This is a genomic window from Clostridium paridis (assembly GCF_016765615.1).
In the GTDB taxonomy this organism is placed as follows: Bacteria; Bacillota; Clostridia; order Clostridiales; family Clostridiaceae; genus Clostridium_T; species Clostridium_T paridis.
Map to the genome: position 1 here is coordinate 1 of NZ_JAESWA010000028.1, position 57,671 is coordinate 57,671.

Annotated in this window: 54 protein-coding genes (1 of these 54 running past the window's edge); 8 read left to right on the forward strand and 46 right to left on the reverse strand. The window is 30.7% G+C overall.

The genetic code is table 11. The annotated features are described in order from the left end of the window. Nucleotides 1-163: 163 nt before the first annotated feature. Nucleotides 164-577: an EamA family transporter gene (locus JK634_RS18690; protein WP_202769271.1), complete on the reverse strand. Its 414-nt coding sequence runs from the start codon at nt 575-577 to the stop codon at nt 164-166. A 79-nt stretch (nt 578-656) separates the two neighbouring features. Beyond that, nucleotides 657-2,057 (reverse strand): MFS transporter, encoded by a 1,401-nt coding sequence (locus tag JK634_RS18695; protein ID WP_202769272.1) that lies wholly within the window; start codon nt 2,055-2,057, stop codon nt 657-659. A 189-nt stretch (nt 2,058-2,246) separates the two neighbouring features. On the opposite strand from JK634_RS18695, the gene JK634_RS18700 reads away from it, so the two are divergent. After that, the gene (locus JK634_RS18700) at nt 2,247-3,380 is read left to right on the forward strand and encodes an MGDG synthase family glycosyltransferase (protein WP_202769273.1); all 1,134 of its coding nucleotides are present in this window, start codon (nt 2,247-2,249) and stop codon (nt 3,378-3,380) included. A gap of 59 nt (nt 3,381-3,439) precedes the next feature. Here the strand turns inward: JK634_RS18700 and JK634_RS18705 are convergent, their stop codons facing one another. The 7 genes from JK634_RS18705 to JK634_RS18735 form a co-directional block, all read right to left on the reverse strand. Beyond that, a complete protein-coding gene (locus JK634_RS18705) occupies nt 3,440-4,819 on the reverse strand; it encodes a sensor histidine kinase (RefSeq protein WP_202769274.1) in 1,380 nt (459 codons plus the stop codon). Between the two features lie 2 nt (nt 4,820-4,821). Continuing rightward, complete coding sequence (locus JK634_RS18710) at nt 4,822-5,502, reverse strand: response regulator transcription factor (protein ID WP_202769275.1); 681 nt, start codon at nt 5,500-5,502, stop codon at nt 4,822-4,824. A 67-nt stretch (nt 5,503-5,569) separates the two neighbouring features. Next, nucleotides 5,570-5,971 (reverse strand): PepSY domain-containing protein, encoded by a 402-nt coding sequence (locus tag JK634_RS18715; RefSeq protein WP_202769276.1) that lies wholly within the window; start codon nt 5,969-5,971, stop codon nt 5,570-5,572. A 129-nt stretch (nt 5,972-6,100) separates the two neighbouring features. Then, on the reverse strand, nt 6,101-6,694 hold the full coding sequence (locus tag JK634_RS18720) for a class I SAM-dependent methyltransferase (protein WP_202769277.1): 594 nt from the start codon (nt 6,692-6,694) through the stop codon (nt 6,101-6,103). A gap of 106 nt (nt 6,695-6,800) precedes the next feature. Beyond that, nucleotides 6,801-7,214, reverse strand: a complete 414-nt coding sequence (locus JK634_RS18725) for an Rrf2 family transcriptional regulator (protein WP_202769278.1) — start codon at nt 7,212-7,214, stop codon at nt 6,801-6,803. Between the two features lie 156 nt (nt 7,215-7,370). After that, complete coding sequence (locus JK634_RS18730) at nt 7,371-8,309, reverse strand: carbohydrate kinase family protein (RefSeq protein WP_202769279.1); 939 nt, start codon at nt 8,307-8,309, stop codon at nt 7,371-7,373. Next, the gene (locus JK634_RS18735) at nt 8,302-9,741 is read right to left on the reverse strand and encodes a glycoside hydrolase family 32 protein (protein ID WP_202769280.1); all 1,440 of its coding nucleotides are present in this window, start codon (nt 9,739-9,741) and stop codon (nt 8,302-8,304) included. Before JK634_RS18735 ends, JK634_RS18730 begins: the two co-directional genes overlap by 8 nt. 37 nt (nt 9,742-9,778) lie before the next feature. Here JK634_RS18735 and JK634_RS20725 point away from each other — a divergent pair, with 37 nt between their 5' ends. Then, complete coding sequence (locus JK634_RS20725; RefSeq protein WP_202769378.1) at nt 9,779-10,006, forward strand: DUF3888 domain-containing protein; 228 nt, start codon at nt 9,779-9,781, stop codon at nt 10,004-10,006. A 27-nt stretch (nt 10,007-10,033) separates the two neighbouring features. Here the strand turns inward: JK634_RS20725 and JK634_RS18745 are convergent, their stop codons facing one another. Beyond that, nucleotides 10,034-10,537, reverse strand: a complete 504-nt coding sequence (locus JK634_RS18745; protein WP_202769281.1) for a hypothetical protein — start codon at nt 10,535-10,537, stop codon at nt 10,034-10,036. A gap of 189 nt (nt 10,538-10,726) precedes the next feature. Here JK634_RS18745 and JK634_RS18750 point away from each other — a divergent pair, with 189 nt between their 5' ends. Further along, a complete protein-coding gene (locus JK634_RS18750) occupies nt 10,727-12,424 on the forward strand; it encodes a methyl-accepting chemotaxis protein (RefSeq protein ID WP_202769282.1) in 1,698 nt (565 codons plus the stop codon). 127 nt (nt 12,425-12,551) lie between these two features. Here JK634_RS18750 and JK634_RS18755 read toward each other — a convergent pair whose 3' ends face one another. The 3 genes from JK634_RS18755 to lgt all read right to left on the reverse strand — a co-directional run bounded on the left by JK634_RS18755 (nt 12,552) and on the right by lgt (nt 15,444). After that, the gene (locus JK634_RS18755; protein WP_202769283.1) at nt 12,552-12,851 is read right to left on the reverse strand and encodes a hypothetical protein; all 300 of its coding nucleotides are present in this window, start codon (nt 12,849-12,851) and stop codon (nt 12,552-12,554) included. 529 nt (nt 12,852-13,380) lie between these two features. Next, complete coding sequence (locus tag JK634_RS18760; RefSeq protein ID WP_202769284.1) at nt 13,381-14,436, reverse strand: YncE family protein; 1,056 nt, start codon at nt 14,434-14,436, stop codon at nt 13,381-13,383. Between the two features lie 177 nt (nt 14,437-14,613). Beyond that, on the reverse strand, nt 14,614-15,444 hold the full coding sequence (gene lgt / locus JK634_RS18765; protein ID WP_202769285.1) for a prolipoprotein diacylglyceryl transferase: 831 nt from the start codon (nt 15,442-15,444) through the stop codon (nt 14,614-14,616). Between the two features lie 203 nt (nt 15,445-15,647). Here lgt and JK634_RS18770 point away from each other — a divergent pair, with 203 nt between their 5' ends. Further along, nucleotides 15,648-17,441, forward strand: coding sequence for an urease accessory protein UreH domain-containing protein (locus tag JK634_RS18770; RefSeq protein WP_202769286.1), 1,794 nt, complete (start codon nt 15,648-15,650; stop codon nt 17,439-17,441). Between the two features lie 217 nt (nt 17,442-17,658). On the opposite strand, the gene JK634_RS18775 is transcribed toward JK634_RS18770, so the two are convergent. The 21 genes from JK634_RS18775 to msrB all read right to left on the reverse strand — a co-directional run bounded on the left by JK634_RS18775 (nt 17,659) and on the right by msrB (nt 40,542). Continuing rightward, a complete protein-coding gene (locus JK634_RS18775; protein ID WP_202769287.1) occupies nt 17,659-18,345 on the reverse strand; it encodes a response regulator transcription factor in 687 nt (228 codons plus the stop codon). An 80-nt stretch (nt 18,346-18,425) separates the two neighbouring features. Then, entirely contained in the window at nt 18,426-18,581 is a 156-nt protein-coding gene (locus tag JK634_RS18780; RefSeq protein ID WP_202769288.1) for a hypothetical protein, read from the reverse strand. Between the two features lie 214 nt (nt 18,582-18,795). Continuing rightward, nucleotides 18,796-18,921 (reverse strand): FeoB-associated Cys-rich membrane protein, encoded by a 126-nt coding sequence (locus tag JK634_RS18785; RefSeq protein ID WP_202769289.1) that lies wholly within the window; start codon nt 18,919-18,921, stop codon nt 18,796-18,798. A gap of 153 nt (nt 18,922-19,074) precedes the next feature. Next, nucleotides 19,075-19,230: a hypothetical protein gene (locus tag JK634_RS18790; protein ID WP_202769290.1), complete on the reverse strand. Its 156-nt coding sequence runs from the start codon at nt 19,228-19,230 to the stop codon at nt 19,075-19,077. Between the two features lie 88 nt (nt 19,231-19,318). Further along, nucleotides 19,319-21,145, reverse strand: coding sequence for a glutamine--fructose-6-phosphate transaminase (isomerizing) (gene glmS, locus JK634_RS18795; RefSeq protein WP_202769291.1), 1,827 nt, complete (start codon nt 21,143-21,145; stop codon nt 19,319-19,321). Nucleotides 21,146-21,746: 601 nt separating this feature from the next. Then, nucleotides 21,747-22,907, reverse strand: coding sequence for a mannitol-1-phosphate 5-dehydrogenase (locus JK634_RS18800; protein WP_202769292.1), 1,161 nt, complete (start codon nt 22,905-22,907; stop codon nt 21,747-21,749). Nucleotide 22,908: 1 nt separating this feature from the next. Further along, complete coding sequence (locus JK634_RS18805) at nt 22,909-23,352, reverse strand: PTS mannitol transporter subunit IIA (RefSeq protein WP_202769293.1); 444 nt, start codon at nt 23,350-23,352, stop codon at nt 22,909-22,911. Next, entirely contained in the window at nt 23,353-25,407 is a 2,055-nt protein-coding gene (locus JK634_RS18810; RefSeq protein ID WP_202769294.1) for a BglG family transcription antiterminator, read from the reverse strand. Nucleotides 25,408-25,445: 38 nt separating this feature from the next. Next, nucleotides 25,446-26,849, reverse strand: a complete 1,404-nt coding sequence (locus JK634_RS18815; protein WP_202769295.1) for a PTS mannitol transporter subunit IIBC — start codon at nt 26,847-26,849, stop codon at nt 25,446-25,448. Nucleotides 26,850-27,322: 473 nt separating this feature from the next. Beyond that, nucleotides 27,323-28,171: an FtsW/RodA/SpoVE family cell cycle protein gene (locus JK634_RS18820; RefSeq protein ID WP_207753677.1), complete on the reverse strand. Its 849-nt coding sequence runs from the start codon at nt 28,169-28,171 to the stop codon at nt 27,323-27,325. Between the two features lie 61 nt (nt 28,172-28,232). Continuing rightward, nucleotides 28,233-29,513, reverse strand: coding sequence for an FtsW/RodA/SpoVE family cell cycle protein (locus JK634_RS18825; RefSeq protein ID WP_202769296.1), 1,281 nt, complete (start codon nt 29,511-29,513; stop codon nt 28,233-28,235). Beyond that, nucleotides 29,510-29,851, reverse strand: coding sequence for a PadR family transcriptional regulator (locus JK634_RS18830; RefSeq protein WP_202769297.1), 342 nt, complete (start codon nt 29,849-29,851; stop codon nt 29,510-29,512). The genes JK634_RS18825 and JK634_RS18830 overlap by 4 nt, the downstream gene beginning before the upstream one ends. 251 nt (nt 29,852-30,102) lie before the next feature. Next, nucleotides 30,103-31,110, reverse strand: a complete 1,008-nt coding sequence (gene ilvC, locus JK634_RS18835) for a ketol-acid reductoisomerase (RefSeq protein ID WP_202769298.1) — start codon at nt 31,108-31,110, stop codon at nt 30,103-30,105. A 19-nt stretch (nt 31,111-31,129) separates the two neighbouring features. Next, nucleotides 31,130-32,800, reverse strand: coding sequence for a biosynthetic-type acetolactate synthase large subunit (gene ilvB, locus JK634_RS18840; RefSeq protein WP_202769299.1), 1,671 nt, complete (start codon nt 32,798-32,800; stop codon nt 31,130-31,132). Nucleotides 32,801-32,840: 40 nt separating this feature from the next. After that, nucleotides 32,841-34,499 carry a dihydroxy-acid dehydratase gene (ilvD, locus tag JK634_RS18845; RefSeq protein ID WP_202769300.1) on the reverse strand — a complete coding sequence of 553 codons (1,659 nt, stop codon included), beginning with the start codon at nt 34,497-34,499 and terminating at the stop codon, nt 32,841-32,843. 8 nt (nt 34,500-34,507) lie between these two features. After that, nucleotides 34,508-35,590 carry a 3-isopropylmalate dehydrogenase gene (gene leuB / locus JK634_RS18850; protein WP_202769301.1) on the reverse strand — a complete coding sequence of 361 codons (1,083 nt, stop codon included), beginning with the start codon at nt 35,588-35,590 and terminating at the stop codon, nt 34,508-34,510. A 27-nt stretch (nt 35,591-35,617) separates the two neighbouring features. Further along, nucleotides 35,618-36,106: a 3-isopropylmalate dehydratase small subunit gene (leuD, locus tag JK634_RS18855; RefSeq protein WP_202769302.1), complete on the reverse strand. Its 489-nt coding sequence runs from the start codon at nt 36,104-36,106 to the stop codon at nt 35,618-35,620. A gap of 13 nt (nt 36,107-36,119) precedes the next feature. After that, nucleotides 36,120-37,382 carry a 3-isopropylmalate dehydratase large subunit gene (gene leuC, locus JK634_RS18860; RefSeq protein WP_202769303.1) on the reverse strand — a complete coding sequence of 421 codons (1,263 nt, stop codon included), beginning with the start codon at nt 37,380-37,382 and terminating at the stop codon, nt 36,120-36,122. 15 nt (nt 37,383-37,397) lie between these two features. After that, the gene (gene cimA / locus JK634_RS18865; RefSeq protein ID WP_202769304.1) at nt 37,398-38,990 is read right to left on the reverse strand and encodes a citramalate synthase; all 1,593 of its coding nucleotides are present in this window, start codon (nt 38,988-38,990) and stop codon (nt 37,398-37,400) included. A 36-nt stretch (nt 38,991-39,026) separates the two neighbouring features. Continuing rightward, nucleotides 39,027-39,542: an acetolactate synthase small subunit gene (ilvN, locus tag JK634_RS18870; RefSeq protein WP_202769305.1), complete on the reverse strand. Its 516-nt coding sequence runs from the start codon at nt 39,540-39,542 to the stop codon at nt 39,027-39,029. A 544-nt stretch (nt 39,543-40,086) separates the two neighbouring features. Further along, on the reverse strand, nt 40,087-40,542 hold the full coding sequence (gene msrB / locus JK634_RS18875) for a peptide-methionine (R)-S-oxide reductase MsrB (RefSeq protein ID WP_202769306.1): 456 nt from the start codon (nt 40,540-40,542) through the stop codon (nt 40,087-40,089). 97 nt (nt 40,543-40,639) lie between these two features. Between msrB and JK634_RS18880 the strand changes: the two genes are divergently transcribed. Genes JK634_RS18880 through JK634_RS20590 form a run of 4 tightly spaced genes read left to right on the forward strand, consistent with a single transcriptional unit; the run spans nt 40,640 to nt 44,679 of the window. Then, nucleotides 40,640-42,163 (forward strand): spore germination protein, encoded by a 1,524-nt coding sequence (locus JK634_RS18880; protein ID WP_202769307.1) that lies wholly within the window; start codon nt 40,640-40,642, stop codon nt 42,161-42,163. A gap of 41 nt (nt 42,164-42,204) precedes the next feature. Continuing rightward, the gene (locus tag JK634_RS18885; protein WP_202769308.1) at nt 42,205-43,398 is read left to right on the forward strand and encodes a Ger(x)C family spore germination protein; all 1,194 of its coding nucleotides are present in this window, start codon (nt 42,205-42,207) and stop codon (nt 43,396-43,398) included. A gap of 27 nt (nt 43,399-43,425) precedes the next feature. Further along, on the forward strand, nt 43,426-44,529 hold the full coding sequence (locus JK634_RS18890) for a GerAB/ArcD/ProY family transporter (protein WP_202769309.1): 1,104 nt from the start codon (nt 43,426-43,428) through the stop codon (nt 44,527-44,529). A 15-nt stretch (nt 44,530-44,544) separates the two neighbouring features. Next, the gene (locus tag JK634_RS20590; RefSeq protein ID WP_274601377.1) at nt 44,545-44,679 is read left to right on the forward strand and encodes a hypothetical protein; all 135 of its coding nucleotides are present in this window, start codon (nt 44,545-44,547) and stop codon (nt 44,677-44,679) included. Nucleotides 44,680-44,725: 46 nt separating this feature from the next. On the opposite strand, the gene JK634_RS20595 is transcribed toward JK634_RS20590, so the two are convergent. The 12 genes from JK634_RS20595 to JK634_RS18940 all read right to left on the reverse strand — a co-directional run. Beyond that, nucleotides 44,726-44,860 carry a clostri-philic family protein gene (locus JK634_RS20595; RefSeq protein WP_274601378.1) on the reverse strand — a complete coding sequence of 45 codons (135 nt, stop codon included), beginning with the start codon at nt 44,858-44,860 and terminating at the stop codon, nt 44,726-44,728. A gap of 57 nt (nt 44,861-44,917) precedes the next feature. Beyond that, complete coding sequence (locus JK634_RS18895) at nt 44,918-46,177, reverse strand: metallophosphoesterase (RefSeq protein ID WP_202769310.1); 1,260 nt, start codon at nt 46,175-46,177, stop codon at nt 44,918-44,920. 226 nt (nt 46,178-46,403) lie between these two features. Continuing rightward, nucleotides 46,404-47,753 carry a phosphoglucosamine mutase gene (gene glmM / locus JK634_RS18900; protein ID WP_202769311.1) on the reverse strand — a complete coding sequence of 450 codons (1,350 nt, stop codon included), beginning with the start codon at nt 47,751-47,753 and terminating at the stop codon, nt 46,404-46,406. 210 nt (nt 47,754-47,963) lie between these two features. Further along, nucleotides 47,964-48,089 carry a hypothetical protein gene (locus JK634_RS20600; protein WP_274601380.1) on the reverse strand — a complete coding sequence of 42 codons (126 nt, stop codon included), beginning with the start codon at nt 48,087-48,089 and terminating at the stop codon, nt 47,964-47,966. Nucleotides 48,090-48,119: 30 nt separating this feature from the next. Next, nucleotides 48,120-48,953 (reverse strand): AIM24 family protein, encoded by an 834-nt coding sequence (locus JK634_RS18905; RefSeq protein ID WP_202769312.1) that lies wholly within the window; start codon nt 48,951-48,953, stop codon nt 48,120-48,122. 162 nt (nt 48,954-49,115) lie between these two features. Continuing rightward, nucleotides 49,116-50,897, reverse strand: coding sequence for a M3 family oligoendopeptidase (locus JK634_RS18910; RefSeq protein WP_202769313.1), 1,782 nt, complete (start codon nt 50,895-50,897; stop codon nt 49,116-49,118). A 201-nt stretch (nt 50,898-51,098) separates the two neighbouring features. Further along, entirely contained in the window at nt 51,099-52,325 is a 1,227-nt protein-coding gene (locus JK634_RS18915; RefSeq protein ID WP_202769314.1) for an ABC transporter permease subunit, read from the reverse strand. Continuing rightward, nucleotides 52,325-53,236 carry an ABC transporter ATP-binding protein gene (locus tag JK634_RS18920; RefSeq protein WP_202769315.1) on the reverse strand — a complete coding sequence of 304 codons (912 nt, stop codon included), beginning with the start codon at nt 53,234-53,236 and terminating at the stop codon, nt 52,325-52,327. The genes JK634_RS18915 and JK634_RS18920 overlap by 1 nt, the downstream gene beginning before the upstream one ends. 185 nt (nt 53,237-53,421) lie before the next feature. Continuing rightward, entirely contained in the window at nt 53,422-54,489 is a 1,068-nt protein-coding gene (gene buk, locus JK634_RS18925; protein ID WP_202769316.1) for a butyrate kinase, read from the reverse strand. 21 nt (nt 54,490-54,510) lie between these two features. Beyond that, nucleotides 54,511-55,416, reverse strand: coding sequence for a phosphate butyryltransferase (gene ptb / locus JK634_RS18930; protein WP_202769317.1), 906 nt, complete (start codon nt 55,414-55,416; stop codon nt 54,511-54,513). Nucleotides 55,417-55,648: 232 nt separating this feature from the next. Next, on the reverse strand, nt 55,649-57,247 hold the full coding sequence (locus JK634_RS18935; protein ID WP_202769318.1) for an NAD(P)/FAD-dependent oxidoreductase: 1,599 nt from the start codon (nt 57,245-57,247) through the stop codon (nt 55,649-55,651). Nucleotides 57,248-57,375: 128 nt separating this feature from the next. Next, a protein-coding gene (locus JK634_RS18940; protein ID WP_202769319.1) for a CdaR family protein crosses the window boundary here: on the reverse strand, nt 57,376-57,671 show its 3' portion. Its footprint extends 913 nt past the window's final position; 296 of the gene's 1,209 nt are visible here — the last part of the coding sequence; its start codon lies beyond the right edge, outside the window — the gene reads right to left on this strand; its stop codon occupies nt 57,376-57,378.

Here is a 57,671-nt window from a genome sequence, read left to right on the forward strand (position 1 = left end):
TTGAATTTGGCTGCGAACCTTAATTCTATTTTAACAAAAGGAGGTTTTTTTGCCTTCTCACCGCTAAAGCTTTTCCGAACACACTTGCATAGCAAGTGGTTTTAATTAGGACAATAAAAGCACCTAGACAATAAAGTCTAAGTGCTCAAATTTTAATAGTAACTTAAAATAGCATTACAAATATTCCTGCAGTTATTAGTAAACTTGCAATTACTGTTTTTACCGTAAATTGCTCTCCTAAGATTATAAAAGATAAAATCAATGTAAGTACAATACTAGATTTATCAATAAGTGCAACTTGCGATACTTTTCCTATAGATATTGCCTTATAATAAAATACCCACGATAATCCTGTAGCTAATCCTGATAAAATTAGAAAAATCCAATTTTTCTTAGATAAACTTCCCAGTCCATTTTGCGATCCCGTTGCAAATACTATCCCCCATGCTAAAACTATAATTACAACAGTTCTAATTGCTGTTGCTAAATTTGAATCAACACCTTTTATACCTACTTTTGCAAGAATTGAAGTTAATGCTGCAAATACTGCTGATAATATGGCAAATAGTTCCCACATCTTTTTCCTCACCCCTATCCCATTTTTGGTTTTTATAAAGATTACACTAACTTTTCATTTTTTCTTTTTTATATGTATTTCAATCTAATATATCCGCTCGTTTCTTTAAAATAGATTTAACCTCCATTATATCCCGCTCATTAGTTTTGGACATTTTTATATATAATAAAGATGATGGAATTAAAAACAATTGAAAGATTATTAATGTAATTATATAATTAGTCGGCTCTCCAGTTTGTGATGAAATAATAGCTAACATAACACCTACTCCAGTATTACCAATTGTTCTGCCAAATCCATTAGCTAAATTAGCTATGCTAAATGCTGCCCCTCTATATTCAGGAAGATTTACATCTGTTATTATGGCAAGCCAGTTTGGTGTATTAGCTGATTGTGCTGCACTTGCTAGAAATGATAAAACAAATATTACTGCTATCCATGGATTAATAAATATTTGCTTTATCAAATCCTCCAATATCAATACCGGATCAGTTGTATTATGAAGCACTAAATTTTTCATTGGAATTAAAAACATTACAATATATAGTGGCATCATCAAAAATACAAAGCGAGCTGTTAATAAAGCTCTTCCTCTACTTTTTTTCCTCTGAGCCAAATCTCCTAGATATCCAAAATAAGTTGAAGTAAGACCACCTATTTGAAACAATGCAAAAAGATATCCAGATGCTATAATTGCTGTTTGAATAGAATACCCCTGATGTAATATCTTTGAAATATATAGCGTTGGTAGCCATATTAAGGTACCCGTTGTTATGTTCATAAAAAATGCTTGTACAAGCAATAACATATTACTTTTATGTGAGGCAATAGTCTTAAGATTCTCAAATTTAATACTGTAATTGTATCCCTGGCCTTTTTGAATAAGTTCTTGTAACTCTGGTTCAGCTTCCCCAAGACTTGGTTCTCTTACAAAAACATATAAAATCACTAGAAATAGTCCTATAATACTTACTATTTCAAAAGGTTTTCTCCAATTTGATGAAGCAGCAACTAATGATGCCATTACTGCACCCAAAATTCCACCAAACCCTTGAGACATTCCCCAAAGGCTTAACATCATTCCACGAAATTTATAAGGAATATAATCAGTTAAAACACTGAACCCGATTGAAGCTATACACCCTAAGCCAATTCCAGTAAAAACTTGGTATATAAATAATTCAAAATAACTATTGGCACGAGATGTTAAAAATACTGAAACAACCCAGAAAATAGTTCCTATAATAATAAGTATTTTTCTATTATATTTACCTGCAAGATACCCCCAATAGATAGATGAAATTGCTGTTACTAATATATTTACTCCAGATACAATTCCAAGTGAAGATACCTGTATATTTAAATCCTTTGCTATAGATGAAAATAAGGGAGGAAATAATCCAATTATTATGTTGTCAAATGCAGCTAATGCCACAAACACAAATATAGTATAAATCACTTTAATATCTTTTGATTTCAAAAGTTCACTAACTCCTTTTAATAATAAATTCTAGCATATTTAATTCTCTGTTAATTATTGTACTACATAGCACCTATAGTAATATTTATATTTTTTATATTTAATGTAATTTTAATTTAGCTTTAACCTTTTTTTAAATTTTAATAGCTAAGATACAATTAAATATTTAAAAGCGAAAGGATTACATATATGATTAAAAATATACTTATTCTCTCATCAGATTTTACTGGACATGGACACAAAAGTATTACTGAATCCTTATGTGAGCAACTTGATAAAAATAAGGACATTAAAACTCATATTGTTGATGGGTTTACACTAGGTGGAAATATACTTGTAAATGTAGGTAAGGCCTACGGCCCAATTACTCGAAAGTCCGAAGCATTGTGGGAACTAATTTGGGATATATCCTCAAGTAAGCCCTCACTAATTAATGAAATAATTGAATTGAAAATAAAAGAAAATTTTATAAGCTTAATAAAGGAACTTAATCCTGATTTAATATTAACGTTACATCCAAACTTTAACGGCTCAATTTTAAATATATTAGAAAAAAATAATATAAAAATACCTGTGATTACACTTATTGCTGATTTAATAAGCATATCTCCCTTATGGGCAGATCCTAGGGCAAGCTATGTTATAAGTCCAACCATTGAGGCTAAAGATAAGTGTATTAATTATGGCGTCTCTGGTGAAAATATAAAAATTTTCGGATTTCCAGTGCGTTCAAGATTTTATAATAATGTACTACCTTATAAGGAAGATATAAATCTTGGAACAGATTCTCCATTAAATTGCTTAATAATGAGTGGTGGAGAAGGCTCTGGTAACATGAAGAAAATAGCTGAAACTCTACTTGATAATTTTAATTGTACTGTGAAAATAATAGCAGGCAGAAATAAAGCATTAAAAAATAAACTAGAAACTTCTTTATGTTCTAAATATGGAAATAGAGCTGAAATATATGGATTTACAAAAGATATACATAACTTAATGCAAACCTCTGATATTGCCTTTATTAGAGCTAGTCCTAATGTTATGATGGAAGCAATTGCATGTAACGTTCCATTTATATTAACTGGAGCTCTGCCTGGTCAAGAAAAGGACAACCCAGTATTTGCTGAAAAATATAATCTTGGAGTTGTATGTACTGATATACATAAAATAAAGAATCTTATTAGTGACTTAATAGCAAATAATGCTGAAAAACTAATTAGCATTAGAACTTCTCAAAGAATTTTCAATAATCCTCATATTGCAGAAAACATTGTGGATTTTATTTCAAGTATAGATAATCATATAGATAAAGTCGCACTTTAAATTTTTGTGAAAAAGCTAATTATATATTTTTATGGAATATATAATTAGCTTTATTAATTTTACACTTTAAATCTTACAGATATACTTGTTCCTTTTCCGTCTTCGCTTTCTACCTCTATATCTCCTTTATGCATTTCTACAATCCATTTTGCAATTGATAAACCTAATCCAGTTCCACCTTTATCCTTTGACCTTGATTTATCTACTGTATAAAATCTATTAAATATATTTTCAAATTCTTCTTTTGGTATTCCTATACCACTATCACTTACAGTTATCTTTACAGTTCCCTCTTCTAGCTTTGAACTAATATCAATCTTTCCCTGTTTAGGTGTAAATTTAATACTATTATCAATAAAAATTCTTAACATCTGCTTTATCATTTTATAATCTGCTAATATCTTCACTTCATCATTGCTTTTGCTTTCTATTATATTATCCTCAGCTATTAATTTACTTTCCTCAACTACTTCATTTATTAACTCATTAAGAGGAAATTCTTTTTTTTCTATCTTTTGATTGCCACTATCACCTCTAGCTAAGAATAAAAGTTTTTCAACTAATGCTACCATATTATCTGTCTCAAACCTTATAGCATAAATTGATTTTTCTAGTGCCTCTCTATCATCCTTTCCCCATCTATGTAATAAATTTGCATATCCTTGAATTACTGCAATAGGTGTTCTTAACTCATGAGAAGCATCTGATACAAATTGAGTTTGTTTATTAAATGATTCTTGAAGTCTATCTATCATATTATTAAATGTATCTCCAAGTCTCTTAAGCTCATCTTCTGGTCCCTTTACATCAATACGTTCTTTTAAGTTATTAATGCTTATATTGTCCGCAGCTTTAGTAATGTCATCAATTGGCTTTAGCATCCTTTTGCTTAACACATAGCCTAATATAATTGATGCAATCATACCTATAAAATCAGCTACTGCCATAAATATAAATAAAATCTTCAAAAAGTCATACTCATTATCCATGTCCTTAACAATTTGTACATAGACAACTCCATAGGTCTTATTATCAAGCTTAACATTCTCATATAATAAACGCCTATCACCTTCTTCAACCTTCATTATTTTATCATTCATAGCTCTCTCTTTATCTCTAATTCTAAACTTAAACTTATCTGTTGAATTTATTATAGTGCCATTTTCTTGTATTATCCTTATGTGAATATCTTGTTTAGAAGGGACATCTGATAAAATATCTTTATCAGATAAGTCCACAGCTTGATTTTGATCTGATACTTTATTTAAAACTATAGTTTTAACATCTTCAACTTCTTTATTACCTTGATTATATACATAGTATTTTACTCCGTACAAAATTGCTGCATTTAAAATCAATAAAATTAGCGAGAACATAAGTGCATATATAAGTGTTAATTTAACTGAAATCTTTGCATTTCTAAAGATTTTTATTTTCATGATTAATCACCCTTAATAACATATCCTACCCCTCTAATGGTAGTTATTAGTTTAGCTTCAAAACCGTCATCAATTTTACTTCTTAAATATCTAATAAACACATCTACTACGTTAGTATCCCCTATGTAGTCATATCCCCAAACTTTTTGAATTAACTGTTCTCTAGTAAGCACAACATTCTTATTAACTAATAGCATTTCAAGAAGATCATATTCTTTTTTAGTAAGTTCAATTTCTTTTTCAGCTCTTCTAACTTGATGGGTTCTATTATCCATAACAACATCCTTAAGTTTAATCATACTATCTTTATGCTCTAAAGACTTTCCTCTTTCATAAACTCTTATTCTTGCTAAAAGTTCCTCAATGGCAAATGGCTTTGTAAGATAATCATTAGCTCCTACATCCAATCCTATTACTTTATCTGATACATCACTTTTTGCTGTAAGCATTATAATAGGAATTGTTGAAAATTCTCTTATCCTCCTGCAAACCTCAATCCCATTAATTATAGGAATCATTACATCTAAAAGAATTAAATCATATTGGTTTTCTTGAGCTTTTTCTAACCCTTCTCGGCCATCATACACTACCTCTACCTTATATCCTTCATGTCTTAATTCCATTTCAACAAACATAGCCATCTGCTTTTCATCTTCAACTAATAAAATTTTAAACTCTCTCATAAATTTACCTCCATAAGAAAATAGTGAGCAGATAGCTCACCGTTTAATTATACTATATACCACTTTTTCAACCTTTGCCATGTTTCTCTCTTTCTACTCTGTGGTTATTTTCTCCTCTATCATTTCCTCTTCTATCATGTCCTTGTAATATTACACCATATTCAGAATCTAACTTAACTTCTTTAAGTGTACTATCTTTGTCTTTAATACTAAACTTATATTCAAATACTGCATCTCTAAAATTTAATTCCTTATCTACTTTTATAACCTCGCCTGGCACCTTACCTAACGCAATTTTTTCAAGCTGAGCCTCTGAGTATTTTATGTTTCCGTTTGCTTTAGAATAGACAAAACCCACTACTGACCCTGCAATAATTACAACTCCTACTATGGTCACTGAAGAAATAATAATTATCTTCTTCTTGTACTTTTTACAAAAATCCTTAATTTTAATTAGAATATCTTTCATTATCCACTACCTCCGTATCTTTTAATCATGCTCCTTATTACTATAGTTATATTAATTTAACTGAATTAAAAAATACTAAAGATGAGATTAAAATCAGATTAAAACTTTATGTGATTATCTGAAGCGATCTTACTTTTTTACAATAAAGATATAGTGTAAGTCATCTGGAAATACTTTTTGTGTTATCTTAAAACCAGCATCAATTAGTTCTTTCTCCATATCTAATGAAGAGATTCTTGGAGGCATTGGTTTACCAGCAATATGACTTTCTTTTTTTTCAATTTCAAAACATAAGAATTGTCCACCATCCTTAAGTACGCGCTTAATTTCATTCAGAGTTTTAGATAATGGATTAACTTCATGTAAAACTAATGAGGCAAGAGCAATATCAATGGAGTCATCTGTCAGCGGGATATTATCCAGTCTTCCTTCTATTAATTTTATATTTGTAATATTCTTATCCTTTGACTTAGTATCTATTACCTCTAATATTTTAGGATCCATATCTAGAGCATAAACTAAGCCATCAACCATTTGAGCTGATGGAATTGATAGGTACCCAGTTCCTTCTCCTAGATCTAAGATGTTATCATTTTTCTTAATATCTAACATCTGTAATATTTCTTCTGGAGGGAAGTTTTTCATTCTTTCAACTCCATCTAACGCTTCTATTTTCCTTTGTAAATTACCTATTCCTTTTGAATTATGCTCATGTGTATTCATTCTTCATTCTCCTTTAACTATTTTATTTTAAACTCATACATTAAAGACATTTTATGTCTGTGATTGGAATATAAAAAGCCTTATATATGGCTTATTATATAAATAATTACTCCCTACATTCTTTCTTACATACAGATTCTTGCACTACTTCGTATAATTTTTTATTCTGAAGATAAGTCTCCAAAACTTCTTCAGCTTCTGCCATTACTTTATCAATTCGGCACTCACCTTCTTCGTGAAATTCACAATTAAATAATGCTCCAGTTCCTTCTGTAGCTTTTATAACATCCATAAATGAAATGTCTTCTTTCTTTTTACGCAAAACATACCCACCATTAACGCCTGAAGTTGATTGTATTAAATTGGCTTTTACTAGCTGGGTTAAAATTTTTGAAAGATATGGCGCTGATATATTAAAGTGCTTTGCTAGTGTTTGTAAGTTTAAATTATCAGTTTTATCATGCATCATCATATACGCAAGAGTATGTAGTGCATAGTTTGTAGCTTTTGTGTATTTCATACTAATCACATCCTTAAAAGGTATTACAGAGTTTATTTGTCTTTAATTATATTTGTATTAGTTTCCTTTGTCAATCCATAAAAAGTGGCAAAATAATTAACTAGTCTTGCCACTCTTTTCATCAACAATTAAATCCTTTTTTAATTTTATAGTTACTTAATCCATCTCACTTAATGTCGGCATTGATGCTATTGCCCCGTAATTTGTGCACGTAATTGCTCCAACTTTATTGGCAAAAGCAACTATATCTTTCCATTCTTCAAATTCTATATTTTGTTTATCTTCAATCTCTGCAACTTTTTTTAATACAGCTCCTACAAATGAATCTCCAGCACCTGTTGAATCCACTTGTTTAATTTTAATAGATGGAATTATTGCATTTTCACCATTAACACTTAAATACGTTCCTTTTGCACCTAGCGTAATAGTTACAACTTTAGCACCTAGCTCATGTAATTTATTAACACCCGATTCTATATCTTTTTCTTGTGTTAATAAAAATAATTCTTCATCACTTAACTTAGTGAAATCACTTTCTTTTAAAAATTTAATGCTATCTTCAACAAACAAATCTAATTTATCTGGCGTTATTAATGCATCTCTATAGTTTGGATCAAATGATACATAAACATTATTGGCTTTAGCATGATTTAATAATTTGAAATATGTCTTCTTTAATTCACCTTCTAAAAATCCTGTAGCTGAACCAAAATGAATGATATCTGAATTTGTTATCTTTGATAGATCAACATTATCAAATGAATATTCTCCATCACTCCCCCTTAAGAAATCAAAGTTCCGTTCTCCATCTTCATCAATTCCAACTAAAGCTATTGTGGTGCTACCTTTTTCTACAGTCATTTCAGTATTTATATCTAAGTCCTGCAAAAGTTCAATTAAATATTTTCCGAAGAAGTCATTACCCACTTGCCCTAAGAAATAAGAGTTACCTCCTAGCTTACAAATGCTTGCTGCCACATTTGCTGGCGCACCTCCAGCTTTCTTTTCAAATTTCTCTCCATTTTTCAAACCTTTATTATCTACACATACCATATCAATTAAAAGTTCTCCGATACAAAAAACATTATTACTCATATTTTATACTCCTTAAATTCCATGTGCATATTTCATTTATTTTTATGATATTATCATTTTTAATTTGAATTTCTAATGCTTCCGTCTTAGCAAAGTACATTAATGTAGTTACTTCTAATCCATTTTGATAGTATATTTCAATAATTGAATTATCAATAAACATATGTAACTTTAATTCGTTCTCAACTTTCAACTTAAACTTTCTTATTCCTTTTCCACCTAAGTACATATTATTCCTATCAAGCGTACACACCTGTGCTTCTTTATCATAAGACATTAATATATATTCATCATTAAACTTAAAGCTCACTTCAGTAAAATTACCTTCACTCATATCTAAATTTAATATTACTTCTACGCATCTCGAATCCAAATTTAATTTATAGGTATCACATATTAAGTTCTTTTCATTTATTACTTGAGACTGTCTTAAATTCTCTACTTCCTTTAGTGGTTTCTGATATAAAACATTATTTCTATACTCTATAACTCTAGGCATAGTTAATGCGTACATCCATCCATACTCAGCAGTAGGATATTCCAATTCTTTATCTGGTAACCCGATCCAGCCAATCATTATATTTTCATTATCATGTTTAAACACTTGTGGCGCATAAAAATCGAAACCCATATCTAATTCTTTAAATTCACAATGTTCCTTTAATTCAAGTTCTTTTAAATCTAACTTTCCAATTACGTAGCCTGATTGAAATATATTTTGATATTTAAATTCCTCACTTTGTATTCCTTGTGGAGAAAAGATGAATGCATATTTATTTTCGCTTACCTTAACCAAGTTAGGACATTCCCACATGTATCCAAACGAATTCATGTTAGTTTTCAATTCACCAAGAAATGCCCATTTCATAGCATCTTCTGAACTATAAATCAAAACTTTTCCTTCTAAATCATTAGTTTGAACACCTAAAATCATATAATAATATTCATCCTCCATAAAAATATATGGATCTCTAAAATGTGCTGTATAACCTTCTGGTTGTTTTTCAATAATTACACCTTTCTTTTCGATAGTTCCATCTTTATGGTAGGTAGCTACACATTGATAAGATTCTCTTTCATTATTTGAACCTTTCACGTTTCCTGTATAATATAGTTTCAATTCATCATCTTTAACCAATCCACAACCTGAGTAACAACCATCTTTATCAAACCAATCTTCAGGCCTTAAAATAAGTTTAGGCTTTGTATAATTAACAAAATCAGTTGTTGTAATTAATCCCCAATGCTTTGTTTTATGCTCACATCCAAATGGATTCCATTGATAAAATATATGAAACTTATTATTATAATAACTTAATCCATTGGGATCATTAATTAAACCAAATGGCATTTCAATATGGAACTTATTTCTCCAAATATGCTTTTCTTTATTGCTATAACAATTATTCACTTTAATATTATTCTCATGCATAAATACACTTCTTTCTGATACTAATGTTAATTAAAAGATTAAATTATCAGTAACTCAACCAGATCCTGAGCTTTTCACTTTTATTATTACTGTTCAAGTTGTTACATTTGTTGGACCTCATAACCCTCCATATGGTATAGAAACAATCACAATTGGAGCTAGCCCATATGGAACTAGAGTTATAGATTTTAAACATGAGGATGAAAAATTACCTACTCACTTAAAAGTACACATCTCCAATATTTTGATTTGCTTAAATTGTTAATAGGTTTCAAGTATTTCTATCCTTCTTTTATATATTATTTATAATATTTATAACTTTATCTGGTGATTTTATAGGACCTCTAGAGGAATCAACATACTTCTCTTCAGTTCCATATTGGAAATAGTCGGTATTGGGGTTGTTTTTAATATCTAAACTAAAAAACAGTTTATAATATTTTATTGGTGAAAAGCCATTTGAATTTTTTATATCCATTTTTTGTTCTTCATTGTATATGAACTCTACTCCCAAATACTTCTTATTATCATTGACCGTTTTGTCGATATCAACACCGTCTTTTGCTACAGATATACTCTCCTTATCAATTCTATCATTAGTTAAATTAACTATTTTTTCAAAATTTGAATCACTAGATAGAATTTCTTTCTTATTTCCATCCTTATAGACTAGTATCTTATCAGGATTACCAATTATTTTATCTGATATTTTTTTATTATTCGTATTACTACATCCTATTAATACGAATAACATTATACTTAATACAGTACCTATAGAAAGAATAACCTTTCTCACATCCTCACCCCACTTTATTGCAATTAAACTAATTACTTACATATTCATTGTAACATTTATTTATCTTAAATAAAAAATAGATCGCTCATCCCAATATATACTTCCTCTATTGCCTACATAAGTTCTTCATAATTAATTTCTATAATAACTAATATTAACCGAAAAAATATTAGTTATGGGGGTCAAAACATGAATAGTATACGCAAAAAATTTTTATCTGCATTTGGAATTATTGTATTTCTAATGTTCTTATTAGGTATAGTAAGCCTATTCGAAATAAATAAAATAAATACAAATGCACAAGAAATGTATCATGATCAACTAAAAGGAATAAGTTACATTAAGGATGCTCAATATTATCTTTCCAATGTTCAACGTGCTGAAGATAATGTATTATTAGCATCAACAATCGATGAGAAAAAAGAACACTCAATGCATTTAGAAGAATATTATTCTACTGGCATTATAGGTAATTTAAATAACTTTAAAGAAATGGCACTTGAAGATGATAGAAAGAACCTTGATAAACTTATAGATGAAATCAATACTGTAAAGAAAAATCAATTAATAATAATTGATAAGAGTATGAATTTTAAAACTGATGAAGCAACCTCCCTTTCAAAAGATAATGTTAAAAATTTTCAAAATATCGAAAAAGAAATTGACAGTATCTCTACAAATAAATTAAATGAAGCTGAACAAAAATATAATGACAATATGCTTATATATAACAAAATTATAACGATAGTAATTATCTTCACGATATCATCACTAATTTTTAGTATAATTCTTGCTTTAATTATTTCTTCTTCTATAGTTAATCCTCTAAGACAAAGTATAAATTTTGCAAAAGATTTAGCTAACGGAAATCTAACAACTAGCCTCAATTTAAAAGTTAAGAATGAAATAGGTGTATTAATTGATGCTCTAAATAACACAAGAGATAAACTAAAAAATATAACATCAAACATAAAGTTATCTTCAAATGAGGTATCATTAGTTAGTGAACAACTTTCTGCTTCAATGCAAAGCACCAATGTAACTACTACAGAAATAGTTGAAAAAATGTCAAACAACAATAATAATCTACAGCAAATAGTTTCTTCTGTAGAGCAAGCTAATGTAAGTTTAAAAAATATTTCTGCAAGTTCTAAAGTCGTATCTTCTCTTGCTCAAAATGCAGAAAATGATGCATACGCTTTTCGAGACTATGCGTTAATAGGTAGAAAGTCTGTTGATACAACATTCGCAGCAATATCAGATATAGAGAATTCAACTACGGAAGTTAGATTTAGTATTGATGAACTAAATATCCTTTCAGTGAACATAGGTGAAATAACTTCTACAATTACTGATATAGCAAATCAGACAAATATGCTAGCCTTAAATGCTGCTATTGAATCTGCAAGAGCAGGTGAATATGGGAAAGGTTTTTCTGTTGTAGCTGATGAAGTTAAAAAATTAGCTGAAGAAAGTGCTTCTGCTGCAAATAATATAGAAAAAATGGTTTCAGATATTATACATAAGACCAATACTGTAGTTAAGAGTATTTCAACTACAGAAGTAAAGGTCAAAGAAGGTACCTCTGTTGCACTGGATACTAAACATCAAATTGAATTAATAATAAATAATATGAACTTACTAACACAAAAAATCCAAGATATATCATTACAAGCAAATAAACAAGCTGAGCAAACTAACAATATCTCAAGTAATATGGTCAGTATTGTAGATAATACCCAAAAGCTTTCTTCTACTTCACAAGAAATAAATAGTGATATTGAAGAACAAATGGCAATGATTGAAGAAATCTCATCTACATCTGAAAACCTCTCATCAATGACTGAAAACTTAAATTCAATGGTATCTTATTTTAAAGTGAAGTAATACTAGTTTAAGTATTAAAATCTCTTATTACTAAGTTCATACATTATATTTTGTGAATAAAAGATAACAGAGTAATATGATTAATCATATTACTCTGTTATCTTCAGTTCCTATATTAGATTCTATTCTACAATTCATTAAATTCAGTTACTTCACTATTAACATCAGTTTTCTTTTTACTATCACAACAATTCTTTTTATTTCCACCTATCATCATAGGAATCATGAAAATCATCATTATAGGGCACAAGAACGGTACTATACCCGATAAAAATAATCCCTCACTCGGACTAAACTTAGTTATTAGTGGTAAAGAAAGAATTACTATTATAGGTAATCCACAGCATAGAACCATATGAAGCATATGCTTTAATGGATTATGATTATGACCTGAATGTTTTTCTTTTCCATCATTGTGGCAATTCATAATATATACCTCCATGTTACTTTCATTTAAATTTTTGATTTTACTATAATAATATTCTATCTTGTAATTATAAAGATATTATGAAGAATCCAATACTATATTTATCATTTTTTTATAATGTTTAATTATAATTCTATTCAATGCTATAAGTGTCAATTTCTTCATATTCCCTTTATGTATATATAATATTATATATACATAAAGTTATTATTCACTCAATATAAATAACTTTATACTTTATTCTCACTTATACGCATTTTTAAAAGAAACTTAGAATTTACCTCTAAGTTTCTTTTTATTTCCTTAATTTTAATCCATAATATTTTAACTTATTGTAAACACGTATTTTCTTTACATTTTCTTTATATTTTTAGGTTATTATAACTACGTAGGATAATTAAGCACCTTTTATTAATTACTCTTATGAATATAAATAAAAAATATAAATCCAAAAGAACATTAAAAAAGCTTGTGATTTAAAATCCAAGCTTTTTTAATTATTTATCTTTCAATCGTAAAAATTATAAGTTTATTCTTTAATACTTATACCGTTAGGTTCTCCATCAACAGTTATAGTTTGAATTACTTTATTAGTTGAATAATCAATAATGCTTACTGTTGATTCATACATATTTGTAACATATACGAATTTATTATCTGGACTTACTAAAACACCATGTGATCCTTTTCCAGTTTGTATTGTAGCAGCAACTTTTTTTGCTGCTAAATCTATTTTAGTAACTGAATTCGATGGAGCTTCTTCAGTACCTTGATTAGCCACAAAAACAAATTTGTCATCTGCTGATAGGTATAGTTGTGCAGGTCCTACGCCTACTGGCACTTTTTCAACTTTATCTGTTGATAAATCAATTATTCCAATTGCATTTTCTCCATTAATAGTTACAACTAATGTTTTGCCATCCTTTGTAACTCCAGTTGTCACTGGGGTACTTCCAACCTTTATCTTTCTAATTTCTTTATTATTATTAATATCAACTATACTAACTGTATCTTCTCCCATGTTAGCTATATATGCAAATTGACTATCGCTTGATATTCTAAATCCATGTGGACCTTTCCCTACTGCAACATTCTTAATAAGGCTATAATTTTTTGAATCAAGTATAGAAACATTATTGTCTTCATTGTTAGTTACTAATACTTTTTTACCATCATTAGTAAAAACTACATGAGCTGGATGCTTACCTACTTCTACTTTTTTAATAAGCTTTCCTGTCTCAGTTTCATAAAAAATCGCATATCCATTTTCACTCATTGAACCCTGATCTGTTTGCCCTTTTTCCATTTTAGCTGAAGATGTATAACCTACAACACTTCCATCAGGTGAAACTTGAATATTATGTGGTGCACCTGGATCTTTTACAGATTCAGTAATTTTATATGTAGATAAATCTATCTCAGAAATACTTCCACTTTCATTTGCAGTATATAAATATGAGACCTTATTCTTCTCATTCTTATTTGTTGATTCATTATTATTTTCATTAGTCTTATTACATGCTGTAAGGATTAAACTTATTATAATGAATACGCCTATTATTTTAGTATACTTTAGTTTAAACATAGATTATCTTCCTTTCTCAACTTGTATAATTTATTTATGCTTAATTATTTTATACTAGTTAGTACTAAAATATCCTTTCATGTATTTACATAAAAACTATTAGATAAATATTAAAGAGTATTGCTATTTATATAACAATACTCTTCAACATTTCTGAATAAAACATCAATATTCGATTTATCCTTGAACTATATAATAGATTAAACTTGATACGGTTACCAACACTACATAAATTAGAATAAACATATATATTGACGTTTTAGTACCTTCTGATTCGTTAATTCTATACTTTTCATTTTTTCTTAGATATAAATATGCTATTATTCCAATAATAATTAACAAAAGACTTAAGAGATGTGATATAGAAAAGGCTCCATAAATTATTGGATTATTCCTAAATAATTCTACAATTCCTCTAATTACTGCAAATCCAATAATGTAATTTATAAGTATTTGGCCTTGATATTTTTGTTTTTCACTCTTTCTCCATAAAAATACAAATAGTAAATAATCTAAAACAAACTCATACATCTGAGTGGGATGAAGAATGCTACCATCTATATTAATTCCCCACGGCATAACTTTCGTCATTACCTTCCCAAATACATCACATCCAACTCTTCCTATACCCTGAGCAAGGGCAACTGCAACAACTAAGATATCCGCTAGCTTTAAAAATGATACTCTAGTCTTAACTGAATAAATGTATCCAACTATTAATGCTACTGCTATACCTCCATGAACAGATAATCCACCTTCATCTATACTAAATATTTCTGATGGATTGGCAATATAATATGTAGGATTATAAAAAATTATATAAAATAATCTAGCTCCAACTATACCACTTATAACTACACAAATTACTGCATTTAATATTGTATCCTCATTAACCCCTTTTCTTTTACCCATCCAGGAAGAAAAAAATATCCCTGAAATTATTCCTACTGCAATCATTAATCCAAAGAAATAAATGTGAATAGGTCCTATACTAAATAATTCTTTCATTATTATTCTCCTTACATTTAATATTCTCTATGATAATACTTTCATATGTAGGTTTTATGAAGAGATATTTACCATAATTTATAATTTGCATTACTTTCTTATCTTCATATCATAAACACATTTATTTTATATACTTTACCCATCTATTTAACGATTAAGTTTTAATTGTTTTGTATATCTATGAAATACATAGGAGGAAAAATATGAGTATCAGACATGAAGAAATTAAAGTTTATGATATGACATGTACATCTTGTGAAAAAAAGGTTGAAAAAGAAATTAAAAAGTTAGATGGGGTAATATACACGGAGGTTAGTTTTATCAATGAGTTCGCTATTATAGAATATGATGATGATCTTTGCAACTTGGATTTAATTAAAGCTTCGATTACTTCAGCAGGTTATAGTACTAAAAAATCTAAAAATTTAAAATTACTAGGTCTAATTATAATTGCTGCCATTGTAATTTTACTTGGTTTCAATACTAGTGGGTTCGATATGGAAGGTAAACTTGAAAATGCATCCTACGCAGCTCTTTTTATAGTTGGTATTCTATCCTCAATTCATTGCGTTGGAATGTGCGGAGGTATTATGCTTTCTCAAAACACTATAGATATAAATACAAATAAAAGCAGATTAAAATCTTTAAGGCCTTCCATTTTGTATAATGTTGGTAGAGTTGCTTCTTATACCTTGTTAGGTGGTATTTTCGGTGCTATGGGATCAATACTTTCATTTTCAATTACTACTAAAGCTATAATAGAAGTAATTGCAGGTATATTTATGATAATGATGGGCTTTAATATATCAGGTTTTAAGTTATTTAGATGGTTCAATATTAAAATCCCAAGTTTATCATGTAAAAGTAAAAACAAATTTAGGTCACCTTTCATAATTGGATTTTTAAATGGACTCATGCCTTGTGGTCCACTTCAAACAATGCAACTTTTTGCACTAGGTACTGGTAATGCCCTTAAGGGAGCTTTATCAATGTTTGTTTTTTCAATTGGGACAGTTCCTTTAATGCTTTTATTCGGAGCACTTTCTAGTCTACTAACTAAGGGACTTAGCAAAAAATTAATTAAGTTTAGTGGTATCTTGATAATAGTCTTAGGACTTGTAATGGGAAATAGAGGTCTTACCTTAGCAGGGCTAAGTATTAATCCAATAACTATACTTACTAATGGAACTACTGCTTTCTCTGATAAAAGTTCAAGTAATTCTTCTAATCCAAATGTATATAAAGCTACATTAAAAAACGGAATGCAAGTAATAAATATGAGTGTTGGAAATCGTGGTTATACTCCGAATATATTTTATATTCAAAAAAACATACCTGTTAAATGGATTGTTGATGCAAAACTTGTTACTTCCTGCAATAGTACTATAGTAGCTAGATCTTTAGATTTACAAAAAAAATTAGTAAATGGTGAAAACATAATTGAATTTACACCTAGCAATAAAGATATTAGTTTTAGTTGCTGGATGGGAATGCTAGGCGGAGTAATCAAAGTTGTAGATAAATTAGATACACTTGATTTATCAAAAGTTGATTCAGCGACTTCTCCTGCTGCTAGTTCTGATTTTGCACCTTCGAAACAATATTCATTTAATGGTACAGATATAACAAATGTTCCTACTGGAACAATAATTCAAAAATCTACTTCAATCGGAATTGGTCAAACTGCTAAGTTTAAAGGCACAGGAAATTCTTTAGAACCACTAGTAGTGGTAACTGGAAACAGCTCTAGTACTAAACTTACATTTGATTTAAATGCTTTTGATAATGCGGAAGGAGAATATAAAATCTTAGATATCTTAACTAAAGAAGAAATTATCTCTTTTACAGGGAAAAAGGGTATAAACGAAGTTACTTTTAACCCGAAAAAATCCGGAAGTTTTGAAATTATGAAGGGTGCTTTTATTCTAGGAGTGATTGAAGTTGTAGATGATATAAATTCTGTAAATCCAGAGGTAATACGCGCAGAATATTTTTAGTTTCCTTTAATATTACCTAGTAAGAGAAGGCTTAATACAATAAGCCTTTTCTTTTTAGGTATTTATGGACACAATATATCCCATTAAGATAATTTAATATTTATTATAAGTATTAAAAAAGAGCTTTGATATTCTTTAAATTATCAAAGCTCTTCTTTGTATATTACAATAACTATCAATTAACTTATAATTTTATTGAATACTAAATAGTTACATTTTAACCTTCCACACCAAATTTATAACCAACTTTTACTACAGTAATAATATATTTAGGATTTTTAGTATCCTCTTCTATCTTTTTGCGTATATTTTTAATATGTACATCTATTGTTCTATCATATCCTTCAAAATCTATTCCGCCTATCTTCTCTATTAGCTGATCTCTATTTAAGACCTTTCCTTTATTAATTGCAAGCGCATATAATATATCAAATTCATTAGGCGTAAATGAAACTTCTTCGCCATATAACTTAACAGATCTTTTATCATAATCTATAACTAGCTTTCCATCATCAAAACACACATTCTCACGTTCTTCCTCTGCAAGCAATCTTCGAAATAATGCGTTAACTCTTGCGGTTAATTCTCTAGGACTGAATGGCTTTACTAAATATTCGTCAGCGCCAATATTTAATCCTTCAACCTTTTGGTTTATCTCTCCCTTTGCAGTAAGCATAAATACATGCACATCAGATGTTTGGCGAATAATTTTACACACTTCTTCTCCATTAATATCTGGTAACATTAAATCAAGTATTATAAGCTTAAATTCCATCGTTTCAAACATTTCGATACCTTTTAAGCCCTTAGTCGTACAGTAGACCTTATATCCAGCTTTCTCTAAATAAGCTTTTAGTACCTCTGATACTTTTTCTTCATCTTCTATTATTAAAATCTGTTGCAACTTTCGTTAACCTCCAAATAAATAAAAGATAAGAGAAGTCTAAACTTCTCTTTAGTTTTAATAACACTTATGCTCTTCCCTTAAGCTGCCTTACTTCTCTTTTCGATCTCAATTGTTCTATAAATATCTTCTATTGCTGATATTTCATTATTATATTTCTCAATTATTTTTCTTGTATACTCATTACTATAAACTTCTCTGTATTTTTTGCTTATTAGATATTTTAGTAAATTCATTTAATTCACCTCAAAAAAATATTTTTTACTATGATAAAATAATACAAAAAAGTTGTGTAGCAATTATGAAGAATTTAAAGAACTTTTAATTAAAATAACTTGAAAAATTTGAACATAAAAAAGCTAGAGTCATATACAATAAACATTGTAACTCTAGCTTTCACTTATATCTGTTAACTTAAAAATAGTAACTGGATTAGTTCTTATTACATTACTATTTTTTCATCACTTTTGATTCTTTACATCCACCACAACCGCAAGATTTCTTTTTAAACTTATTATATATTGTAAAGATTGCAAAAGTTAAGATTCCTACTGTAATTAATATTTGAATAACCATTTATATCATCCCTTCTCTATTTTTATGTTTATATCCTATATTACTATAGTTTTATGAAGAAAAAATGAAGGTGTTAACTTCTGCATATTTTGAAATGTTACTAAAAAACCACACATCCCCAACCTCTTGAGAATGTGTGGTCTAATTTTATCTCTAATTTACTAACTTTTCAAGATCAGCTATTATCACATTAACTTTTTCAAGCTTTCCTTTAGCATAATCTTTCTCTCTTAGCCATTCGATACCCATTTCTAAGCATCTTTTTTCTTCTTTGTACTCAGCTAATAATTTTACTAATTCATTATTCATAAACTCACCCCATATGAATATTTAACCCTTGAATTAACTTACCATAATTTACTCGATAAAAATTATAGTTTCTTGTGTTTAGCTAATATTATTCAACTGTTACTGATTTTGCTAAGTTTCTTGGCTTATCAACATCGCAGCCTTTTCTTACTGCTGTATAGTAAGCTAATATTTGAAGTGGAACTACTGAATATACTGGTGCAAGTATTGGCATAACTCTTGGGATATAAACTGTTTCATCTACAGTCTTCTCAATGTCTGGATGTCCTTCCATTGCTATTCCTAATACATTTGCTCCTCTAGTTTTAACTTCTCTTATATTACTTACCATCTTATCAAATATATCTTCTTGAGTTGCAAGAGCTATAACTGTGATTCCTTCTTCAATTAAAGCTATAGTTCCGTGCTTTAACTCTCCACCTGGATAAGCTTCTGAGTGGATATATGATATTTCTTTTAGTTTTAATGATCCTTCTAATGCTACTGCATAATCTAGACCTCTTCCTAAATAGTAAACATCCTTTTCTTTATATACTTTATCAACGAATGTCTTTATCTTTTCGATATCGCTTAATATTTCAGCAACACCTTCTGAAAGATCAAGTAATCCGTCTTTTATTTTGTTAATTTCAGTTTCTCTTATAGTATTCTTAACTTCAGCCATATATAAAGCTATTATATATAATGCTATTAGCATAGTTATATATGCTTTTGTTGATGCAACTGCGATTTCTGGACCAGCCCATGTATAGAATACATCATCAGCTTCTCTTGAAATTGAGCTACCTACAACATTAGTTATAGCTATTATTCTAGCTCCCTTATCCTTAGCTAGTCTTAATGCTGCTAAAGTATCAGCTGTTTCTCCTGATTGGCTTATGCAGATCATTAATGTTTTATCAGTTATAAGTGGATTTCTGTATCTGAATTCAGATGCATAATCTATTTCTACTGGTATCTTAGCTAATCTTTCAATTACATATTTTCCAACAACACCTGAGTGATATGCTGTACCACATGCAATTATATAAACCTTGTCAAATCCTTCGATTTGCTCTTTAGTTAAGTGAATACCATCAATTTTAATCTTTTCACCTTTAACTATTCTTGAAGTTAAAGTATCTTTTATAGCTTTTGGTTGTTCATATATTTCCTTTAACATGAAGTGTTCATATCCGCCTTTTTCAGCAGCATCTATATCCCATGTTACATGGAAAATTTGTTTATCAACCTTATTTTTATTTTCATCATAAATTGTTATTCCGTCATTAGTCATAACAACAAATTCTTTATCTTCTAATAAATAAACGTCTCTTGTTTGACCTAATACAGCAGGAATATCTGAAGCTATAAAGCTTTCATTTTCTCCAACACCTATAACAAGTGGACTGTCTTTTCTTACAGCAACAATTTTACCTGGATCTTTTTCTGATATTACGCCTAATGCATAACTACCTTCCATCTTCTTAGTTGCTTTCATAACAGCATCTTCAAGATTTCCTTCAAAATAGTAATCTACTAAATGAGGTATAACTTCTGTATCTGTCTCTGATACAAATTTATATCCTTTAGCCATTAACATTTCTCTTAAAACTATATAGTTCTCAATTATACCATTGTGAACTACTGCTATGCTTTCATCTTCATTACAATGAGGATGTGAGTTTACATCTGAAGGTTCTCCATGAGTTGCCCATCTTGTATGACCTATTCCTATACTGCTTGCAAAGTCACTACTTTGAACTCTTTCCTTAAGGTTTGATAGTCTACCTCTGCATTTTTCTACCTTGATATCATCATTCTCTAAAACAGCTATTCCTGATGAATCATAACCTCTGTACTCAAGTTTACCTAACCCCTCAATTAAAATCGGAGTTGCTTTCTTTGGTCCTAAATATCCTACTATTCCACACATAAATAATTCTTCCTTTCATACTAACTATTTTTAACCATAATTATATGAAATATTCTATAGGTGGAAGGCTTTTTAGTAGATGAACCACTACATAAAACCTAAAAACCTCTCCGAAAATTTTATTTTTTCAGCAAGTTACCATATTAAGTTTTTTGTGCGGCTCTTCTCAGAGTTTTATTATTTAAAAAGCTTATACTTTAAAAAGACAAAACTCTGGGAAGCTTTAAACCCTCTGTTTAAAACCTCCTAGTACCTAGCTGAATTTGTTCTAAGAATTACTTCTTAGGTTTGCCAGCTTTTAACGGTAGTACTTATACCGTGGGGCACCCGCTGAATTTTCGATACTCCCCAACCTCGTCAAGTTAAATACTTAAATACCGATCTCATGTATTTAACCTCTAGCGCTTAAATATTAAATTATTAACTAACTTCCCTCCTTCTTTTTCTATTTTTCTATAATTATGGTTTTTGTTCAAGCCTCCACAATTCAATATATTATACTATATAATATTTCATGTCAAACTATTTGTTACTTTATTAACTTTTAAATAATAATAGGGTTAAAAATCCTATTATGGATTCTTAACCCTAGTTATAAACTCTATTTTGTAAATGAAGTTTTTACTTCTTCATATTTACTTACTATAGCATCTACTAATGGGCTATCTATATCTAAGCTTGTTATATCTGCAACTGCTTTTTTAATTCCATTAGCTTTAATATTTGATTGTACTTCTTGAGATTTTTCATCTTCAGCATAATCAAATAGTAAACCTGCAGCTATACCTGTTAATATGTTTTCTCTTTCGATATTAAGCTCATAGCAAAGTCTTAATGGAGTTATTAATCTATCATTTCCAGATAACTTTCTTATTGGGTCACGTCCAACACGGAAAACTTCATCTTTTAGATATGTGTTTTCAAATCTACCTATTAACTTTTTAGAATAAGCAGTTAAAGCTTCAATATCTATTTTGTGTTTTTCACTTAAAGCTTTTACAGCTTCAGCATGGAACCCAACTATAACGTTCTTAATTGCTTCATCTTGAATTGCTTCATGGATGTATTTGTATCCTTTTAGGTCTCCTAAATAAGCAGTTGTTGCATGTGCCCCATTTAAAAGGAATAACTTTCTTTCAAGGTATGGTCCTAGATTATCTACATATTCAGCACCATTAACATTTCCATTTACTTTAACCTTATTCTTTTCTATATCCCATTCATAGAAATCTTCAACAGCAACGTCTATTGGAAGTTCTTTTTCAATATCTACATTAGGTACAATTCTATCAACTGCACTATTAGGGAATCCAACATATTTGTCTAGGTTTGCTTTAAGTTCGTCACTAGCACCTTCTAATATTCCATCTTTTAGAATATCTGTAGCCATTAATGCATTTTCACATGCAATAATATCTAATTCTTTTTTATTAGTTTCAAATCTCTTTTCTAAAAGTGTCTTTAGTAATCCACCAGTGCTCTTTAAATTGTTCGCACCTATAGAAGTAGTTATTAAATCTGCTTCTTTAACTACCGCTTCAAGACCAGCCATCTCATGTAAATGTACAGCTTTTACGCCTTCTATTTTTTCTTTATTTTCAGAAGTACTTAATGTTATTACTGTGTATTTTTTGTATTCATTAATTGCATTTACTAAAAAATCTGATATATCTACAAAAGTTACTTCGTAGCCTGATTTTGATAATAAATAACCAATAAAGCCTCTTCCAATATTTCCAGCTCCAAAATGAACAGCTTTCATACTACATTTCACCTTCTTCTTCTATGATTCTCATTATTTCAGCTTCAGTTTTTGCATCAATTAACTTTTGAACATTTTCTTCATATTGTACAGTTAATGCAATTTGAGAAAGGAAAGCCATATGATCGTCTCCTTTTCCTGCTATACCTATAACTATATATGCGATGTTTCCTTCACCAAAGTCAACTCCATCAGGATATTGTAATATAACTATACCTGAATCTAATATTTGTTTTTTGTATTCATTCATTCCATGTGGAATTGCTACTCCATTTCCCATGTATGTTGTAACTTCATTTTCTCTAGCTTTCATGCCTTCGATATAATTTTCATTAACATATCCTCTTGAAACTAGTAACCTTCCTGCTCTTTCTATAGCCTCAAATTTAGATTCTGAAGAGAGATTAAGCATAATATTTTCTTCAACTAAAACACCCTTATTCATTCAATTGTCCTCCTCTTTATTTACAATATTAATTAAATTATTTCTAATATCAGTTATACTACCTATTTTTAATGTTTCAACAAATTCTTTTTGCTCTATTAATGAAACACTAATTTTTCCTAAAAGTTGTAAGATGTAATTACTTTCATTCTGCCTTGCAAGTAAGACCAAAAAAGTTCCTACTTCTTCTGTTGAAAAGCCTATACTAGACATACGAATTGGCTCCTCAACTCTGTATACCCCTACAAAAGGAGTAACCATTTCATCACATCTTGTATGGATTAAAGCTATCCCGCTTCCTGGAACAACTACGTTACCTTTTTCTTCTCTTTTAAGTATACCATTTATAATTGCATTTTTATCAGTAGTTAAATCAATTTCATATATATCTTCTACAATAAAATTTATCAAATCTGCAAAAGAATCAACTTTTGTTTTTTTCAATTGAAAATTCTTAAGAATTGTATTGGCCAATTCATATTCAGAATTTGTAACCTCATCATCATCTAAAGAACTTGGTAATTGCACAAGTTTAACTTGATTATCAAGCTTGAAATCAAAAATAAAACTATTAACCTTCTCTATGTTTTCTTTTGTCATAAAAGGTGATACCACAATTACTCTATTCTTTATGCTAAAATTAATTGGAACGGTAGATAAAATCAAGTCAAAGCTTTCCTCTTCAAGTCTTCTACTAACATCATTTATAGCTGTAATAGCCAAAGTTCCTATATCCGGGAAAAGCGCTTGTATTTTATTACATAAGATTCTAGCTGTTGCAATCCCTCCAGGACATACTACCATAGTTTTTATTTTTCTTAAAAATGCCTGCTGCCTTTGCAATGCTACGTCTATATGCATTGTTATATAGCCAACTTCTTCTAAAGGTATTTTCAAATTATATCTAGAAAATATCAATTTACATTTATTATTGATAACCTTAAATAAATCTGTATAATGTTCCTTTATTTCACTTATAAGTGGATTTATAACAACTAGTCCCAAGTTTAACATATAAAACGTCTGTTTTAAATGTTGTGACAGATCTCTTATTAATTGGATATCATTCATTAAATCTACTTGTATTTTTTTTGATACCTCTGTCACTAATTCTAAAGCTAAATCCTCATAATTTATATCTGATTGCGTGAAATTTCCATTACTATTTAGGAAATAATTATATTCACTTAAATACAATGATAAATAAACTAACTCATCCTCAGGTAAGTTAATATTATTATCAATTAAAGTTTCATTTATGTTTTTTAATTTTTCATATACGTCTAAAGATTGTATTTCTTTTTTTATCTTTTCTGGTAATTCTATATTATCGCCATTTTCAGTCTTCTTAATTGATAAAAGAATTTGAATAAAAAGACTAAAATATTTTACATCATTAACCTTAATATAGCTGAATTTTGATTCTTGAAATGTTTCTCTAACTAAATTTATTATTTTTGTTCCAAAAATAATCTCAAAAAATGCTTTTACTGTTTGGTCTACTTTTTCTTCATATAGTATTGGTAATAGATCTTCATATGGCTTAAGCTCAAATAGAAGTTCTACTAGCGCAATTCTTTTATTCCATTCTGACCCTTCAATACTAATACCATGACTTCTTTTTCTAATTAAGCATAAATTTTTAGTAAGTACCATATTTTCGATACTATCTAGGTCAAGACTAATGCTGCCCATAACTACATTAAATTTATGACTAAAATATGAAGCCTTAATTGGTTCTTTAGTTACAAGCAATTCACAGGCAATTATTATTTGCCTTTGTTCTTTATTAAATAACCACTGCATAGGAACTTGATTTAAAGATTCTTTTATTTCCTCAATCTTATCCTTGTTACCTGACAAAGATAAATTCATATCCTCATCATTAAAAATATTTACGCTATATTTCTTTAAACTTTTGTTTATTGAAGAAATTTCTCTTAATATAGTTCTTGTGCTTATATTTAATTGTTTATGAAGGCCCTTTATATTAAAGGGGCCTTCATTTAAAACTTTATTCAATATAAATTGCTGTCTAGGGGTGAAATTATTCATTTATACTCACCTAGCCTATAATTTATTTTTTCTAATTATTACTTTAATTGATTTACAAATTCGTCATATTTTGTACGATCCAAGAAATTCTTAACTGTTATGATTTTATCAGTTTTAGCTGATTTTCTAGCTCTTTCAGCTAAGTTTTCTTGTGTAAATACTACATCAGCATCTGCTGGTATAGCATCAACTGGAGTATGTTTAACATCAATACCACTTATTCCAGCATCTTTTAATGCTTTCTTAAGTATTGATTCTCCCATAGCTGAAGATCCCATTCCTGCATCACAAGCAAATACGATTAATTTGATTCCAGCTTTTGAAACTGAAGGAACGCTTTGTCCTTTACTTTCAGCTTTCATTTCTTTAACTTTGCTTTGTGCTTCTTCTAAATCTTCTCCGCCTTCTGGATCTCTCTTAATTATAACTGCTGCTATTAAGAATGATACTACAGTACCAACAAGTACCCCTGCAAGAACTGGTAATAATCCACCCTTAGGAGACATTGCTATAAGTGATATTATACTTCCTGGTGAAGGTGCTGATACAAGTCCTGCATGAGTTATTACGAATGTTAAATCTGCAGTTATTCCACCACCGATTACAGCTAATAATAAAGCTGGTTTCATTAATACATATGGGAAATAAATTTCATGTATTCCACCTAAGAAGTGAATGATGATTGCTCCTGGTGCTGATTGTTTAGCCATTCCTTTACTATATAGCATATAAGCTAAAAGTATTCCAAGTCCTGGACCTGGGTTTGGTTCTAATAAGAAGAATATTGACTTACCAACATCATGTGCTTGTTGAATTCCTAAAGGAGATAATACTCCGTGATTAATTGCATTGTTTAAGAATAAGATTTTAGCTGGTTCAACAACTATTGCTATTAAAGGAAGTAATCCTTTATCAGTAATTGCTTGTGCAGCACTACCTAATCCTGTTGAGATACCTGCAACGATTGGTTCGATATAAGTAAATGCGAATAATGAAAGTCCGCCACCTAGGATACCTGCTGAGAAGTTGTTAACTAACATTTCAAATCCTGTTGGGATTTTTCCATCTACTAGTTTGTCAAACTTCTTGATTAACCATCCACCAAGTGGTCCCATTATCATAGCTCCCATGAACATTGGGATAGATGCTCCAACTACGATACCCATAGTTGCGATAGCACCAACTACTCCTCCTCTAGTATCGTATACTAGTTTACCACCTTGATAACCTATAAGCAATGGTAGTAAGTAAGTGATCATTGGTCCAACTAATTTAGCCCAATATGCATTTGGTGTCCAACCTGTTGGTATGAATAATGCAGTGATAAGACCCCAAGCGATGAATGCTCCAATGTTTGGTAACACCATGCTACTTAAAAAACTACCAAATCTTTGAACTTTGCCTTTAAATGTAGAATTGTTTGAAGTATTAAGATTTTCCATTATGAGACCTCCTATAAATTTTTTAAATAATAATTATTTATTACACTTATTATATTAATTTATATCGTTTTCACTTTCAATTTAAACAATTTCAATTCTGTGATACGTTTTCAATGACAATTTTAAAATTGCAATAATTCCTTGAAAAAATCACGATTTGAAGGTCTGTATGTGTACTTTATTTCCAAAATAAAAAGTTCAAAAAAAGGTTGCATTTTGAATTTTAGTACAAAATCTATTGATCTTTTGCTTTTATTATGTTCAAATTTGATGAAAATATTATATATATTTATATGTAGCTTTACATAAAATAAAAGACCTTATATTTTTCAAATATATACGTATCATATTTAACCGTATAATAAAGCCTATATCTTAAATACTATGTAAAGTAAGATATAGGCTAACTTTTATTTCTATTTGTCATTAATGAAAAAGACAAAGTTAATAGTTTATTGTTGACAGCAATTGATTTATGAATTGATTATAGATTTTGCATACCAGGTTATCGGTATGAAATACCCTATTATCGGAGAAATTCCATAGCCCATTAATGGGACTGGAAAGTTGCCCACAAGCGTTGAGATTAATATTATTACGAAATATAAACCTACAGATATTGAAGGTAGTTCACTGTTTTTCGGTGAAAAAAATATAAATGGCGCTGGTAATATAACAAGAGATATTATCCCAAAAACAAGCCATATCAATCCCATATTTGATAATAAGCTAACTATTCTTTCCACATAAGCTACCGGGGGTAGATTATCTAAAAATACCCACGAAAGAACAACTAGAATTGAAAGAATCCCAATAGTAGATACTCTAAGTACCTTTTTATCAGACCTGCTACACAACATAACCACCATCGGAATAGAAAAACCAGTTACCTCAGATGCATCGGGCTGAATTGCAAGTAAAATTGCTATAGCAATAATAATAGTTATTGTAACCCATAATGATTTAATTTCATGGAGGCTCCATAAAGCTATTATTACTAAAGGTAACACCATCATTGAAACATTAAACTTAATAAATCCAATTGATACCCATCTGTGAACTCCGTTGATGCTTTGACCCATATATGTCAATATTATAAGTAGCATTGATATAATTATAGATATACTGTAAAATCTATTGCTTCTCTTTTTAAACTTATTTGATATTACAAAATATGAAATCAGTGTAGCTATTATAAAACAAGCAATATTTTGTGCCCAGATAAGAATTGGAACTTTGTTATTGTACATTGCTACCACACCAATAGAGATAGCAGGTATAGTGATTATTAGCGGGATTAAGTTTATTAATCTTAATTTCATAATTCTTTTACTCCTATATTAAGCATATTTAAAAACTTGTTTAAAAATTCATCTCCATTTTTTATGATACAAAGGATAAATTCTTACACCTATAAATACTTATCATAATTCCTACAGCAGCCATATGCGTAAGCACCATGGAACTACCATAGCTTATAAAAGGCATTCCCATGCTAACTATTGGCACTAAACCAAATATCATAAGTATATTCCACACAAACTCAATAGTAAAAATACACAAAAAACCCTGTATTAATAATCTTCCATAGGCATCTTTTACTTCTCCTGCTGCTACAAACATGCGGACAATAAAAGATAATACCAATCCTATAAGCATAATTCCTGCCACCCACCCAAATGTATATATTATATAGGTAAGAATAAGATCTGTATGAACCTCTGGCAGAGTTCCTGGGAAGGTGAATCCTTTGCCTTTAAGTCCTGCAGATGACAATAGATTTTGTATCTGAATATTAATAAAGCCCGAACCTTTTGGATCCTTTTCAGGGTTCATAAAAATCAACAACCTTTTTATCCTGTAAGGTTGACTTGCTATTGTATAAGTGCAGACCACAAAAAACAGACTTATAGTAGAAAATATGTATCCAAGTCTCACCTTGGAATTTAGCATAAGTACTATAAATAGCACAAAATAAATAAAAGCCTCCATGAATGACCCAAGCATAATATATTGCATAAATGGTACAACCAGCATCAAAGAAAGGTATATGTACTCTCTATAACGCCTTAAATTTATGATTCTTATTAGCTTTGAAAGGGAAATAGGAAATAAAAATAAAGTTAAATCTACTATATTCACAGTAAAAGATCCTAAAGGTATCCATGCTCTTTTCCCATTTATAGGAGCTGCAATAATCATCTGTAAGAAGAGTATCAAGATTATTCCTATGAATATTCTTAAAGAGTGCTTCTCTAATTTCTTATAGTCGAAAAAATATAACCCGATTAAGAATATGTATCCAATTATATTAAACACTACACTGTTATAAAAAGGTGTAGAATAATTAATAACCTTGTTAGCTACAATGAGATAAGCTATAACAATTCCCAATAAAGAAAATACAATTGTCATGCTTAATAGTCCCCATTCCGCTGAAGCCTTATGGCTCTGATTCAACGGTCTTCCAATGAGCTCTGCCTGCCCAATTTCATCCAAAGCTTTCTTTAAAGCTTCTTCTTTACTCAGGCCATTGAGCATTAGCTCTTCAGTTTTCTCCTGAATATGATCTAAAATTTCCAGTTTTATTTCCGTATGTACCTTTTTAAATTTTATATAACTGCAAATTTCCTCAACATATTCTTCTATCCTAGGATTTATCACCTTGATATTGCCTCCTTCCATATTACTTTATCAACAGCAGAACGAAAGGTTTTCCATTCCTCCTGCTTTTCCTTCATGTGTTCACTTCCACTCTTAGTAATTTTGTAATACTTTCTCTTTCTTCCCCCCTCAGTTTCAGTCCAATAGCATTCAACCATACCTTCGGTTTCCAATGAATGAAGTATAGGATATAAAGTTCCTTCTTTAAATGTAAAAATCCCATCAGATTTCTCTTCTATTTCCTTAATCATCTCATAACCATACATAGGCTTACTGTCAAGAAGAGTAAGTATCAAAATTACGGTGCTTCCTTTTAATAGTTCTTTGTTTATTACCAAAGTATCACCTCCTATTCCAATGCATTGGTTTTCGATACATCGTATATCTATGTATAAGTATAACTTCATTAATAGGAAAAATCAAGAATACAATAAATTAATTTTATTAACTATCTTTACATAAAATAAAAGACCTATAAAAGGTCTTTTAGGATTAAGTATTAATTTATTAGAAAAGCCTAGAGATTCTATATATCTTTTGGCGAAAGATTAGGGAGAAATTCCTATAATCTCTAGGCTAATTCAGCTTTTTATTGTTCTAATTTCTTTTCATTTATCCAAGACATCATTCCTCTAAGCTCTTGTCCAACTTTTTCGATTTGATGCTCACTATTTATTCTTCTTGTTGCATTGAAGTTAGGTCTTCCTACTTGGTTTTCTAATAACCAGTTCTTTGCGAAGGTACCATCTTGAATTTCATGAAGAACCTTTTCCATTTCTTTTTTAGTTTCAGAGGTTATAATTCTCTTACCTACTTGGTAATCTCCATATTCTGCTGTATCACTAATAGAGTATCTCATTAAGCTCATTCCACCCTGATACATTAAATCTACAATAAGCTTCATTTCATGTAAGCATTCAAAATATGCATTTTCAGGAGCATATCCTGCTTCAACAAGTACTTCAAAACCAGTTTTTATAAGTTCACTAACTCCACCGCATAAAACCGCTTGTTCTCCAAATAAATCTGTTTCTGTTTCATCTCTAAATGTAGTTTCTAGAACACCAGCTCTAGCTCCCCCTATACCATTAGTATAAGCTAATGCTAAATCCTTTGCTCTTCCTGTATAATCTTGATGTATGGCAATTAAGCATGGTACTCCTGAGCCTTCAGTATAAGTTCTTCTAACCATATGTCCTGGTCCTTTTGGTGCTACCATAAATACATCTACGTTAGCTGGTGGCACTATTTGACCAAAATGAATATTAAATCCATGGGCAAATACTAAAGCCTTTCCTTCTGTTAAATTTGGAGCTACTTTTTCATTATATAGTTTAGCTTGCTTTTCATCTGGAATTAATATCATGATAACATCTGATGTTTTAACTGCTTCTGCTGTATCTAAAACTTTCAATCCTGCTGCTTCAGCTTTTTCCCACGATTTACTTCCTTCATATAGTCCAACTACAACATCTACTCCACTTTCATGAAGATTTAGTGAATGTGCATGCCCCTGGCTACCATAACCGATAACTGCTACTCTTTTTCCTTTTAATAATTCAAGATTTGTGTCCTTTTCATAATACATTTTTGCCATTTTTAGTTCCCCCTCTTATTTATACATCTTCTTCATAGATTATTTGATTTATAAGTGCTCCTGGTGCTACCATAGGGAACACTTTCTTATCTTCATGTACTCTATAATCTATAACTATAGGTACAGAAGAATTAAAAGCTTCTTTTAATGCTGGTTCTAGTTGTTCTTTTCGTTCAACTAAGAATCCTTTTCCTCCATAGGCTTCTACTAGCTTGACAAAGTTTGTTCCTCTATTAATTGAAGTATGAGAATATCTCTCTTCATAGAAGAAGTTCTGCCATTGTCTTACCATACCTAAGGCATTGTTATTTACTATTATTGTAACTACAGGCGCCTTTTGAGCATAGGAAGTAGCTAATTCGTTGCAGTTCATAGCAAAGCTACCATCTCCTGCAATATTAATAACTAATTTATCTGGATTCGCTACCTTACAGCCAATAGCTGCCCCAAGTCCAAATCCCATAGTTCCGAGTCCACCAGAAGTTATAAACCTTCTTGGTTCTATATGCTTATAGAATTGAGATGCCCACATTTGATGTTGACCAACTTCTGTTGTTACAATAGCTTCTCCATCTGTAAGTTCGTTAATTTTACTAAATAAGAATTCAGGCGTTAATTCATCAGATTCTTTACTTGTGCCCCTACCCTCTTCCTTATATATATTCATCTTGTTAATCCATTCTTTATTATCTTTTTTATTTAGCAGCGGAATTAGCTTTCTCAAACTTTCTTTTATATCCCCAATTAAGCTTGCATCTACTTTTACATTTTTATTAATTTCCGCTGGATCTATATCCAAATGAATAATTTTAGCCCCCTCAAGATTATCATTTGAACTAATAACTCTATCGCTAAATCTTGCCCCAATAGCTATTAATAAATCACATTCCCAAGCACCCAAGTTTGAAGCCTTGGTCCCATGCATCCCTATCATTCCTGTATATAATGGATGAGTTACTGGAAATCCGCCCATACACATAAGTGATGCTGATGTTGGAGAATCTATTTTCTCTGCTAGTGCTATTAATTCTTCTGATGCCCCCGAACTTATAACTCCTCCTCCTGCGTATATAAATGGTCTTGAGGATTCGTTAATTAATTTTGAAACTTCTAATAAAGCTTCTTCTGTTATATGCTTATTGCTTCTTGCAACCTTAACAGGTTCCTTCTTAATATATACACCCTTTTGTGCTGTTATGTCTTTTGGTATATCTACCAGCACAGGTCCTGGTCTTCCCTCTTGTGCAATTCTAAAAGCTTCTCTTATAGTGTGAGCTAAATCATCAACATTCTTCACCATAAAATTATGTTTAGTAATTGGTAGAGTAATACCTGTTATATCCACTTCTTGGAAGCTATCCTTTCCAAGTAAAGGTCTTGTAACATTACCTGTTATAGCTACCATTGGAGTTGAGTCCATATATGCTGTAGCTATTCCAGTTACTAAATTTGTTGCCCCAGGTCCCGAAGTAGCTAAACAAACCCCAACCTTTCCAGTACTTCTTGCATATCCATCTGCAGCATGAGCAGCCCCTTGCTCATGACAGGTTAAGACATGTCGTATTTTATCTTTATACTTATAAAGTGCATCATATATATTAAGAACTGCCCCTCCTGGATACCCAAAAACAGTTTCCACTTCTTGTTCTAATAAACACTCTAATAGTATTTCTGACCCATTTAGTATCATATGCCCCCTCCTTTTATACTAAGTCCTAAGCAGTATAATCTTATTTAAATATAGCCCCTTGGCTAGCTGAACTAACTAATTTTGAATATCTACCTAAATATCCATCAGTAATCTTTGGTTCTGGCTCTTTCCAAGCTTTTCTTCTTGATTCAAGCTCCTCTTCTGAAACATTAATTTCAAGCTTGCCTTTTTCAATATCTATAGAAATCCTATCTCCATCTTTAATTAGCGCAATATTTCCACCTACTGCAGCCTCTGGAGACACATGTCCTATTGATGCCCCTCTTGTTGCACCTGAGAATCTTCCATCTGTAATTAATGCTACTGACTTATCGAGTCCCATTCCTGCTATTGCTGATGTTGGAGATAACATTTCTCTCATACCTGGACCACCTTTTGGCCCTTCGTATCTTATTATTATTACATCACCACTTTGTATTTTTCCTCCCCAGATTGCTGCTATTGCATCTTCCTCTGAGTCATAAACCTTAGCTGGTCCTTCATGTTTCATCATTTCTGGAAGTACAGCTGATTTCTTAACAACAGCCCCATCTACTGCTAAATTTCCTCTTAGAACCTGTATTCCTCCAGTTAGACTATAAGGATTTTCTATAGGCTTTATTACATCATAGTTAATAACATGAGCTTCCTTAATATTTTCACCCAAAGTCTTTGTTGTTGCTGTAATACAATCAAGATTTAGTAAATCCTTTTTTGAAAGTTCATTCATCACTGCTTGTATTCCACCAGCAAAATATAAGTCTTCTATATGATTCTCTCCTGCTGGAGCTAACTTACATAAGTTTGGAGTTTTTGAACTTACTTCATTTATAATATCTAAATTTAGTTCAATTTTAGCTTCATTTGCAATGGCTGTTAAATGTAAGACTGAATTAGTAGAACATCCTAAGGCCATATCTACAGTAAGAGCATTCTTTATAGTTTTTTCTGTTACTATATCTCTTGGTTTAATGTCCTTTTCAACTAATTTCATTATTGCCATACCTGCGTCTTTAGCCAATCTTATTCTATCTGAATAAACAGCTGGTATTGTTCCATTGCCAGGCAATCCTAATCCTAATACCTCTGTCAAGCAGTTCATTGAGTTTGCTGTAAACATACCTGAACAAGATCCACAAGTTGGACATGCGCTGCTTTCCATTTCTAATAAATCTTCCTCTGATATTTTATTGGCATTATATGCTCCAACTGCTTCAAACATCGTAGATAATGATATTGAACTTCCTCTATATTTTCCTGCAAGCATAGGTCCCCCTGAAACAACTACTGCTGGTATGTTTAATCTTAATGCGGCCATAAGCATACCTGGAACTATTTTGTCACAGTTTGGTACAAGTACAAGTCCATCAAAGGAATGTGCTTTTACCATACATTCAATTGAATCAGCTATAAGTTCTCTTGTTGGTAATGAATATTTCATTCCTTCATGTCCCATTGATATACCATCACAAATTCCTATTGTAGGGAAAATAACTGGTGTTCCTCCAGCTAAAAGCACACCACTTTTAGCTCCTTGAACTATTTTATCTAGGTGAACATGTCCTGGAATTATATCATTTTGCGAAGTTACAATTCCTATCATAGGTCTTTTCATTTCTTCATCTGAAAATCCTGCTGCTCTTAATAGTGATCTATGGGGAGCTTTGTCTGCTCCTATCTTTATTCTATCGCTTCTCATAAAATAAATTACTTCCCTTCTTTTATATATTTAACCACTAGTTCCCCCATTTCCTTAGTACCAACCAATTTGTTACCTTCACTCATTATGTCTCCAGTTCTATATCCCTCTTCAAGAACTTTTTCTACTGCTTTTTCTATTACTGCAGCTTCTTCAGCTAACCCAAAGGAATACTTAAGCATCATAGCGGCTGATAATATTGTAGCTAGTGGATTTGCTATTCCTTTTCCAGCTATATCAGGAGCTGAGCCATGAATAGGTTCATACATTCCGTTTGTACCTTCTCCTAAACTAGCTGATGGTAACATTCCAATTGAGCCAGTAATCATTGAAGCTTCATCTGATAATATATCTCCAAAAATATTTGAAGTTACTATAACATCAAACTGTCTTGGATTTTTAACAAGCTGCATTGCAGCATTATCAACATATTGTCTATCTAGTTCTACTTCTGGATAATCCTTGTGAACCTCATCCACTACTCTTCTCCATAATCTTGAACTTTCAAGTATATTTGCTTTATCAACTAATGTAACTTTTTTCTTTCTCTTCATTGCTGTTTCAAATGCTATTTTTGCTATTCTTTTAATTTCTGAAGTACTATACTTCTCTGTATCTGATGCTGTTTCTTCATCTCCATTTTTAACTAGGCTTCTTTCCCCAAAATATATGCCACCAGTTAACTCTCTAACTACACAAATATCTATTCCATCCCCAATTATTGAATCTTTTAGTGGTGATGCATCTCTTAATGCTGAGTGCAAAACTGCAGGTCTTAAGTTGCAATAAAGTCCTAAGCCACTTCTTAAGCCTAGCAATGCTTGCTCAGGTCTTATTTTTGCCGTAGGATCATCCCACTTGGGGCCTCCAACTGCACCTAACAAAACTGAATCACTATTTCTACAAATCTCTAAGGTTTCTCCTGGTAGAGGTGTCCCCTTTTCATCTATAGCTATTCCACCAGCTAGTACATATTTATAGTTAAACTCATGAGAATACTTCTCTCCTATTAGGTTTAAAACTTTTATGGTTTCATCTATAACCTCTGGTCCAATTCCATCCCCTGGTATTACTGCAATTTTATATTCCATAATTAACCCCCTATTTATTTAACCAACTTAGTTTTTATTTTTTATATATTCAACAAGTCCATTACTATTAATTATCTTTTGCATAAACTCTGGGAAAGGTTCTCCTTGGAACTCCTTACCTGACGTTAAATTCTTTATAATTCCAGTATTAAAATCTACTTCTACTTGATCTCCTGCGTTTATGTTTTCAACCGCTTCTGGACATTCAAGTATTGGTAAACCAATGTTTATAGCATTTCTATAAAATATTCTTGCAAAAGTTTTAGCTATTACACAGCTTATGCCACTTTCTTTTATTGAAATTGGTGCGTGTTCTCTTGAAGAACCACATCCAAAATTCTTATCTGCAACAATTATATCGGAAGCTTTAACCTTGCTTGCAAATGTATCATCTATATCCTCCATACAGTGAGCTGCTAGCTCCTTTGGATCAGATGTATTTAAATATCTTGCTGGTATTATTACATCTGTATCAACATTATCTCCATATCTAAAAACTTTTCCGTTAGCTTTCATATCCCTTTACCCCCTATGCTACATCTTCTGGATTTGTTATTTTACCAGTTATTGCTGAAGCTGCTGCTACAGCTGGACTTGCTAAATATACTTCTGATTGCGTATGCCCCATTCTACCAACAAAGTTTCTATTAGTAGTAGATACACATCTTTCCTTCTTAGCTAATATACCCATATGTCCACCTAAACATGGTCCACAAGTTGGAGTAGAGAAAATCGCTCCAGCTTCTATAAATGTTTTAACTAATCCTTCTTCCATAGCTTGAAGATAAATCTTCTGAGAGCCAGGAATTACTATCGCTCTAACATACTTGGCTACTTTCTTTCCTTTTAATATTTCAGCAGCTACTCTTAAATCCTCTATTCTTCCATTAGTACAAGATCCTATAACTACTTGATCTATTTTTACCTCTCCTACTTCATCAATTGTCTTAGTATTTTCAGGTAGATGTGGGAAAGCAACTGTAGGTCTTAAAGAACTTAAGTCAATTTCAATTACTTCATCATATTCAGCATCCTCATCTGCTTCATATACTTTATACTCTCTAGTTGAATGTTCTTTTAAATATGCTACTGTTTTATCATCTACTGGGAAAATACCATTTTTTGCTCCAGCTTCTATAGCCATATTAGCCATAGTTAGTCTTTCATCCATTGATAAATATTTAAGACCCTCTCCAACAAACTCCATTGATTTGTATAATGCTCCATCAACACCTATCTTTCCGATAATGTGTAGAATTACATCTTTACCGCTAACCCACTTCGAAGGTTTATTTTTAAGTACAAATTTTATTGCAGAAGGTACCTTAAACCAACACTTTCCTGTTGCCATTCCAGCAGCCATATCTGTTGATCCAATTCCAGTTGAAAATGCTCCTAATGCTCCATAAGTACAAGTGTGCGAATCTGCCCCAATTACTACATCACCTGCAACTGCTAACCCTTTTTCAGGAATAATAACATGTTCTATTCCCATTTCTCCTATTTCAAAGAAATTAACTATTCCTTTATCCTGAGCAAACTCTCTTATCATTTTCACTTGCTCTGCAGCCTTAATATCTTTATTTGGTGTAAAGTGATCTGGTACTATTGCTATTTTTTCTTTATCGAAAACTTTATTAACTCCTATTTTGTTAAATTCCTTTACTGCTACTGGAGTTGTTATATCATTTCCTAAGACTAAATCCAGATTCACTTCAATTAATTGCCCCGCCTTTACTGATTCTAAGCCTGCATGTGCTGCAAGGATTTTTTGTGTCATGGTCATCCCCATTTAAATCATTCCCCCTTAAAAATATGTTCTTACATTTCTTTCAATATCTTTTATTAGTTTATATTCAATGGAATCTACAAGGGCTATCCAGCTTGCCTCAATAATATCTCTAGATACTCCTACCGTAGTCCAATTTTCACTTCCATCTGAAGATTCAATAAGAACTCTTACCGATGCTTCTGTAGCTGTTCCTTCATCAAGTACTCTAACCTTATAATCCACAAGTCTTATATACTTTAATTGAGGATAGAATACTTCTAATGCTTTTCTTAGAGCCTTGTCCAATGCGTTTACTGGCCCATCTCCTTCTGCTGCTGTCATTTCATCTCTTCCATCAACATTTACATTTATAACTGCTGTTGAAGTAAAATTTGCTTTTGAAGATGGATGCTCTCCTATTACTTTAAAATTGTTCAATTGAAAGAATGGTTTATATTTGCCTATTATCTTTCTTATTACTAATTCTATTGTTCCTTCTGCTCCCTCAAACTGATATCCTTGGTGTTCCAATTCTTTTAATTTATCTATAATTAATTGAACTTCCTTGCTATCCTTTGAGAAATTAGGAAATAACTTTTGGACTTCTTTTAATATTGTACTTTTGCCACTTACTTCAGATACTAATATTCTTCTACTATTTCCTACTACCTCTGGATTTATATGCTCATAGGATTTTGGTTCTTTTACCACTGCATCTATATGCATACCACCCTTATGTGCAAAAGCTGCACTTCCTATATAAGGCGTATCATCTTTAAGCTGAATATTTGATATTTCTGAAAGCATCATAGCTGTAGATTTGAGACTTGATAACAATTCTTTTTCAATAACATCCTTATCCATCTTTAACATTAATGTAGGTATTATTGTGCTTAAGTTAGCATTTCCACACCTTTCACCAATTCCTAAGAAGGTTCCTTGAATATGATTTGCTCCAGCTTCCACCCCAATAATTGAATTTGCCACAGCTACCCCAATATCGTTATGGCAATGTATTCCTATATTATCACCTAATATTTCTTTTACTTCAGTGACAATATCAAATATTTCTTTTGGAGTTGTTCCTCCATTTGTATCACACAAAACTATTACATCTGCTCCTGCATCTTTTGCAGTTTTCAGTGTCTCAATGGAGTATTGCTTATTGCTTTTATAACCATCAAAAAAATGTTCCCCATCAAAAATAACTTCTTTCTGATGCTTCTTTAGATATTCTATTGATTCTTTTATTAATTTAAGATTTTCATCTAAGGTTGTCTTTAAAATTTCTGTTACATGAAAATCTGAACTTTTCCCAAATATAGTTACTACTTCTGTTTTTGCTTCTAATAAATCTTGGAGATTCTTATCTTCCTCTACTGTTACCCCTATTCTTCTTGTACTTCCAAAGGCAACTAGCTTTGTTTTTTTGAGCCTTAACCCTTGAGCCCTTCTGAAAAAATCCATATCTTTAGGATTTGAACCTGGATTACCAGCTTCTACATAATCAATTCCTAAGTCATCCAATGCCTTAACTATTTTTAGTTTATCCTCAACTGAAAATGATATGCCCTGCCCCTGAGCACCATCTCTTAAGGTTGAATCTAGAATAAATACTTTATTGCTCATGCTATTAACCTCTCTTACTTTTAATTCTTCATAAAATTATGCTTCAAAGTATTCCCCATGAGAGCTTATGTCCTTTTCCCCTCTTTCAAGAGCAGCAAGACCTGTTCTTACCATTTCCTTTATTCCATATTCCTCCATAAGCTTTATAAGTGCCACAACTTTGCTTTCATCACCAGTTAGTTCTATAGTTAGTGTTTCCATGGAAATGTCAATTACTTTACATCTAAAGATTCTAACTATTTCATTAATAGCAGCTCTTTCAGTGGCATCAGCTTTAACTTTAATTAGGACTAATTCTCTATATACTGCGTCTTCCTGGTCAAGTTCTACCACTTGCTTTACATCTTCTAACTTCCCCAATTGCTTTTTTACTTGTTCTAATGTATCCCCATCTTCAAACATAGTTATTGTCATTCTTGAGAATTCTGGATTTTCAGTTCTTCCTACTGTTAGACTATCAATATTGTATCCTCTCCTAGAAAACAATCCAGCAACTCTGCTCAATACACCAGAATAATTTTTTACTACTACTGATAAGACATGCTTATCCATAAATGCCCCCCCTTTTTAATAAATTTTGTTATTACTAAAATCTATATTTGGATAAATAAAACCCACCCTTAATGATACAATCATAAGAGGTGGGAATATAAACATATCTTCCGCCTTAAATATAATATCACTCGGTTCTAACAAACCCTTGCTTTTAACGGGGCTTACCGGTAGTCGCCTACTTGTTACACCATTATAACTTTCAGGACTCTGCTCAGGAGTGATATTCATTTAGTAAAAGTATCGGCTCACAGCAACAACCGACTCTCTGAAACTTTCATCTCTAAATAAAGGTCTCCCTCGTAGCATTTATTTTTAAGGTCATATATTAAGTTTTGAATTTCTTATTGTTGAAATTATTGTACATTTATATAATAATTTCGTCAATACTTTATAATTTTTTTATTATATTATGATTATTTTTTGTTTATAATTAACATTTTCACAATTTAGTTTTGTTATATTAACAGTATCTAAATTTACAAATACTTTTATATTTTATAAAATTTTTCTAAAACTTTATCATATAATTTGAGTTGAGTTTCTATAGTTTATTTTCAAATAATACTAAATATTCTCCGTATCCTTCCTCCTCTAATTTTTCTTTTGGTATAAATTTTAACGAAGCTGAATTAATGCAATACCTCACTCCTCCCAATTCTTTAGGTCCATCATTAAAAACATGGCCTAAATGCGAATCTCCTTCTTTACTTCTTACCTCTACTCTATGCATTCCATGACTAAAGTCTGCCTTCTCTTTTACAATTCCCTTCTCAATAGGCTTTGAGAACGCTGGCCATCCACAGCCAGAATTATATTTATCTGTTGAGGAGAAAAGCGGTTCCCCTGTTACAATATCAACATAAATACCTTCCTTAAAAAACTCATCATATTCATTTTCAAAGGGTTTTTCAGTGGAATTTTCTTGAGTAACTGAATATTGAAGTGGAGTTAAATTTTTTTTGAGTTCTTCCTTCGAGGGTTTAGTATACTTTCCCATAAAATCACCTTCCAAATTTATTTATTAATATTATACCAATAAGCATAAAATTTTATCTAAATGAGAAACTTAATCTTAATAAAGGGAGGGTAGGTCCATGAAATCATCTAAAAACACTTCTAAATATAATCCGCAAAATAATAAGAACTTTAGCGGTAATTTATCTCATGACTATAATGAATTTAGGAAAATACTAAATAACTGTTCAGATATTGTTTTTAGAGAATTTAAAATAAATAAATCACTTGATGCTCTGCTTATTTATATAGATGAATTCGTTAATGTCGAACAAATCGATATGAATATTCTTAGACCATTACTTAGTTATAACTTTAATAACCTCGATAACTCTTCAAATAATTCTAATGATCTTAATGGTTTTATAAGAGAACACGTAGTTTCAATTGGGGATGTAAATAAAATCGTTTCTTTTCAAGATGCTATAGATAATATCCTTAGGGGTAACGCTATCCTTATGATAGATGGACTTAAAGAAGCTATTTCATTAGATGTTAAGAAATACGTGAAGAGAAACGTAACTGAACCAGTTATGGAACCTGTAGTTCGTGGCCCAAGAGATGGATTTACTGAGGATATAAAAACCAATTTACTTCTAGTACGAAAAAGACTCAAAACTCCTTCTTTAAAAATGGAAAAACTTCTAGTTGGAAGACTATCAAAAACAATCATATATGTAAGTTACTTAGATGGCATTGCTAGTGACTCTCTAGTAAAAGATATAAAAGATAAATTAAATAATATAGATATTGATGCCATACTTGAAAGTGGTTATATTGAAGAATTAATAGAAGACAACCATTTCTCTGTTTTTTCTCAATTTGGCTATACTGAGCGTCCAGATAAACTTTGTAGTAGCCTGCTTGAAGGTCACGTAGGTATACTTATTGATAATACGCCTCTTGCTCTTATGGCACCTCAAACTCTCTTTGAAACCATGCAAACTAGTGAAGATTCTTATGAAAGGTATCTTCCAAGTATTATGATTCGTTTTGTAAGATATATTTTTTTAGGTTTAGCTTTTTCCTTGCCTTCTTTTTATATTGCTTTACTAACTTTTCATCAAGGCATGATCCCTAAAAAATTATTATTCACCATATGGGCATCAAGAGAAAATGTTCCTTTTCCAGTACTTATTGAAGCTATAGTAATGGAAATATTTTTTGAGGGTTTAAGAGAAGCTGGACTTAGACTACCTAGTGGTACTGGGCAAACTGTAAGCGTTGTTGGTGCTTTAGTAATAGGCGACGCCGCCGTAAAAGCTGGAATAGTTTCTTCATCGATGGTTATAATTGTTTCCATAACAGGAATAGCCTCATTTATAATTCCTAGATATAATCTCTCTCTATCAGTTAGAGTTCTTAGGTTTTTTATGATGGTACTTGCCGGAACCTTTGGACTATATGGAATGTTTATTGGTTTTCTTACTATATTAATTCATATGGCAAAATTAAGTTCTTTTGGTACACCTTATTTATCACCATTAGCACCACTAGACCTATCCAGCCTTAAAGATGTTGTGGTTAGAGTTCCTTGGCCATTTATGAATAAACGCCCCGAATATATAAACAAGAAAAATATTAGGCGCAAAAATAATCCTTAAAATTAAGCATCTATGCGAGCAAGTTTAGGAGTGAATATATTATGAGATACAAGAAAGTATTATCCTTGTTTATTACATTCTTGATGATATGTACATCTCTAGTTGGTTGTTGGGATAAGAAAGAATTAGACCACCTCTTAATAGTTTCAGCAATAGCTCTTGATACTAATAAAGATGGAACAATTTCTCTTACACTTTTATCTTCAATACCTAGACAATCAACTAATAAAGGTGAAGTTTCTAGCGGCCAAAATGATACTATCTTAGTTTCAGCTGAGGGAGAAAATATAATAGATGCTTATAGAAAAATAGAATTAAAATTATCTAGAGAAATTTTTTTATCACAGGCTGAATGCCTAATAGTTGGAGAATCCACTGCTAGTTCGGGACTTTCTGATATACTTGATTTTTTTTCAAGAGATCAACAAGTTCCCTTGAAGACATATATTTTATTTTCTAGGGGCAAGGCTTCTGATATTTTAGAGGTAAAATCTCCAATCGAGAATACCCCTTTTGAGGAAGTTGGGAAATTAGAAGACTTAAACTTAGCACTCAAAATGAGATATAAGGATATGTTATATGCAATAACTGAAGAAGGTGTCGAGGCCATAGCACCTATAATTCAAAGAGTATCTTCTGTGGATTATAGCAGTTCAAAAAGCAAGTCTTTATTATCAATTCCAGGATCTGCACTATTTAAGGATGATAAATTAGCTGGATTTATAACTGATCGAGAAACTAGAGGTATTCTTTGGTTAAAAAATGAAATCAATAATGGAATGATAACCGCTAAAATTCCTAATGAAAAAGGCGGTGGCTTAATATCTGGAAGAATAGAACGAGTTAAAACTAAAATAGATCCCATCTTAAAAGGTGATACAGTTGAATTTAATGTAAATATATTTGCAGACGCTACTATATATGAAAGTTCATCAAAATTAGATTTAAGCAGTCATTCAGCAATTGAATATGCTCAAAAAATGTATGCAAAAGAGATTACTGAAATGATTAATGAATCTTTAGAAAAAATACAAAAGCAATACAAATTAGACGTGGTAGGCTTTGGTGCAAAGGTCCATGGCAAATATCCCAAGCAATGGGATACTATTTTTAAAGATCACTGGAATAGTGAATTTTCTAAATCAAAAATTATTATTAATTGTAATGTAAAAATCTTTTCAACAGGTTTTGATTCAAAATCAATTTTAAAAAAGGAGGAAGACCTTATAAAATAAATATTTAATTCTTTAAGGAGAGTTAGAATGCAAAAGATTTCAAACTTTCAATTATTTTCTCTAATGGTTTTGTATGAGATTGGAAGCACCATTATTTTTGGGTTCGCTGCAGAAGCTGGAAGAGCTGCCTGGATTTCCGTTTTGATATCAACCTTTATAGGATTATTAATAAATTTACTCTACCTTTATTTATCAAAGGCTAATCCTGGTTTGACTTTAATTGAATGGTTTCCAAAGCACCTTGGAAAATGGATAGGATTTCCTATTGCTTGGTTCTATGTTCTTGAGTTTATGTATGACGGGGGACGGGGATTACAAGATTTAAAACTATTAATTCCAAATACAATTCTCCCTAGAACCCCAAGCTTTATAGTGCAGATACTATTTATACTCGTTATTGTTTATGCTTTATATGCAGGCCTTGAAATAATAGGAAGATTAGGTGAATTATTTCTTCCAATTATATTAATACTTTCAGTTCTAGAAATTATATTAATATTTTTTTCTGATACTGTGCATTTTCAGTATCTCAAACCTTTTATAGATAAAGGTTTTAAGAATATATTTAACTCAGTTGTTCCCTTAGGAATAACACAGACCTTTGGTCAAACAATTGAATTCTCAATGATTTGGCCAGAAGTAAAAGATCAAAACAAACTAATTAAAAGTACTTTACTTGCAACCTTAGTATCGGGATTGTTTATTGCGTTACTTGATATTTTAGCTATTATTGTTGTAGGGGCAACTACCTTTTCCAGAAGCAATTTACCTCTATATAGATTAATCAGAACTATTAGCATAGGTAAATTCATCGAAAATCTAGATGCTATAAATGTACTATTCTTTCTAACAACAGCATTTTTCAAATTATTTATTCATATATTTTGCGCAATTAAAGGTGTACAGAAATTACTTTATACAAGTAATAAAAATAAAACAATTATTCCAGTTTCCTTGATTGTTTTGTATCTTGGAACAAATATGGCTTCTAGTGGCCCAGAACATATAGAAGTAGGTGTTAAAATAGTACCCTATAATTTGTGGTTTCCTTTATTTTATGTTCTACCTATTCTGTTATTTGTATTTATCCTTATAAAAAAAGCATTGCACAAAAAAGTTTTTTCTACATAAAGGTGGTTTTAGTAAATGATTGACTTTTTATTCTCCTGGAAATCCTATGTTATGCTTGATAAGCCTTGGCTACTTCCACTATTTCTTTTAGTTTTATCCATACTTCTATCAACTTTTACAATTATTCGTGAAAAAAGAAATAATACATAAACGAAAAAATCTACAAGCAATAAACTTGTAGATTTTTATTTAATTCTTATTTGATTTCTTCTCCATTAAAGTTTTCATATTCAGCTGGTTTTTTATCAGTGCCTCTATTATTTTGATTGTTATGCAATTTTTGCCTTCTTTGACCTTTTTGTAATGCATTATTTTCTCTTCTTTGTACCAAAACTATCACTCCCTTCAGCTATATTTTTTGCCTAAGAGATTTTTTTAATTCTCTTTTTTATCTTTTTTGTGCTGATGGGAATAAATATTCTACACAAAGCATTATATTATCAGTTATTGTCTTAATTCTAGATTTATTCATTGTCTCAAACGTAGCCGTTAAATAATCTTCACTTTCATGTCCAAAGGATTCCAATGCTTTTATTTTAAGATTATATTTTGTATTTTTCATAAGCCCAGTTAACTTAACTGATAGTTTAGTCTTTGACTTATTTAAATAAAAATCTGAAAAAGCTAAAAATTCCTTATGAATTTTACCTGTAATTTTATTAATAACCTCGATTTTATAAGAATGAATAAAATCTTTATGCTTTCCTTGATTAAATATTATTGTCACTGAATCACTTGTAACATCTTTTAATTTGACCATTTTACCTTTAAAATATGGTTTAATTCCACATTTGTACCTATCATCAGTATATTTAAACTTAGACTTATCTCCAATATCTTCTAACACCCATGGAGTACTTATAATCTTTTCATTTACGAAATCTAGGGCTTCAATTATAACTTTATTATCTTCAGATACGCTTATTAATAATCCTTGTGAAAACTCATCAGCTCTTGGTGGAATACTTCCATTCACTTTTCCTTTTTCCATTTCTATATAGCTAACAGATGCAGTTCCTATAGATGTGAAATCTCTTTGGTGTATTGATCTAGGATCATTTAAAGGATGATGTGAATGTCCTGTAAATGTTACAACCTGAGGATAATCCTTCAAAACATTGTAAAATGATTTATTACTCCACTCTTCACTTCCATACACAGTACCTTTTATATGCTGGTGAACCGTAAAAAATATTGGTTTCTTAGGATCGTCATTTTTTGCTATCTCAAGTCTTTCTTTAACCCATTTTAATAATTTTGAAGTAAAGTGTCCATCTCTCCATCTACCTTCTGTGCTTACAGAAATAAAATGGAATCCTTTTATAATTTTGTGAGAATGAATTAATCCTCCTGTAAATTCTCTAAACCTTTTTTGAGCCATCTTAATAGGCAATCCATTCCAATAATCATGATTTCCCATAACGAAAATCCTTTCTGCATTAGGATTTCCATATTCATTATATATATTTTCAAATTTAACATACTCTGATTTTTTCCCTCCATGAGTAATGTCTCCAGCAATAATCATGGCATCTAATTCAGGTCTTAGTCTATTTATTACTTCTAACGCTTTTTTAAATTTTTTTTCATCTTTTGTAGTCTTACTTTTTAGATGAATGTCACTTATTACAGCAAATGATATATTCATTTCTTTATTCTCCTTTGAAATAAGTCATTCAAAAATTATATATTGAAATATATTCAATATTATTGCCAGAAGTTCATTTAAGGTAGATTTTTCAAGGTATAATTTTTGTTTCATTAGTATAATTTTAAGCTAATTATATCAACTTATCTAATTTATTTAAATAGGAAAACCGTAACAAAAATGCATTTTATTACGGTTTTACAATCTAGTAATATTAAATTATATACTAAGCATTAGCTTTTTTTAAGATTAATGCTGCTAATTCGTTAGCCATTTTATCAATTTCTTCTTGGTTTTCTCCTTCTAACATAACTCTAACTAGTGGTTCTGTACCTGAAGGTCTAATAAGTACTCTTCCACAACCATGAAGTGCTTCTTCTATCTTCTTTATTTCAACTTTAATTTCTTCATCTGTTTCATGAATATCTTTTTTATCATTAGGTACTTTTGCATTAACTAAAACCTGTGGCAATTGATGCATTATACCTGCTAATTCGCTTAATGATTTTCCACTTCTCTTAATTGTTGAAGCAACTTGCAAAGCAGTAACTAGTCCATCTCCAGTAGTATTATATTCTAAGAATATAATATGTCCTGATTGTTCTCCACCTAATACATGACCACTTTTCATCATTTCTTCTAAAACATATCTATCTCCAACTTTAGTTATAGATGTTTTGATTCCTTCCTTTTCACAAGCAAGCATTAGTCCTAAGTTACTCATTACTGTAACAACTAAAGTGTCATCCTTTAATCTTCCCAATTCCTTAAGATGTTTTGCACATAAAGCCATTATAAAATCGCCGTCAATTAATTTACCAGTTTCATCTACTGCTAAACATCTATCAGCATCTCCATCAAATGCAAAACCTACATGGCACCCTTTTCTAACTACATAATCCATTAACTCTTCTGGATGCGTTGATCCACATTTTTCATTTATATTAGTTCCATCTGGATTATCATTTATTACATATACCTCTGCTCCAAGATCTCTGAAAGCTTTAACTGCAGCTGAATAGCATGCCCCATTAGCACAATCTAATGCAACCTTTACTCCTCTCAAATCTACAGAAATAGTTTCTTTAGCAAATTCTATATAATCTTCTAGCGCACCTACTTCTTCTATTCTTCTTCCTAAATCAGGTCCTATTGGAGAAGGTACTTCCTCAAATCCTGTTTCTATTACTCTTTGTATTTCATCTTCTAATTCATCAGAAAGTTTATATCCTTTATCATCAAAAAACTTAATTCCATTATATTCAACTGGATTATGAGATGCTGAAATCATTACTCCTGCATCTGCTCCATATTTTCTTGTTAAGTATGCCACAGCTGGTGTTGGTATAACCCCTAATGAAATAGCTTCTGCTCCAACAGAAAGTATACCTGCTATTAATGCTGATTCTAACATATCTCCTGAAATTCTAGTATCTTTAGCAACTAAAATCTTCGGTTTATGAGTTCCCTCCGTTAACACATAAGCTCCAGCTCTACCTAAGTTATATGCTAACTCTGATGTAAGCTCAGTATTTGCTATTCCTCTTACCCCATCTGTTCCAAACATTCTTCCCATATAAAATTACCTCACTCTTTCGTTTTAAGTAATAAATTTTTCACAAATATAATTATACAAAAAATACTTACTTGATACAACTTTACAATATAAACATTTTCATAAAACCCTATAATTCCCTTTGAAATCACTTATTTCACTATATGCATAACTCTATAAAAGTGTCCGTAATTAAGGGTAGCTCTATCCTAAAGCCACCCCCCTAATGTTCTATTTATTCTTTTTTTCTTCTAACTTATTCATCTTCTCTAACTTTTCAATTTTTATATTCATAATAATTCCACCGATTAAAAGTGCTCCTACTAATACTAAAGATATAACAACTTCGATACTCATTTTTCTTCCTCCTTACAAACTTTTTGAGCTTTAAACATTCGTATCTATATCACCATGAGGCTTAGATTCATATTCTAACCCCTTTGTCTTTAGCTCATTATATATATTTTTAGTTGGGATAAGCCATATTTGTCCTGTTCCTCTATAAACATTAAGTAATCCTTCTCCTGCAGTTGCAGTTCCAACTATTGATTTAGTACTTTTCTCAACAGTAAATTCAATTTCACCACTTCTTAGTATAGCAAAATTACCATCTACTTTTAAAGTATCATTTATCAATGTACACTTAAAAATTTCTTTTTCTGGAACAGGTATCTCTAAAACAACTATTCCACTTCCTGAAAGTTTAGTTTGAAAGTATCCTTCCTCACCAAAAGCCATTGCACTAATTCTCCTGACTCTAGCAGCCCCTACTTCAATACTACCTTCACACGCAAAAAATAGTCCATCATCAACTATTATTTCTTCATCTTCTAACTCTATTAGTGCAAAATGTCCAAAGCTAGGTTCTAAAAATATCTCACCTGTACCTTCACACTGTGGCTTAAATAAAGGTTCTCCTGTAACTTTACTTGCAAATATTTTTTTACCAAATCCAACTACGCCGCCTACTTTATTGCTAATAGTTATGTCACCCTTCATATAGCTTAACGTTCCTGGGCCTATATTCACAGAGCTCTCATCTAAAATAATCCTAACCTGCTTTAATTTGATTCCAGCATCTCTCATATATTTTAGTTTAATGGCATTATCTATATCACTGCCACCTTCTAATGCATCATATTGAAGTATTTGAAATGTTGAGTCATTGCTCATCTCACTAAGCATAGTAAGTTTGTTAGTTATATTAAGCGAAGTTCTCACAGAATCACCTCTTATTATTAATAATACTATTTTACAACCTTTAACAAAATTTCACAACTAATAATCCTCTTAAGTTATTTTTTAATTTTCTTATTTTATAATATGAATGGAAGCTAATTTTCAAGTACACTTCAAATTTAGCTTCCATTTTAATTTAAAATACTATTTTATTTTTTTGCTTAGTTCTATAAATTCCTCTATATCTTCTTCAATTGTCTTAAGAGAACTTCTCCAGAAATCTGCATTTGTAATATCTATTTCCATAACCTTCGCCACATCTTCAAGCTTATTTTTTCCTGTAATAGCTAATAATTTCTCATAGTCTTCTGTGAACTTATCCCCGCTATTTAAATACTTAGCATATAACCCTTTTGCAAATAATAATCCAAATGCATAAGGAAAATTATAAAAATTACTATCTACATAATAATAATGAGGTTTCCAAGTCCACATATATGGATGAAGATATTTTTCATCTAATCCATCGCCATAGGCTTCTTTTTGTGACTTTATCATTATCTCTTTAATTTCATCTGCAGATAATGCTCCATTTCTTCTTCTCTCAAATACTTCACTTTCAAAAAGGAATCTTGAATATATATCAACTATTACTTGAGTACATCCGCTTATTTCTGTTTCAAGTATTGAGAAGGCTTCTTCAGGATTTCCTCTCTTAATTCCTGCTTTTTTTACTATTGTTTCACAGAAAGTTGATGCTGTTTCTGCAATTGGCATTGGATAATCAGAATTTAATACTTTTTCTTTCCCTAGGCATTCTCCATGAAATCCATGACCTAATTCATGCGCAAGTGTTACAACATCATTAAAAGAATTTCCATAGTTTAAAAGTATTCTACTTTCTCCTATGAAGTGAAGATTTTCACAAAAACCCCCACCTACCTTTCCTTCCTTTGGCATGAAATCTATCCATTCATTTTCATAAGCCCTTCTTGCAAAATCTCCGAGATGCTTACTAAAGGTTCTAAAATTATCTTCCACAAAAGCCTTTCCTTTTTCACAGTCGAATTCCATATCAACCTCTGATACCGGAGCATACAATTCATAGAATGGAAGGCCATTTTCATATCCTAATAATTCAGCTTTTTTTCTTAAGTATTTTCTAAAGCTAGGAAGATACTCTTTCATTGCTGTCATCATTGCATTTAAAGTTTTTTCTTCCATTCTAGAATTTATAAGAGTCATCTCTAAAGGTGATTTATATCCCCTCATATCACTTATAGTAAGTGCTTCTCCCTTAATAGCATTTAATGCAGCTGCTACTCCATCTTCAACTTTTTTATAAGACTTAATTTCAGCTTCATAAGCCTTTTTTCTTACTTTTTTATCTTTATCATAGGCCATTGTAAGCACAACAGTTAAAGGTAATTCCTTAATTTCTCCATCCATTTCTATTTCTACTTGTAGATTTGAAATCAGTGAATCTTTAAGTTTCAGCCAAGCAGTGGATCCCGTATTCTGCATTTTAGCTATAACTCCCTCTTCTTTATCACTAAGAACATATTTATCCATTTCAATTTTTTCTTTTAAAAAAAATTCATATTCCTTTAGAACCTTAGATGAAGAAATTAACTTATCAATATGTCTTATTCCTCCAATCCATTTATCTAATTTTGCATTTGCTTCTGCCATATTACTTAAATTTTGATTTAGTATATCAGATGCTTTTAATGCTTCTGAATTCTTAGTGTTTACACTTAATGAAAGTTCGATAAAAGATCCAAGCTTAAAGAAGTAGTTCTTTAATTCACTTGTTTTCTCTATATAGTTTTCTATTTTATTTAATAAATCTTCATAATTACTTGTTATTTTGCTTACCCAAGCATTATATTCCTCAATCAAACTACTAGTATTCTTTAGATCCTCTTTAAATTCTGCACTTCCAAATGATTCATATAACTCTTTTAAACTCCAATTCAAGCTCATAATATTCCTCCTATATTCTTATAAGAATTTAACTTAATAGCTAAATATTTACTTAAATTATATCATAAGTTTATCCATTAATAGAGGAATATATAATGCATTAAAGAATTTACATGTCACTGTCCAACTCTTAGACGTTTTAACTAAGAGTTGGACCATGAGATGTAATATGATTTTTGCATTATATATATGAATGGCTTATTATATTAATATATCTCTCTTAGTGAATACCACATGAGATATTATATAGAATACTATAGTTGTTATTACCATTACTGCTATTCCAAAGGCTAAAGTCATATTAGGATTGTTATACTGAACTGCCATGCTTCCGCTTAAAAGTCCCCCTGCGTCTCCATAAGATGTAAATAAGAAGTTAGCTATCTTTTTAACTGGAGAAAGCACTTGGGATAATATTTGTACAAGTACAAATACACATGTTGTTACTGCCATAGAAATCATACTAGTTTTAAATAGTGATGAAACTAAAAATACAAATGCACAACATGCAATTATAAATAAAATCTGTAAAAGGAACATTCTAATTGTAAAGTTCCACTGTGGTATCATTTCACCTATCCCTGCAACTTGAACTAACGGATGTCCTCCATCTTCCACCTTACTCATATCAAATGCATATTTTGCATTAAACATCATTGGCATGTTTGCATATCCAAAACCTTTAAATAGCCCTATTAATAGAAATGCCACTATTTCAATTGATAATATTAAGCTTACACAACTTACAACTACTGCTATAAATTTTGAAAATAATACCTTTCCTCTTGAAACTGGTTGTATAATTAAGAATTTCATAGTAGGAGGTGTAAATTCGCCCGAAACCATATCACTCATAAATATTGCAATACCCACTGCTAAGAATACCATTCCTAATATTTGCATAATTCCTTCAATAAAATTAAAACCTTTAATCTCCCATGTCTCTATAGGCTTTAAATCATTAGCCTTATAATAATTCAATTCATCTAATCTTGTTTTAAGTTGAGTCTTGTATCTATCTTGTAGTGTTTCATCATTTATTTGTTGTTTTAAATCAGTTATTTCTGCATCTAACTTTGTTTTCCAATCATCTGTTACAGTACCTTCTTTTATTTGTTTTTCTAATTTATCAAGTGCTGCTTGAGCTCTATCTATGTTTACCTTAAGATCACTCTTCTTTGCTTCTATGGTGCTATCTGAAGCTGATTTTGCTTCAAGCTGCTTCAGATCTTGATTTAGCCAACTTATATTTTCCTTTAAAGAAGCTACTCTTCCTTCTGGTGAATTTGCTTTTTTAGCTCTGTTTTCACTTATGTTACTTCCTATAAACAATAGTGCTACAAAGGCTACAAATAATATTGAAACCACATAGGTTTTTCCCCTACCGAATATCTTTCTTAATTCATTTTTAGTTAACGTAAATAACATTATCTTACCCCTCCTTCCACAAGTTCCATATATCTTTGTTCTAGCCCCTTATGTTTTCTATAAATCTCTATGATTTCTATATTTTTAGCTACTAATTCTTGTACTAATTTAGGGGAGTTACCTTTGTCTATAGAAACTACAACTTCTCCATCGTATATATTAACGCTATGAATAGCTTCTAACTCCTTCATAACTTCAACTGCCTTGTCATCGTCAGTAGTAACAATCACCATAGTATCTTTTTGTGTTGCTACACCATCTTCATTTACCATTTCAACTGACTTAATTTCTCCACCATTAATAAATGCAACTCTATCACATAAATGTTGTACTTCACTTAATATATGTGAGGAAACAAATACAGACATTCCTCTTTCTTTTGCTGCATTCTTTACAATTTCTCTAAAATCTAGTATTCCTGATGGATCAAGTCCATTTGTTGGTTCATCTAATATCATAAGCTTTGGGTTCCCAAGTAATGCTGCACCTAATCCTAGTCTCTGTTTCATACCTAAAGAATATTTTTTAACCTTATCACCTATTCTATTTTCTAAGCCTATAAGTTTAATTATTTCCTCAACTTCTTCTTTTGGTACTTTTCTTATTCTTGCAATTTGCATAAGATTTTCTCTTCCAGATAAGTATCCATAAAGTTCTGGATTTTCAACTACAGCACCTAAATTAGCTAATGCTTTTTCTCTGTCTTTTTGTATATCATGCCCTAAAATTTGTATAGTTCCTTCATTAGGGGCAATAAGTCCTACAAGCATTCTTATGGTTGTGGTTTTACCTGCACCATTTGGACCTAAAAATCCAAATATCTCTCCTTCTTCAACAGAAAAAGAAATACCTTTTATAATTTCTTTTTTGCCTAGTTTCTTTTTTACATTTTTTACTTCTAATACTTTCATTCTTCTTCCTCCCTTCACCTAATTTATGTTACCAATAACTTCTAACCATAAAATTAACATTCCCTTAAGTTTTTCTTAAAATAAAAATATAAAATTCCTAAGGGCCTTCATAAAAATGAAAGATTCATAAAAAAATAGTAGAAATCAATTGATTTCTACTACTCAAAATTCTATTATAATTTATTTTAGTATTCCTTAGCTTCTTCTTCTCCGCTAAGTACTCTAATAGCTCCTTGTGCTAAAGCTAAAAGTTCATCTTCTCCTGGATATACAACAACAGGTGCAATCCAGCCAACTTTCTTTTCTATATCATCTGTAACTTTCTTACCATAAGCAATGCCACCAGTAAGAATTATAGCATCTATTTTACCTTCTAATACTACTGAATATTCTCCGATAGCTTTTGTAACTTGATGAATAAATGCTCCATAAACTAATTCAGCTTCTTTACTTCCTTCATCAACTAATTTTAATACATCTCTAGCATCATTTGTATCTAAATAAGCTACATAACCACCTTTACCAACTATTTTCTTATAGATTTCATCTTCAGTATATTTTCCACTAAAGCATAATTTAATTAAGTCTCCTGAAGGAGTTGATCCTGCTCTTTCTGGAGAGAATGGACCTTCTCCATCTAGTGCATTATTTACATCTATAACTTTTCCAGCTTTATGAGCACCTACAGATACTCCTCCACCCATATGAACAACAACTAAGTTAACATCTTCATATTTCTTATTATGTTCTTTAGCATATCTTTTTGCTACAGCTTTTTGATTTAATGCATGGAATTTTGATTTTCTTGGAAGTTCAGGTACTCCTGATAATCTAGCTACATCTTCTAATTCATCTACAACAACCGGATCAACTATAAATGCCTTTACTCCTATTTCTTTAGCTATATCATTAGCTAATATTCCTCCAAGATTTGAAGCATGTTGTCCTTGAACTCCTACCTTTAAATCTTCTAATAATGCTGAGTTAACTTCATAAGTACCACCAGCCATTGGTTTTAGCATTCCACCTCTACCAACTACTGCACTTAAAGATTTAATATCAAAGTTTTTATCTTTTAAAACTTTTAGAATTACTTCTTTTCTAAAATCCTTTTGTTCAAAGATTGATGCATATTTACCTATTTCTTCTGCAGAGTGTCTTAATGTTTCTTCAAATAGTTCCTTTTCATCTTCATAAACACCTATTTTAGTAGAAGTAGAGCCTGGATTAACGATTAATAGTTTGTAAGCCATTTTATAATCCTCCTTAAATTATTATTTACTTTCTGCAACTAGTGCTGCAAGTGCTATTGAATTAACCTTAGTTTCAACAGAATCTGCTCTTGATGTTAAAATAACTGGAGCTGAAGTTCCTACTAAGCATCCTCCGTTTCTTGAATGAGAAAGATATGTTAAACATTTATACATTACATTTGCTGTTTCTATGTTTGGTAATAAGAATATATCTGCCTTTCCTGCAACTTCTCCAGTAACATTTTTATGATGAGCTGCTTCTTCTGATAAAGCATTATCAAATGCTAGAGGTCCATCAATTACGCATCCCTTAATTTGTCCTCTTTCTGACATTTTAGATAATAGTGCTGCATCTACTGTAGCTGGCATATCTGGATTTACTACCTCAACTGCACAAATTGGTGCTACCTTTGGAAGTTTAATTCCACATGCTCTAGCAACTTTAACTGAGTTATTTACTATATCAATTTTAGCTTTAAGATCTGGGTAAGTATTAAATGCAGCATCAGTTAAAAATAGTAATCTATCTAACTTATCAACTTCAAAAACTGCTACATGAGACATTAATTTTCCAGTTCTTAATCCAACTTCTTTGTTTAAAACACTTCTTAAAAATGTAGCTGTATCAACTAAGCCTTTCATTACCATATCAGCTTTTCCACTTGATACCAATTGAACAGCAAATAAAGCTGCCTTTTTAACATCTGCTTCATGAATAATTTCAAACTTCATTAAATCCATGTCTATCTTTTTAGCTATTTTTTCAATCTCAACTTTATCTCCTACTAAAATAGCATCCGCAAAACCTTGTTCCTTTGCTTCTTTAATAGCCTCAAGTACTGGTTCGTCTTGCGCAACAGCGACTGCAACTTTTTTTGTTTTTACACTTTGTAACTTTGATAATAAATCGTCAAAATTCTTGCTCATTATTACACCTCTTTAATTTATTTTAAATACTTTTCTTACACATTTAGTTGTTTAAGGTATATTTTGTGAAATAAATTGTTAATTTTGTAACAATTCATTTTAAAAATATCCACTTCTATTTTATCAGAAAAAATACACAAAACATTATTTTTCAGAAAATTTAGATTATATATAATTCATTATACATAATATAGCTTCTAAAATTTTAGAAGCTATATTATTCTTATACCATTTAAAATGGCGCATATTTTTTAATTAATTTTTCAGCTACCTTTAACCCATCCACAGCTGCAGATATAATGCCTCCTGCATATCCTGCCCCTTCTCCTGCAGGATATAAACCTTCTAAAGATATACTTTGAAGATCTTCATTTCTAGGAATTCTAACTGGTGCAGATGTTCTTGTTTCGATTCCAGTCATTATTGCATTTTCTTCAGCAAAACCATTTATTTTTCTATCAAATGCTACTAGTCCTTCTTTAAGAGAATTTACAACAAATTCAGGTAAGCATTTTCTCATATCTGTTAATTCATAACCCGGTTTATAACTAGGCATGACGCTACCAATTTTTTGTGATCTTGTATCCTTTAAAAAATCTCCTATCAATTGTACTGGTGCAATAAAGTTTCCTCCACCAGCTTTGTATGCTAACTCCTCATATTTTCTTTGAAATTCTATACCTGCTAACGGAGATTTACTTTCGAAATCTCCTGGTGCTACAGTCACTACTATTGCTGAATTAGCATTTTGCTTATCTCTTGCATGATAACTCATACCATTTGTAACTAATCTTCCCTCTTCTGAAGCTGTTGCTACTACTAAGCCACCAGGACACATACAAAAAGAGTATACCCCTCTTCCAGTTTCTTTAGATGTATGCGAAAGTCTATATTCTGCTGCATGTAGTTTGGGATGTCCTGCATATTTTCCATACTGATTTTTATCAATTAGCTCCTGAGGATGTTCAACTCTAACTCCTATGGCAAATGGTTTTTGTTCCATATGTATTCCACATTTATTTAACATTTCATAAGTATCCCTTGAACTATGCCCAATTGCTAAAATAAGAGTTTCACAGGAGATTTTCATTTCATCAACTTGTATCTCTTTTATTTTTCCATTTTCCATAGTTATATTATTCAAAGTAGAATTAAAGTTTACTTCTCCTCCTAGAGCCTTTATTTCTTCCCTAATATTTTTCACAACCTCTTTTAATATATCTGTTCCAACATGAGGCTTAGCCTTATATATTATTTCTTCAGGTGCTCCACCTTTAACCAATGCCTTAAGTACATAACTGCATCTAGCATCTTTTATTCTAGTAGTCAACTTACCATCAGAAAATGTCCCTGCTCCACCTTCTCCAAATTGTACATTTGAATTTTCTTTTAGCGTCCCGTCTGCCCAAAATATATCCACTGTCTTACTTCTATTATCTATATCTTCTCCTCTTTCAAAAACTATTGGCCTATATCCTTTTCTAGCTAGTAAAAGAGCTGCAAATAATCCTGCAGGACCCATACCAATTACTACAGGTCTAGTGTTTAATTTTTTAGTTCCTAAGTTAAATTCTTCTTCATATACTTCGTCTTCTATTTTTACATCTTTATCATTTATACTCTTAACTAATTGTTCCTCATTTTCCATAGAAACTTCAATGCAATAATTAAGTTTTATACTATCCTTTTTTCTAGCATCTATTGATTCTTTTATTATTCTAATTTCAGGTAAGCTTTTTACCCCTATTCCTAACTTCTTTGCAACCTTCTTTGTTAAGGATGAATTATCCTCTTCTATATTTAATGTTAAATTATTTATTCTAATCGCCATAAGTCCTCCTAATAATCTATATAGACATAAAGGTTATTTTAACATAAAAAAAGTCTTCAGTAAATTTTAAGGAAGAAATTATATGTTGCATTATAGCTATAATTTCTTCCTTTTATCTTTTAAAAATTCTACTTTTTCGTTATTACAACTGTAACTTTTTCTGGTGGTGAAATTGTAATATTATTCGAATTACTTGACGTTATCTTAGGTGTCAGATCATAAGTTCCTTCTCCCAAACTTGATAAATCTATTTCACCTTTAAACATATCAGGTGTAATTTTATTAATATTACTTTCTAAACCACTTATTGTTACCTTTACTTGCGTTTTATTCAATGAAGATGCTAACCCATCTCCTAATGATTTCACAGTAATTGGTACCATGATATCTTTGCTTATTATTTTTTCTAACTGAATATCAACAT

Coding starts and splice junctions, on each gene's coding strand:
- JK634_RS18690 (WP_202769271.1), bottom strand. CDS start 577: ATGTGGGAACTATTTGCCATATTATCAGCAGTATTTGCAGCATTAACT.
- JK634_RS18700 (WP_202769273.1), top strand. CDS start 2,247: ATGATTAAAAATATACTTATTCTCTCATCAGATTTTACTGGACATGGA.
- JK634_RS18705 (WP_202769274.1), bottom strand. CDS start 4,819: ATGAAAATAAAAATCTTTAGAAATGCAAAGATTTCAGTTAAATTAACA.
- JK634_RS18710 (WP_202769275.1), bottom strand. CDS start 5,502: ATGAGAGAGTTTAAAATTTTATTAGTTGAAGATGAAAAGCAGATGGCT.
- JK634_RS18715 (WP_202769276.1), bottom strand. CDS start 5,971: ATGAAAGATATTCTAATTAAAATTAAGGATTTTTGTAAAAAGTACAAG.
- JK634_RS18720 (WP_202769277.1), bottom strand. CDS start 6,694: ATGAATACACATGAGCATAATTCAAAAGGAATAGGTAATTTACAAAGG.
- JK634_RS18725 (WP_202769278.1), bottom strand. CDS start 7,214: ATGAAATACACAAAAGCTACAAACTATGCACTACATACTCTTGCGTAT.
- JK634_RS18730 (WP_202769279.1), bottom strand. CDS start 8,309: ATGAGTAATAATGTTTTTTGTATCGGAGAACTTTTAATTGATATGGTA.
- JK634_RS18735 (WP_202769280.1), bottom strand. CDS start 9,741: ATGCATGAGAATAATATTAAAGTGAATAATTGTTATAGCAATAAAGAA.
- JK634_RS18750 (WP_202769282.1), top strand. CDS start 10,727: ATGAATAGTATACGCAAAAAATTTTTATCTGCATTTGGAATTATTGTA.
- JK634_RS18755 (WP_202769283.1), bottom strand. CDS start 12,851: ATGAATTGCCACAATGATGGAAAAGAAAAACATTCAGGTCATAATCAT.
- JK634_RS18760 (WP_202769284.1), bottom strand. CDS start 14,436: ATGTTTAAACTAAAGTATACTAAAATAATAGGCGTATTCATTATAATA.
- lgt (WP_202769285.1), bottom strand. CDS start 15,444: ATGAAAGAATTATTTAGTATAGGACCTATTCACATTTATTTCTTTGGA.
- JK634_RS18770 (WP_202769286.1), top strand. CDS start 15,648: ATGAGTATCAGACATGAAGAAATTAAAGTTTATGATATGACATGTACA.
- JK634_RS18780 (WP_202769288.1), bottom strand. CDS start 18,581: ATGAATTTACTAAAATATCTAATAAGCAAAAAATACAGAGAAGTTTAT.
- JK634_RS18785 (WP_202769289.1), bottom strand. CDS start 18,921: ATGGTTATTCAAATATTAATTACAGTAGGAATCTTAACTTTTGCAATC.
- JK634_RS18790 (WP_202769290.1), bottom strand. CDS start 19,230: ATGAATAATGAATTAGTAAAATTATTAGCTGAGTACAAAGAAGAAAAA.
- glmS (WP_202769291.1), bottom strand. CDS start 21,145: ATGTGTGGAATAGTAGGATATTTAGGACCAAAGAAAGCAACTCCGATT.
- JK634_RS18800 (WP_202769292.1), bottom strand. CDS start 22,907: ATGAAAGCTGTTCATTTTGGAGCTGGAAATATTGGAAGAGGCTTTATT.
- JK634_RS18805 (WP_202769293.1), bottom strand. CDS start 23,352: ATGAATAAGGGTGTTTTAGTTGAAGAAAATATTATGCTTAATCTCTCT.
- JK634_RS18810 (WP_202769294.1), bottom strand. CDS start 25,407: ATGAATAATTTCACCCCTAGACAGCAATTTATATTGAATAAAGTTTTA.
- JK634_RS18815 (WP_202769295.1), bottom strand. CDS start 26,849: ATGGAAAATCTTAATACTTCAAACAATTCTACATTTAAAGGCAAAGTT.
- JK634_RS18820 (WP_207753677.1), bottom strand. CDS start 28,171: ATGAAATTAAGATTAATAAACTTAATCCCGCTAATAATCACTATACCT.
- ilvC (WP_202769298.1), bottom strand. CDS start 31,110: ATGGCAAAAATGTATTATGAAAAGGACACAAATCTTGAATTATTAAAA.
- ilvB (WP_202769299.1), bottom strand. CDS start 32,800: ATGATACTAAATGGGTCAGAAATACTATTAGAGTGTTTATTAGAACAA.
- ilvD (WP_202769300.1), bottom strand. CDS start 34,499: ATGAGAAGCGATAGAATAAAGATAGGAGCAGACAAAGCTCCCCATAGA.
- leuB (WP_202769301.1), bottom strand. CDS start 35,590: ATGGAATATAAAATTGCAGTAATACCAGGGGATGGAATTGGACCAGAG.
- leuD (WP_202769302.1), bottom strand. CDS start 36,106: ATGAAAGCTAACGGAAAAGTTTTTAGATATGGAGATAATGTTGATACA.
- leuC (WP_202769303.1), bottom strand. CDS start 37,382: ATGGGGATGACCATGACACAAAAAATCCTTGCAGCACATGCAGGCTTA.
- cimA (WP_202769304.1), bottom strand. CDS start 38,990: ATGAGCAATAAAGTATTTATTCTAGATTCAACCTTAAGAGATGGTGCT.
- ilvN (WP_202769305.1), bottom strand. CDS start 39,542: ATGGATAAGCATGTCTTATCAGTAGTAGTAAAAAATTATTCTGGTGTA.
- msrB (WP_202769306.1), bottom strand. CDS start 40,542: ATGGGAAAGTATACTAAACCCTCGAAGGAAGAACTCAAAAAAAATTTA.
- JK634_RS18880 (WP_202769307.1), top strand. CDS start 40,640: ATGAAATCATCTAAAAACACTTCTAAATATAATCCGCAAAATAATAAG.
- JK634_RS18885 (WP_202769308.1), top strand. CDS start 42,205: ATGAGATACAAGAAAGTATTATCCTTGTTTATTACATTCTTGATGATA.
- JK634_RS18890 (WP_202769309.1), top strand. CDS start 43,426: ATGCAAAAGATTTCAAACTTTCAATTATTTTCTCTAATGGTTTTGTAT.
- JK634_RS20590 (WP_274601377.1), top strand. CDS start 44,545: ATGATTGACTTTTTATTCTCCTGGAAATCCTATGTTATGCTTGATAAG.
- JK634_RS18895 (WP_202769310.1), bottom strand. CDS start 46,177: ATGAATATATCATTTGCTGTAATAAGTGACATTCATCTAAAAAGTAAG.
- glmM (WP_202769311.1), bottom strand. CDS start 47,753: ATGGGAAGAATGTTTGGAACAGATGGGGTAAGAGGAATAGCAAATACT.
- JK634_RS20600 (WP_274601380.1), bottom strand. CDS start 48,089: ATGAGTATCGAAGTTGTTATATCTTTAGTATTAGTAGGAGCACTTTTA.
- JK634_RS18910 (WP_202769313.1), bottom strand. CDS start 50,897: ATGAGCTTGAATTGGAGTTTAAAAGAGTTATATGAATCATTTGGAAGT.
- JK634_RS18915 (WP_202769314.1), bottom strand. CDS start 52,325: ATGTTATTTACGTTAACTAAAAATGAATTAAGAAAGATATTCGGTAGG.
- JK634_RS18920 (WP_202769315.1), bottom strand. CDS start 53,236: ATGAAAGTATTAGAAGTAAAAAATGTAAAAAAGAAACTAGGCAAAAAA.
- buk (WP_202769316.1), bottom strand. CDS start 54,489: ATGGCTTACAAACTATTAATCGTTAATCCAGGCTCTACTTCTACTAAA.
- ptb (WP_202769317.1), bottom strand. CDS start 55,416: ATGAGCAAGAATTTTGACGATTTATTATCAAAGTTACAAAGTGTAAAA.
- JK634_RS18935 (WP_202769318.1), bottom strand. CDS start 57,247: ATGGCGATTAGAATAAATAATTTAACATTAAATATAGAAGAGGATAAT.